We start from the raw sequence: 57,350 nt of genomic DNA on the forward strand, positions 1-57,350 counted from the left end.
TCCAACGCAGACTCAGTGAAATTGAATTCCCCGTGAAGATGCGGGGTTCCTGCGGTTAGACGGAAAGACCCCGTGCACCTTTACTATAGCTTTACACTGGCATTCGTGTCGGCATGTGTAGGATAGGTGGTAGACTTTGAAGCAGTGGCGCCAGCCATTGTGGAGTCATCCTTGAAATACCACCCTTGCCTATATGGATGTCTAACTGCGGCCCGTTATCCGGGTCCAGGACCGTGTATGGTGGGTAGTTTGACTGGGGCGGTCGCCTCCTAAAGAGTAACGGAGGCGCGCGATGGTAGGCTCAGAACGGTCGGAAATCGTTCGTCGAGTGCAATGGCATAAGCCTGCCTGACTGCAAGACTGACAAGTCGAGCAGAGACGAAAGTCGGTCATAGTGATCCGGTGGTCCCGCGTGGAAGGGCCATCGCTCAACGGATAAAAGGTACGCCGGGGATAACAGGCTGATGACCCCCAAGAGTCCATATCGACGGGGTTGTTTGGCACCTCGATGTCGACTCATCGCATCCTGGGGCTGGAGCAGGTCCCAAGGGTATGGCTGTTCGCCATTTAAAGCGGTACGTGAGTTGGGTTCAGAACGTCGTGAGACAGTTCGGTCCCTATCTGCCGTGGGTGTAGGAATATTGATAGGATCTGTCCCTAGTACGAGAGGACCGGGATGGACGTATCTCTGGTGGACCTGTTGTCGTGCCAACGGCATAGCAGGGTAGCTATATACGGACGGGATAACCGCTGAAGGCATCTAAGCGGGAAACCCACCTAAAAACGAGTATTCCCTATCAGAGCCGTGGAAGACCACCACGTTGATAGGCCGGGTGTGGAAGTGCGGCAACGCATGCAGCTTACCGGTACTAATAGCTCGATCGACTTGATCACTCCCATTTACAATATCCATCAAGCTTCGCTTGACGAATACCAGCTTTAACTTCTGTCCTCACGCTGTCGCGGCTAAAGCCGCTTCGCTCCGGACAGGGCGCCGGACAACCGGCGGCACGCAGTCGCGTGCTTATTGTTTATCAGTGCAGAAAGAAAATAAGAGCAGAGGAAACAGTGAGCTAACATACTCCCTTACTGCCCTATTCCCCTACTCCCCTAATCCAGCTTCTCAATTTGTGTTCTTCGCCGACCTGGTGGTTATGGCGGAGCGGCTGCACCCGATCCCATTCCGAACTCGGCCGTGAAACGCTCCAGCGCCAATGGTACTTCATCTTAAGATGCGGGAGAGTAGGTCGCTGCCAGGTCTGCTAAGCACACAAATTAAAACATCTTCTCAAATCATACAAAACACCCCAAACATGCGATAATCGCCAAAAATACCCAACCGGTTCTAAAAAAATACACCCTGGCGCGGGGTGGAGCAGCCCGGTAGCTCGTCAGGCTCATAACCTGAAGGCCGCAGGTTCAAATCCTGCCCCCGCAACCAAATCATCACAAAAGCCCCGCATAAAACTGCGGGGCTTTTGGTGTTTTAAGGGCGAGTGGAAAGGAAGGGGAGGGCAGCAGCGGTCGAGGATGTGAAGTTTTACCTTGTTAGACCGGTACGAACCGCGATAAGCCGGTGACAGGTATCACACCTCAAGATGCATAATCTTATCGATCTCCTTCCGATGGGGACCGGTTATGCCCTAATTGGACAAGCACTATGACCACGCATACCACCGGCCACGGCCTCAACGACCTTTCCTCGCTCATTCAGCAACTCTCGGACAAGGCGGAGCCGAATCTGATTGAGATTCGTCGCGATATCCATGCCCATCCGGAAACCGGTTTCGATGTGGAGCGGACGGCGGGCGTGGTGGCGCGCGAACTGGAGCGTCTTGGCATTGAGCATGAGACGGGCGTGGGACGTACAGGTGTTGTCGGGTTGATCAAAGGTGGGCGCCCGGGGCCGACGCTGGTTATCCGCGCCGACATGGATGCGCTGCCCATCGAGGAGCAAACTGGCCTGCCTTTTGCCAGCACGCATCAGGGCAAGATGCATGCCTGCGGTCATGATCTCCATACGGCGACGCTGATCGGCATAGGCAGCGTACTCAAGGAAATCGCGCCGCGTCTCAGTGGCAATGTGAAGTTGATGTTCCAGCCAGCCGAAGAAACGCTGGAAAGCGGCGCCCGCGCCATGATTGCTGACGGTATTCTGGACGGTGTTGACTATGCGCTCGGTTTTCATAACCAGCCTGAAGAACCAACCGGCACCTTCACCTTCGTGGAGGGCGTGGCCAACGGCTCGTCGGACGAGTTCGACATCACCGTTCATGCGGCTTCCGGCCATGCGGCGCGTCCGCATCAGGCGGTCGATCCGATTGTCGCGACGGCGCAGCTGATCAATCAGCTGCAGACCGTGGTGTCGCGAGAAGTCGACCCGATGCACACCGCTGTGCTGACCATCGGCTCGATCCATGGCGGACACACGCATAATATCATCCCGGATGCGGTGACGCTGATGGGCACGGTTCGTTGTCAGGATGCCGCGACGCGCAATGTGGTCGAGGCTGCAGTGCGGCGCATCTGCGCCGGGCTTGAAGCCTCGATGCGGGTGCGCTGCGAAATCAATTATGTGCGAGGCGTGCCGTCAATGGTGTCCGATCCTTATTTGATCGAAACGACGGGCGCGGCCATTCGCGAACATTATGGCGATGTCTATTTCAAGCGTGGCGGCAGCCTCGGTTCGGAAGACTTCGCCCTGGTGGCTGAGAAGGTGCCGTCGTTCCAGCTGGGCATCGGTGCATCGCAGGAAGGCCGTAACGACAAGCTGCACAATTCCGATTATCAGCCCGACGAACGCTCCATTAAAAATGGTGTCGTTGCGCTTTCGCTGGCGGCGATCCGTATTCTTTCCTGATGCAAAAAAGGCGGCCATTTTGGCCGCCTTTTTCTTTTGAGATGAAGCGCGAGATCACGCGCAGAGATATTTGCTCGACAAAGCATGGATGTGATTGGTGCCGATACCGCAGCAACCGCCGATAATGCGTGCGCCGTTCTTCACCCAGCGCTGCGCCCAGCTGCCATAGGCATCTGGATCGAGATCGGCGCGTACTTCCGTCACCGTCGCATTGGCTTCTTCGTCGCCCTGCTGGGATGGAAATGCATTGGCATAAACGCCAACCGGAATGTCCTTGCCGAGTTCATCGAAGACGTTCTTTGCTGCCAGAATGGCGGCGTCCATCACTTCCGGCATGGCGCAATTGAAAAGTAGCGCTTCTGCGCCGAGCTCGGCGGCAAGACGCGCACCTTCGGCTACGGTTTCGCCTGAACGAAGCTGGGCCTCGCCCATATCTTCCGGCGCAACATCATCGCGCAGCGTATAGGACACCCAGAGCGGCTTACCGGTGCCGCGCGTGGCTTCATGAGCGGCTTTCACTTCCGCGAGGCTGCTCTGGGTCTCAGCCAGCCAGAGATCGACTGATGGCGCAAGACCGTCAACCAGAACGCCGAGCAGTTCGCCCGCACGCGCCGGTTCGAACAGGTCCGGCTGGTAGGAGCCAAAAACCGGCGGCAGCGAACCTGCCACCTTCACGTCGCGGTCGGAGGCATCGGCGGCTTCGCGGGCAATCGTGCCGGAAAGGGCTGCAAGTTTGAGACCCTCGGCTGCAAAGCGCTCTTCGCCGATATGGAATGGCACCACGGCGTAGCTGTTGGTGGTGATGACGTCGGCACCGGCGGCAATATAACCGTCATGCACTTCACGCACGAATTGCGGGCCTTCGATCAAGGCAAGCGCCGACCACTCCGGCTGGCGGAACGGCGCGCCGACGCGCTCCAGCTCGCGGCCCATGCCGCCGTCGAGAATGATTGCCTTCTTGCTCATAATGTCGTGTCCTTTCAGAGATTATTCTGTGCCGTGCAGCTCTCGTCCGGCAATGATGCCGTCGAGCCAGCCGGGTTCCATTTGCGGAACGGAAGCCAAGAGCTTGCCGGTATAGTCATCGAAGGGCGGCGTTAGCACACTGGCCTTCGGGCCATAGCGCACCACCTGTCCGCGATGCATGACTGCAATGCTGTCGGCAATGGCGCGCACGATGGCCAGATCGTGTGTCACAAAGAGATAGGATGTGCCGGTCTCGTTTTGCACCCTGCGCAAGAGATCGAGTATCCCTTCAGCCACTAGCGGATCGAGCGCCGAGGTCGGTTCGTCACAGAGCAACAGCTTTGGTCGTGCGGCAAGTGCACGCGCAATGCAGACGCGTTGCTTCTGGCCGCCGGAAAGTTCAGCCGGATAGCGCTCCAGCACGGTTTGCGGCAGCTCGATGCGATCCATCAGTTCGGCCACGGCCTTGTGCCGGTCGGCGCGACCCATGCCGAAATAGAACTGCAACGGGCGTCCGAGGATGTCGGCAATGGTGCGGCGGGGATTGAGCGCCAGATCGGGCAACTGGCTGATCATCTGGATATTGCGCAGCGTTTCCTTCGACCGGCCTTCAAGGCGCGGCGACAGAACGGCTCCGTCAAAGCGGATTTCACCGGCGATTGGCGGCAGAAGCCCGCAAACCACACGCGCCAGCGTCGATTTGCCGGAACCGGACTCGCCGACAATGGCGAGCGTACGGCCCTTTTCCAGCTCCAGCGAGATATCGCTCAGAACCGGATTGGCCGGGTCATAGGCAGCGCTGATCTTGCTGACGGTCAGGAGCGGTTCGGCGGTGAGCGGCTTGCCTTCCACTTCCTTCTGGCGCACGGCAACCAGCTGGCGCGTATAATCTTCGCGCGGCGCATCGAATATCTGGCGGACGGACCCCTGTTCGACCATGCGGCCATGGCGCAGCACCATGATGTCGTCGGCGATCTGGGCGACGACCGCAAGGTCGTGTGAGATATAAAGCGCCGCCGTGCCTGTGGTTTCGATGGCCTTCTTGATGGCGATGAGAACTTCGATCTGGGTGGTGACGTCGAGCGCCGTGGTCGGTTCGTCGAAAACCACCAGATCGGGCTTCGGGCAAAGCGCCATGGCGGTCATGGCGCGCTGCAACTGGCCGCCTGATACCCGATGCGGATAGCGCTCGCCGAAATGCTCCGGGTCGGGCAGGCCAAGCATGGCAAAGAGTTCTATAGCGCGCTTTCTGGCTTCCGCACGCTTCATCAGTCCGTGCCAGACCGTGGCTTCGATCACCTGATCGATCAGGCGATGGGCGGGGTTGAAGGCAGCGGCTGCCGATTGCGCCACATAGGCGACACGGCTGCCGCGCATGGCCTGCATGTCCTTGCGCGACAGCGACAGGATGTTGCTGCCGTCGAGCGTCACGGTCCCGCCGGTAATCTGCAAGCCGCCGCGTGCATGCCCAAGGGCTGCAAGACCGATGGTGGATTTTCCCGCGCCGGATTCGCCGATGAGACCAAGCACCCGGCCTTTGGCAAGGGTCAGGTCGACCTTGTCGACGACAAGGCCATCATCGGAGCGGATTTCCAGACCGGTGATTTTAAGCAAGGGTTCAGCCATTATCCTGCGCACCTCGCTTCAGGCTCGATGTGCGCTGCAAGACCCAATCGACGACGAAATTGACGCTGATCGCCAGCGCCGCAATGGTGCCGCCGGGAATGAGTGCGGCGAAGACGCCGAACATCAACCCGTCCTTGTTGTCTTTTACCAGACTGCCCCAGTCGGCCACCGGCGGCTGCACGCCAAGCCCAAGGAAAGACAGGGTGGAAAGAAACAGAATTGCAAAGACGAAGCGCAGCCCGAATTCGGCCAGCAGTGGCGACAATGCATTGGGCAGAATTTCGTTGAAGATGATCCAGCCTTTGCTCTCGCCGCGCAACCGCGCGATTTCCACATAGTCCAGCACCACCACATCCGAAGCGATGGCACGGCTGACGCGGAAAACGCGGGTCGCTTCCAGCACGGCCATCACGGCGATGAGCACGAACACGCTTTTCGGCAGAACGGCGAGTACCACCAGTGCGAAGATCAGGGTCGGGATCGCCATCAGCAGATCGTTGGCGCGCGACAAAAGCTGGTCCGGCCAGCCTTTGGAGAGCGCAGCAAGAAAGCCGAGCGGCACGCCGATTGCAAAGGCCACGATGGTCGAGGCGGCGGCAATCGATAGCGTTAGCCGCGTGCCCCAGATAACTCGGGACAGAAGGTCGCGACCGATATTGTCGGTGCCGAGAAGAGCTTGCGGCGAGGGGCCTTGCCAGACAGCGCCCACCACTTCCGAAATTGGATGCGGTGCCAGAAAATCTGCGAAAATGGCGACGAACAGGAAGAAGGCGATGCCGCCGAAACCGATGATCGCCAACAGCGGCGAAGACTGTTTGCGCTTTTTCATCGCGGGTGCCTCAGCCGTGGATTGGTCAGGATCACAATAACATCGGCGATGATGTTGAGGCCGATATAGACGGCGGCAAAGATCAGGCCACAGGCCTGCACCACCGGCACGTCACGCTTGGCAACGTGATCGACCATATATTGCCCCATTCCAGGATAAACGAAGATGACCTCGACCACCACGACGCCAACCACCAGATAGGCTAGGTTCAGCGCAATGACATTGATGACCGGCGACAGCGCATTGGGCAAAGCGTGTTTCAAAAGAATGCGCCAGCGCGGCAGGCCTTTCAGCTGCGCAGTCTCGATATAGGGCGACGACATGATGGACAAAAGCGAGGCGCGCGTCATCCGCACCATATGGCCGGTCACGGCGATCACCAGCGTCATGCAGGGCAGGGCAACAGCCGTCAGACGCTGCCAGCCGCTCATCGACGACGTGACGAGCGCGCTTGATGGCAGCAGGCCGAGCGAGATCGCCAGATAGGCGATCAGAATATAGGCTACGAAGAATTCCGGCAGCGATATGGTGGCAAGCGTTGCCACGGCAATGCCCCGGTCGATCACCGTGCCGGCATAGAGAACGGAAATCAAGCCGAGCAGCAGCGCCAGCGGTATCGCGAGCAGCGCCGACATGGCAGCAAGATAGAGCGTGTTCGACAGGCGCGGCGCGATGCTTTTGGCAATGTCCTGCCGGTTGGAATAGCTGCGACCGAGATCGCCTTGCACGGCATTGACCAGCCATTCGGAGTAACGCTGGATCGCCGGTCGCTCAAGGCCGAGTTCCTTGCGGATGTTTTCGACGGCCTGCGGGGTTGCCTGCTGGCCGAGCATGGCGGTTGCCACGTCGCCGGGCAGGATCTGCGTGCCCGCGAAAATGACCACTGAAATCGCCCAGAGCAACACGATACCGAGCAATACGCGCCGCACGATCAGCCCGAGAAGCGAGTTGCCGCGCAGAAAGCCACCGGAGCGTTTGCGTGAGGAAGGCCTATAGGCTCCCGCGACGGCGGCTTGCGCGTCGATATCGGGTCGCTCTGTCGGCATGTCTGTCATTCGTGGCTCAGTGTTGGGGCGTCGTTCTGCCCCGGAGAAAAGCTTGCGGCAAAAGGGGTCGCCCGGTTTTGGGACCTGCAACGTGTTAATGGTTCGCTGCGCCGCTGCCAAGCCCTGTTTGGGCTTCATTCTTATTTTCTATAAGTTTGCTTCCGGTTCGGAATGCGCCTCGAAGACGGGGAGGGCCTAAAAAGCAAAAATCCCGGACGAAGCCGGGATTTTGAGAACTGCCTTGCTGGAAACTGGAGCGGGCGAAGGGATTCGAACCCTCGACCCCAACCTTGGCAAGGTTGTGCTCTACCCCTGAGCTACACCCGCTCGCGCCAGTTTCGACTTGAAAGCGCTTCCGAAGGAAGTCGTTTCCGTCAGGCAGGCGGTATATGAACCAACGCATTGCAGATTGCAACAGGCAAATCGAGCCTTTCGATGGAAAATTTTTCATCGCTGTGGATGAACGAAATCATGCTCCCAAACGGTGAGCGCCGAGGCGCGAAAAGCTGATTACCGATGCAAACAGCGCAAAGCCCGAAGCGATGAACAGGATATAGGGCGAGCCTTCCACGCCCCATTGCGCCAGCAGGAACGCCACGAAGGCAGCCCCCAGCGACTGGCCGAGCAGACGAGCGGTGCCGAGCATGCCGCTTGCAGCGCCGGAGCGCGCACGCGGCGTCGAGGTGATCATCATGCGGTTGTTCGGCGCCTGGAACAGACCGAAGCCGATGCCGCAAATGGCCATGCGCCAGCAAATATCGGCAATCGTCGGATGGGCGGGCAACATGCCAACCAGCGCCAGCCCGGCAGCAAAAGTGATGAGGCCGAGCAGCCCGAGTATCGCTGGGGAATATTTGTCCGAAAGCTTGCCGGATAAAGGTGCGACCAATGCCAGCGCAATCGGCCATGGCATCATGAGAAAGCCCACCTCAATCGGCTTGAAGCCGAATACGGTCTGAAACAGGAACGGCAGCGAGATGAAGGCCATCATCTGCGCGAGGAACGACATGATTGACGTGCAGATCGAGAGCGTGAACACCGGAATGCGCAACAGATCGAGCGGCAGCAGCGGGTCTGTAGTGCGCAACGAGCGGCGTGTCAGTAAAATGCCCGCCACGAGACAGGCCACGGCCTGCAGCACGACGACAGTTTGACTGACCTCGTTGCCAGCACTGTCGATGGTCGTGATCAGAAGGCCGATGGTCAGGGCGCTGAGGATGGCGCTGACGACATCGAACTTGCGCGCCGAGCGCTCATTTTCCGGCAGGGTTCGTAAGCCCATCGCGACCGCTGCGATGCCGAGCGGAATATTGATGACGAAGAGCCACGGCCAGGTCAGCGAGGACAGGATGACGCCTGCAAGCGTGGGGCCGATGGTCGAAGAAACCGCGACAAAGAGGGCGTTGAGACCGATGGCAGTACCGAATTTGGCCTGCGGAACGGTATAACGCAACAGCGCGGTATTGACGCTCATCAGCCCCGCCGCGCCCAGTCCTTGCACGATGCGCGCAAGGGTCAGCGTTTCCAGCGAGCGCGCGAAGACGCAAGCCACCGATGCGACGGTGAACAGCGTCACGCCTGCCAGATAGATGCGGCGATAGCCGTAGATTTCGCCAAGCGCTGCCAGCGGCAACAGGCTGATAACGATGGCGAGCTGATAGCCGTTGACGATCCAGATGGAGGCGGCGGGCCCGGCGGCAAAATCGGCGGCGATTGTCGGCAAGGCGACATTGGCAATGGTGCCGTCGATGACGGCAAGCGTCAAACCGACCATCAAGGTAGCCCATGCCCAATAGATTCTCGGCTTGGGCAATCCGTCCGGTGCGACGGACGTGCCTTGCTTGATGACGGTTTCGTGCTTCATGTCATTGACCAGTCTGAGGGATGGCGCCAACCTTAACCCGAAAGGGAAGGTGAGCAAGCTATCTAACCCAAAAATGCCAGCCGAACATCGTTTTTGCCCGATAAATTCACCGGGTAACGCTATTGTGTGCCATTCGCTGGCGAAACCGGCAGATTCATCACCCGCGGATAATGGCGGGGATTGAAGCTCAGATAGAGCGGGCAGATCGCCGCGACCAGAACAAGGTGCAAGATCCAGCCGGAAGCAAAGCCGCCGGTGATATTATGAAGAAGCGCGGTTGCGACGGGTCCAAGTGCTGCAATCAGAAAACCGCCGCCTTGCATCATGGCGGCCAGAGCGCCTGCTTCCTCCGGTTTCGGCAAATGGTCGAGCGAGGTGATCATCGCAAGCGCGAAGCTGCCGCCGAGGCCGGCACCACAGATCGCCGACCACAGGACCGGTGAGATATCCGGCGCAAAGGCAAGCCCGGCAAATCCCACAGCCTGCATCAAAAGGCTGAAAAGCAGCCATGGGCGGCGGTCGGTGCTGCGTCGTGCAAGCATGGGCAGGGCGAGGGCGCTCAAAGCCTGCGCAATCGCCATGGTCGCGACAAGGCTGCCCGTCGCCGAGGCTTCAAGCCCGAGCGTCTGGTAATAAGGTGCAAGCCATGCAACCATTGAGGAATAGCCGGCATTGACGAGGCCGAATGCGGCCATCAGCGCCCAGGTGCGCGGACGCCGTAAAAGCGTAGCTGTAATGCCCGACTTCTGGCCTGCTGCTTTCGTTGTGCTTGGGGCCTCTTTCAGGATCGGCACGGCAGCGATCAAGGCGAGCACGGCAGGCATCGCCAACAAAGAGAGCGCATAGCGCCAATTGTGGGCGGCACCGGCAAACCATGGCGCCAATCGCGCACCCAGTGCACCCCCGCCCATGATGGTTGCGGAGTAAAGCCCGGTGATCGTGGCGATGGACGATGGAAATCTGGCCTTGATGAGACCGGGCATCAGCGCCTGTATCATGGCAACGCCAGCGCCGCAGAGAATGGCTGTGAATATCAGCGACAGGCCGTCCGGCACGATGCCGCGCAGCGCCGATCCGGCTGCGAGGATTGCGAGTGCTGCGAACATGCTTCGGCGCGTACCGAAAAGCGACTGGATGCGCGGCGTGACAAATGCGCCAAGCCCCATCAGCAGCATCGGCAGAAAAGTCAGGAGAGAAAGCGCGCCAAACCCCATGCCGGTATCAGCGGCAATCTCTGACAGAACCGGCCCGGGGCCCGTCAGGAAAGGCCGCAGGTTGAAACCGATCAGCGCGACGAGCGCGACAAGGGCAATGGGTGCGGTCCGGTTACCGCCGGTGCTGGCAGGGTTGCTGGGCATGATGAGACTTTACTGGGTGTCTGTCCGGTCCTGCCATGCGCGCAGCAGGCGTTCGCCTTCTTCCGACGGGCAATGTTCAAAGCGGATACCGGTCTGCGCGCTGACGGGCTTGGCCAGTTCAGCAGCGATTTTTGCGGTGGAAAGGCCATAGGATTCGGCCTGTTCGTTGGAATTGGCGAACAGGATTTTGTCCACGCCTGCCATGCGCATGGCGGCAAAGCACATGGGGCAGGGCTGGCCACTGGCATAGACGGCGCAGCCGTCGAGACGTGGCGATTGCAGGGCCTTGCCCGCCGCGCGCAGCGCCAGCAATTCGGCATGGGCCGTTGGGTCGCAATCGGCCTGCATGCGGTTGACGCCGGTGGCAATGACGTCGCCGTCCTTGACCACCACGGCGCCGAACGGGCGTCCGCCCTGATCGACATTGTCGAATGCCAGCGCTATGGCCTGATCGAGAAAGATCCGGTCGGTGTTCATTTCGCACCTGCCTTTTCGAGAAGGGCGACCATCGGTGCATAGCCGCGCTGGCGCGCATGCTGCAATGGCGTCACGCCGTCCTTGTCGGCGATGTTTACATCGGCACCGGCATCGATCAACTGCTTGACGATTTCGACATGGCGCTCGCCGCCATCGGCCAGAATGATAGCCTCCAGCAAGGCGGTCCAATGGAGATTGTTGACGTGATCGACATTGACGCCCGCCGCGATCAGCGTGCGCACCGTCTCGACATGGCCACGTTCGGCTGCCGGGATCAGAGCCGTTCCGCCATAGCGGTTGGTGCTTGTCAGGTCGGCACCGTGCGCCAGTGTCAGTTTCAGGATTTCCAGATGGCCGCGCGCGCCCGCATAAAGATAGGGGCTGTCATTGATTGCGTCCTTGGCATTCACATTCGCGCGCGCCTCGATCAAAGCGCGTGCGACATCGATGTGATTGGCATGGGTGGCGGCGAGGAGGGCCGTTTCGCCATTCTTGCCGCGCGCTTCAAGATCGGCTCCGGCCTTGATGGCGGCCTTCACGGCGGGGAGGTTGCCGGCGCTGGCTGCTTCGATAAGACCGGTTTCGGTTTGTGCGATGGCCTGATGGCCGGGCAAGGTGGGTTCGCTCATGACAATGGCTCCTGCAATCAATGCCAAGGCACTCAAGCTGAATAATGTTCGGCGCATTTACGGCTCCCTTGGTTGATCGTTTTCATACAGCTTGCCAGTTCTATTTGAAAATTAAATGTTGAACTGATATCCAGTGGATTTATGAATACTATCTTCAATCTCGATCTGATGCGGGCCTTTGTGGCTGTCGTCGATAGTCGCAGCTTCACGGTTGCGGCGCAGCAATTGCATTCGACGCAATCGACCATCAGCCAGAAGATATTGCGGCTGGAAGAGGTGGCGGGGCAGGCGCTGCTGGAGCGCGCACGCCGCGATGTGCGGCCCACCGATGCCGGGGAAAAGCTGCTCGGTTATGCGCGGCGCATGCTGCATCTCCATGACGAAGCCGCTGCCGCCATGACCGGCAGTGCGCTTGCAACAGTGTTTCGTCTGGGACTACCGGAAGATTTCGCGTCGCGACTGGTCACGCCTGCCCTGGCGGCTTTCATGCGCGAGCATCCGAACATCAAGCTGGAAGTGACGAGCGGTCTCAGCCGCGACTTGCAGAAAGGTTTTGAAACGGGTGATTTCGATCTCGTCATGGTCAAGCAGAAGCGCGGCGAGACGGCAGGCAAAATGCGCTGGCCCGAACCTTTGACATGGCTGGAGAGTGCGGACTTTCCCGTGTCGTCAATGTCGCGGCTTGAGCCGCTGCCGCTAGTCGCCTTTCCGCCGAACGGGCTTTATCGCAGCGACATGATGGAGGCGCTCGACCGGATCGGCAGACCGTGGCATGTGGTGTTCACCAGCTCCAGTCTGGTGAGCATTCAAAGTGCTGTGGCGGAGGGGCTTGGCGTCAGCCTGTTGCCGATGCGCGTTATGCTGCCCGCCCACCGCGCCGTGCCGGAGCTTGCGGGCCTGCCTGCGGTCGAACCGATGGAAATCGTCATCCGGCACATGGATCACGGCCCCGAACAAATCCGGCAACTGGCAGGGATACTAGCCGAAACCGTCGAAAACTGATGATGACCGTTTGAAGAAAACGACCGGGCGTGCCAACCCGACGCAATTTATCCGGTCAGCACACCTTCCAGAAATTTTCAGTCGTCAACAGTCTCCAATCTTTTCAGAAAAGTCGTTGAAATTCGGATTGACCGATTTTGTATCCAGGATATAGTTTGCGAAAAGTTGGGAGGCTTTTCGATTGGCGGCTTATGAATGGCGTAGTCAGACCCGTTTGCTGGACGAAGTGGCAGAGGCGCTTCGGGAGCGAATCTATGCGGGCGTTTATGCGCCGGGCGCGATCCTCCGGCAGGAGCATATAGCCACCGAATTCGGCATCAGCCGCACGCCCTTGCGGGAAGCCTTGCGTGTTCTGGAGCGCGACGGGCTGGTCATCCACCTGCCGGGCAGGGGGGTGCGTGTCGCCTCCGCCGATCTCACCCGCCTGATCGATGCCTATGCCGTGCGTGAAGTGCTCGATGGTGTTGCCGCACGCTTTGCCGCTGAACGGGCGAGCGATGCGGATATCGCCAGGCTGCGCACCCATGTCGCGGGTCAGTCGGCAGTAGTCGATCCGTGGGATGCCAAAGCCTATACCCAGTCCAATGTCGATTTTCATATGGCGGTGATGAACACGGCGGGTAATGCCTCGCTGATCGCCTTCGTGCCGTTGTTGCGCATGACATCGCAGGTTTTCGCGCCATCCTTTTCGCTATCGGTAGATCGTGCACGCGATGCAATCCGCGAACATGGCGCGATTGTTGAGGCCATTGCCGCGCGCGATGGCGAGCAGGCTGAGCGGCTGGCGCGGGCGCATATCCGCGCCACCACTGCAAGATTGGAGGCGGAACAGCCTCTTCGGGAGAATGAAGATGAAGCATGAGAACCAGACGGGAGGAGCGGGCTTGCTCCGTTACGGCAATTTTATCGCGGGTCAGTGGCAGGATGCGGCTGGCGGCGAGCATATCACGGTCAAGAACCCTTCCGATGGCAGCGATCTGGCGCTGATTGCGCGCGGCACCAAGGCCGATATCGATCAGGCTGTAGCAGCAGCCCGCAAGGCGCTTTCCGGCGACTGGGGCAAGCTGACCGCGACCGAGCGCGGTCGTGTATTGCATCGCATTTCGGAAGAAGTGCTGAAGAATATCGACCTCCTGACGGATCTGGAATCGAAGGATGTTGGCAAGCCGGTCGGCCAAGCCCGCGCCGACGTGGTGGCGCTGGCGCGTTATCTCGAATTCTACGGTGCATCCGCTGACAAGGTGCATGGCGATACGCTGCCCTATCAGAACGGCTTCACGGTTCTGTCGATCTATGAGCCGCACGGCGTCACGGGCCATATTATTCCGTGGAACTATCCGATGCAGATTCTAGGGCGCAGCCTTGGCGCAGCATTGGCCATGGGCAATGCCGCCGTGGTCAAGCCTGCCGAAGAAGCCTGCCTGACCATTCTCGAATTTGCGCGCATTGCCGAAAAGGCCGGTCTGCCGAAGGGCGCGCTCAATGTGGTGACCGGGCTTGGCGCGGAAGCGGGTGCAGCACTCTCCGAACATCCCGATGTCAACCACATCTCGTTCACGGGATCGGTGCGCACCGGTGAAGCGGTACAGGCCGCAGCAGCGAAGAACACTGTGCCGGTGACGCTGGAACTTGGCGGAAAATCGCCGCAGATCGTTTTCGCTGATGCCGATCTCGACCGCGCTTTGCCGTTTCTGGTCAATGCCGGCATTCAAAATGCCGGTCAGACCTGCTCGGCTTCGTCGCGCATCCTCGTTGAGCGCAGCATTTACGAAGATGTTGTCGCGCGCATGAGCGAACGCTACCGCGCATTGAAGGTTGGCCCTGCAAGTGCTGATCCGTCCGTCGGTCCGGTGGTGTCGCAGCGCCAGAAGGCGATTGTCGAAAGCTATCTGGATCTCGCCAAGGAAAGCGGACTGGCCATTGCCGCGCAAGGTGTGCTGACCGAAGACGCGCCGGAAGGTGGGGCCTATGTGTTGCCAACGCTGATCCGCGACGTGCCTGCCGATCATCGTCTGGCGCAGGAGGAAATCTTTGGTCCGGTGCAGGTTATCCTGCCGTTCGATACCGAAGAGGAAGCCATCGCCATTGCCAATGGCACGTCCTACGGTCTCGTTTGCGGCATCTGGACCAAGGATGGCGGACGCCAGTTCCGCCTCGCCCATGCGATCCATTCGGGGCAGGTGTTCATTAACAATTACGGCGCTGGCGGCGGTATCGAACTGCCGTTCGGCGGCGTGAAGAAATCCGGCCATGGCCGCGAAAAAGGTTTTGAGGCGCTCTACGGGTTTGCCTCGCTGAAGACGATTTCCGTGTATCACGGTTAAGGAGAAGCATAGTGTCGCTTGAAGGTAAGGTCGCGCTCATTACAGGAGCAGGTTCGGGGTTTGGCGAAGGCATGGCGAAGCGCTTTGCTTCAGGCGGCGCAAAGGTCGTCATCGTCGACCGCGACAAGGCAGGCGCTGAGCGCGTCGCAGGCGAAATCGGCGATGCGGCGCTGGCCGTGGCTGCCGATATTTCCAAGGAAGCCGATGTTGATGCAGCGGTGGAAGCCGCGTTTTCGAAATTCGGCAAGGTCGATATTCTCATCAATAATGCCGGTATTGGCCACAAGCCGCAAAATGCCGAACTGGTAGAGCCGGACGAGTTCGACCGCATTCTCGGCGTCAATGTGCGCGGCGTCTATCTGATGACGCGCAAGCTCATTCCGCATTTCAAGGGTAATGGCGAAGGCGTTATTCTGAACGTCGCCTCGACCGGCGCTGGTCGCCCGCGCCCGAATCTCGCCTGGTACAATGCCACCAAGGGCTGGGTCGTTTCGGTCACGAAGGCGCTCGCCATCGAGCTTGCACCGTCGAAAATCCGTGTTGTGGCGCTGAACCCGGTTGCCGGTGAAACGCCGCTTCTCACCACGTTCATGGGTGAGGACACGGAAGAAATCCGCAAGAAATTCCGCGATTCTATCCCGATGGGCCGCCTGTTGAAACCTGACGATCTGGCTGAAGCGGCGGCTTTCCTTTGCTCGCCCGCTGCCTCTATGATTACCGGGGTTGCGCTCGACGTGGATGGCGGGCGCTCGATTTAAATCCAGAAAGGTTGTAGGGGAACCATGGGTAAACTGTTTAAAGCCGGGCTTATAACGGCTGCAATGCTGGCATCGATCAATGGTGCGTTTGCAAAAGATACGCTGGTGGTCGGCGAAGTGCTGGAGCCGCCGGGTCTGGACCCGACCGCCAATGCCGCCGCCGGTATCCGGCAGGTTACCTATGCCAACCTTTATGAGGGTCTGGTGCGCATTGTCGAGGACGGCACGGTGAAGCCGCTTCTGGCTGAAAGCTGGACCGTCTCCGACGACAAGAAGACCTATACGTTCAAGCTGCGTCAGGGCGTGAAGTTCCATGACGGCACGCCGTTCGACTGCTCGGTGGTAAAATTCTCCTATGAGCGCGCCGTCGCTCCAGATTCCACCAATGCGCAGAAGGGCCTGTTCGCGCCGATTGAAAGCACGCAATGTCCCGATCCGGCGACCGCCGTTGTGACGCTGAAGCGCCCGACCTCGAACTTCCTGTTCAATATGGGCTGGGGCGACGCGGTGATGGTCGCGCCGAATTCGGCTGGCGACAACAAGACCAAGCCGGTCGGCACCGGTCCTTTCAAGTTCAAGCGCTGGGTGCAGGGCGACCGCGTCGAGCTGGAGCGTAATGCGGATTACTGGGGCGAGCCTGCAAAGCTCTCCGCCGTCACCTTCCGCTTCGTCAGTGATCCGTCGGCAGCGGCAGCAGCCATTCTTGCCGGTGACATCGACGTGTTCCCGATGTTCCAGGCGCCGGAGCTGATCAGCCGCTTCAAGAGCGATGACAAGTTGCAGGTTGAAGTGGGCGATACGGCGGGCAAGGTTCTGCTGTCGCTCAACAATGCCAAGGCGCCGTTCGACAATGTGAAAGTGCGTCAGGCGCTGGCCCATGCCATCGACAGCAAAGCGCTGATCGAAGGCACCTATTCCGGTTTCGGCACGCCGATTGGTTCGCATTATTCGCCGGTCGATCCCGGCTATGTCGATCTCTCGCAGACCTATCCTTATGATCCGGCCAAGGCGAAGCAACTGCTGGAAGAAGCTGGCGTACCAGAGGGCACGTCGATCACCATCACGCTGCCGCCACCGGCCTATGCGCGGCGTGGCGGCGAGATCATTGCGGCGATGCTGGCCGAGGTCGGCATTCAGGTCAATCTCGTGCCGATCGAGTTTGCGCAGTGGCTGGATCAGGTGTTCAAGCGGTCGGATTTCGACGCGACGATCATCGCCCATACCGAAGCGCGCGATCTCGATATCTATGCCCGCGACAAGTACTACTTCAACTACAATAACCCGGATTATAAGGCGCTCTACAAGTCTTATGCCGAGGCTGGCAGCGACGAGGAACAGCTGGAACTCGTCAAGAAGTTGCAGGAAAAGCTGGCCGCCGACGAGCCGAATGTCTTCCTCTATGCGCTGCCGAAAATCGGCGTCTGGAATAAGAACGTCAAGGGTCTGTGGAAGAACATGCCGATCCCGGCTGACGATCTGACCCAGGCTTACTGGGCCGAATAAAAACCTCCGCCCCGGCGCTTTGGCAACGGGGCGGATATCATAACGAATGCCGTGCGCCCCATAAAGATAAGGGGAGGGCGTATGGTGAGTTGGAATGTGGAAAGCGGATATCCGTCTTTTCAAGGAGGTCGTTTTGCTGGCTTATATATCCGGGCGTTTGGTCTCGCTCTTGCTGACGACGCTTGCGGCTTCCGTCATCGTCTTTCTGTTGATGCAGGTGCTGCCGGGCGACCCGGCAGCGGTCATCCTCGGCATCAATGCGCAGCCTGAAACGCTGGCCGCGCTCCATACGCAGCTCGGCCTCGACCAGCCGATCTGGTGGCGCTATCTCACATGGATCGGCGGTTTTCTTAAAGGCGATTTCGGCACGAGCTATACCTATTCCGTTCCGATCAGCGAACTGCTCGGACCGCGCATCATGGTCACGCTACCGCTGGCTCTTTTGTCGATGGTTCTGTCGGTCGCGGTCGCCATTCCGGTGGGGGTCTATGCGGCTTCGAAGCGCGGCAAGACTGGTGATGTGCTGTCCATGGGGGTGGCGCAGGTCGGCGTCGCCATCCCGAATTTCTGGCTCGGCCTGCTCCTGATCCTGCTGTTCGCCTTGCAGCTCGGCTGGTTTCCGGCCTCGGGCTTCGCGGGTTGGGAGGGCGGCTTCTGGAACGGCATCCGCTCGCTGTTTCTGCCCGCATTGGCACTGGCGCTGCCGCTTGCCGCCATTCTGGCGCGTGTCACCCGATCCGCCGTCATCGAAACGCTGGGTGAGGATTTCGTGCGCACCGCGCGTGCCAAGGGCCTGACGCGCAAGTCCGCGCTTTGGCGTCATGCGGTGCCCAATGCACTGATTCCGGTCGTCACCATCATCGGCCTGCAATTCTCCTTTCTGCTGGCGGGAACCATCATCATCGAAAACGTCTTCAATCTACCCGGCCTTGGACGACTGGTGTTTCAGGCCATCGCGCAGCGCGATCTCGTCACCGTGCAGTCGCTGGTGACACTGCTTGCCGCTTCCGTTATCGCGGTCAATTTCATCGTCGATCTTGTCTATGGCTTCATCGATCCGCGCCTTTCGACGGGAGGCAGCCGATGAGCGACACGCAAATTCTGCCGAAGCCCGGCATTTTCCGAACGGTGCTTTTGAGCCGCAGCCTGACCATCGGGACGCTGATTACGGTTATCCTCGTTGCGATGGCGCTCATCTCCTTTTTCTGGACGCCCTATTCGCCGACGGCGATGAATTTTCGCGACAAGTTGCAGGGGCCGAGCCTCAATCATCTGTTCGGCACGGATAATTTCGGTCGCGACGTGTTTTCCATGATCATGGTCGGCGCGCGCAATTCCATCGCCGTGTCGATCATTGCCGTGCTTGTCGGTGCCGGGATCGGCATTCCGCTGGGCGCTTTCGCGGCGGCACGCGGCGGCATGGTGGACGGTTTCGTCATGCGCATGACCGATCTGGCTTTCGCCTTTCCCGCGCTGCTTACCGCCGTCATCATCACGGCGGTCTTCGGTCCCGGTGCGGTGAATGCGATGATCGCCATCGGCATTTTCAACATTCCGGTCTTTGCCCGTGTCACACGCGGCGCATCGCTTGGGCTTTGGAAACGCGAATATGTGCAGGCAGCCCGTTGCGCTGGTCGTGGCGATGTGTCGATCACGCTTTTGCATGTGCTGCCCAATATCAATCATGTGCTGATCGTACAGGCGACGATCCAGTTCGCGCTCGCCATCGTTGCCGAGGCGGGCCTTTCCTATGTCGGTCTTGGCACCCAGCCGCCGATGCCAAGCTGGGGCAAGATGCTCAACGACGCACAGACCTTTATTTATGACGCGCCATGGCTCGCCATTTTCCCCGGCCTCGCCATCACGTTTGCCGTGCTTGGCCTCAACATGCTGGGTGACGGACTGCGCGATGTGCTCGACCCGCGCGTGCGGAGGCAGAGATGACAGCACCCCTTCTTGAAATGGACAATATGTCCGTCGAGCTGCCCTTCGGCACTCGTTCCGCAGATATTGTCTCCGGCATCACGCTGACGCTGAACCGTGGCGAACGCCTCGGTGTCGTTGGTGAATCCGGTAGCGGCAAGTCGATCACCGCGCTTGCCGCCATGGGCCTGCTGCCGGAACGGATGCGTGTGCGCGGCACGTTGCGCTTCGACGGTCAGGACCTTGCCGCCACGCCGGAAGCGGAACTGTGCAAAATGCGCGGACGGCGCATGGCGATGATCTTTCAGGAGCCGATGACGGCGCTCAATCCGGTCAAATCCATCGGCGCGCAGATTGCCGAAGGCCGCCGTCTGCATTTGGGCGAAAGCCGTGCGGATGCCGAGCGTAAAGCGCGCGAACTGCTCGACCGCGTTGGCCTGCCTGCGCCGCGCTTCAATCTCGATCTTTATCCACACCAGCTTTCGGGCGGGCAACGCCAGCGTGTGATGATCGCCATGGCGATTGCCTGCGAGCCGGACCTGCTGATCGCCGATGAGCCGACCACTGCACTCGACGTGACGGTGCAGGCGCAGATCCTTGATCTGATGGACGAACTGATCGACGAAACCGGCACGGCGCTGATGCTGATCACCCACGATCTCGGTGTGGTTTCGGAAATGACCGACCGGATAGCCGTCATGTATGCGGGCCGCATCGTCGAGACCGGACGCACGCAAGCCGTGTTTCAACGCATGGCGCATCCCTATGCACGCGGGCTGTTTGCAGCCTCGCCGCATGGCGCCGCCCTTGTGCGCAGTCACGCGACGGGCAAACGCCAGCGCCTTGCCGCCATTCCCGGCGTGGTGCCCGATCCGCTGGCGCGCCCGCCTCATTGCACCTTCGCCGACCGTTGCGCCTTTGTGCAGGATGATTGCCGAAAGGTGATCCCCGGGCTGGACTTCATCGCGGAGAATGACGGCATCGTGCATCGCGCCGCCTGCCTGCATCCGCGAGACGGCGAGGTGCTCGCATGAGCCAGATGATTTTGCAGGTGCGCGATGTGGTGCGTGAATATCAGCTTCCGCGCGCGTCGTTCTTTTCGAGGCCGGGCTCCTTGCGCGTGTTGCATGGCGTCAATGTCGAGATTGAAGCCGGTCAGAGCCTTGGTATTGTCGGCGAAAGCGGTTCCGGCAAATCCACGCTGGCGCGTGCGGTGATGGGGCTGGAGCGACCGCAGTCGGGGCAGATTCTCGTCAACGGGCAGGATATTTACGCTCTCGACCGCGCTGGTCTGCGCGAGGCGCGCAAAGGCTTTCAGGCGATTTTTCAGGACCCCTATGGCTCGCTCGATCCGCGCCATACGGTGAAGCGGATTATTTCCGAGCCGATTGTGTCGCTTGAAAGCGGCACGAGCGCCAAAGATCGCGACGACCGTGTGGCGGAAGTGCTGGAAGCGGTCGGCCTGCCCAAAGCATCGGCGGAAAAATATCCGCATGAGTTTTCCGGCGGGCAGCGCCAGCGCATAGCCATTGCCCGCGCTTTGATCACCAGACCGGCGCTGATCGTGGCCGACGAGCCGGTCTCCGCGCTCGACGTTTCCATTCAGGCGCAGGTGTTGAATCTGATGATGGATTTGCAGGAAAAGTTCGGCCTTTCCTATCTCTTCATCAGCCATGATCTCGGTGTGGTGCGCGCAATTACCGACCGTGTTGCCGTGATCTATCGTGGCAATATCGTCGAGCAGGGACCGACCAATGCGGTGTTCGACAATCCGCAACATGACTACACGCGGGCGCTGGTCGATGCGGTGCCAAAACCTTTTTCCGGTCGCCGCAAGCGCGTGCGGCGATCCGATTCCACACTGAAATTGCCTGAGTGATTTGAGGAAATATCCAATGTCGAATCTTGCCGATTTGTCAGCCGTTGAACTCGTGTCCGCCTATCAGGCGAAGTCGCTTTCGCCGGTCGAAGTCACGGAAGCCGTCATCACCCGCATCGAAGCCTATGAGCCGAAGCTGAACGCGCTTTGGGCCTATGACCCGGATGCTGCGCGGGCGGCGGCCAGAGCTTCCGAAGCGCGCTGGGCGAAGGGTGAACCGGCAGGCCCCATTGATGGTGTGCCGCTGACGATCAAGGAAAACATAGCGACCGAGGGAACGGCGGTTCCGCTTGGCTGCGCGGCGCTGCCGCTGAAGCCTGCCGCCGCTGATGCCCCACCTGCGGCCCGTACCCGTGAGGCTGGCGGCGTGCTGCTCGCCAAGACGACCATGCCCGATCTCGGCATGTTGTCTTCGGGGCTGTCGAGCTTCCACAAGCTTGCGCGCAATCCATGGGACCTCGGCACCAATCCGGGCGGTTCAAGCGCCGGTGCAGGCAGTGCCGGTGCCGCTGGTTATGGTCCCTTGCATATCGGCACCGATATTGGCGGCTCTATCCGCCTGCCGGCTGGCTGGTGCGGTCTCGTTGGATTGAAGCCGTCCTTCGGGCGTATTCCGATTGATCCGGCATTTCTCGGACGTGTTGCCGGTCCGATGACCCGCACGGTTGCCGACAGCGCGCTTTACATGTCGGTGCTGTCGCGTCCGGACCGTCGCGACGCCATGAGCCTGCCTTATCAGGACATTGACTGGATGGACCTTGATATCGACGTCAAGGGCCTGAAAATCGGTCTCTGGCTCGATGCCGGTTTCGGCGAGCCGACCGGCGATGAAACCCGCGCCGCGGTGGAAGCAGCCGCGAGAGCTTTCGCCGATGCGGGCGCAATCATCGAGCCGGTTGCGCCGTTCCTCAATCGCACCATGATCGACGGTCTCGACCGCTTCTGGCGCGCGCGCTCCTGGGCCGATGTGAAGAAGATGACGCCGGAAAACCGCGCGAAAATCCTGCCTTACATCTATCAGTGGACCGAGACCGCCGAAGGCTTGAACGGCGAGGAGGTCTATTCCGGCTTCGCGCAGATCGACGCAATGCGCCATACGGCGCTCGCCGCGTCCAAGGATTTCGACTTCATCATCTCGCCGACTGCTCCAATGCCGACCTATCCGGCGGAATGGGCATCGCCGATCAACGATCCGCAGCGTCCGTTCGAACACATTGCCTTTACAGTCGCTATGAACATGTCGGAACAACCGGCGATCTCGATCAATTGCGGCTATACATCGACGGGCCTGCCGATCGGCCTGCAGATTTTCGGCCAGCGTTTCGATGATCTGGGCGTGTTGCGGATGGCAAAAGCGTATGAGGGGATGCGGCCTGCGCAGAAGCCTTGGCCGGTTCTCGTCTGATCCATAGAGGCGAGATGATCGCCAACCCCGCATCCCTCACCCTGAGGAGGCGCGAAGCGCCGTCTCGAAGGGCGAGGAGCGGGGCTGCAAGGCCAAAATTTTGTCCCGTCTCATCCTCACCCTTCGAGACGGTGTCCTTCGACAAGCTCAGGACACCTCCTCAGGACGAGAGGGGACGCTGAGCGGCCCTTCTTATCTGTTGGGCCTGAGCGGCGCGCGTTCCTTGTAGCGGTCCACGGCGGTGAGCTTCTGGATCAGCGGCTCGGCGTCGCGCCAGCCGTAAATCTCGGTGCGCAGATAGTCGAGTTCGGCATCGAGTTCGTCTTCGCCGATTTCCGTCCACCAGGATTTTGGGCGACCGTCGCTACCGTCCGACCAGCGATAGCGGCGCTCCTTCAGCTTGTCCTTCATTTCGAAGGGGCTGTTTTCGGCATAGATGCGCAGGCGCGATTTCTGGCTGGCTTGCAGCAGTTCGGCAAAGGGCGTCATATCGCCCGACTGTTCCTTCAGTACTGCGAGCAGCGCCTGACAATCATCCTCGGCGCGGTGCCCATTATGGAAATACCCGCTCTGGCCGATCAGATAGCCAAGCTTGGTGCCTTCGAAACCGCGTCCGGTCCAGTCGATTTCCTTGACAGAACAGGCCCACGGCTTGTTGGCGAAGACCGGTGAGAACCGCTCCAGAAACGGACGGTCGAAACCGGCATTATGCGCGATGATCAGATCGGCATCGGCGATCAATGCTTCCAGCTCCGCCAGCGGGATCGTCTGCCCCTTCACCATCTCATCGGTGATGTTGGTGATACGGGTAATGTCTGCCGGGATCGGCTTTGATGGTTCCTGCAAAGCGCCGAAGGTGGCGCAGACATCGCCAATCGAGCCGTCATCGGCGTAGCAGAAGGCGACGGCGCCGATTTCGATGATTTCTTCCTGCGCGGCATTCAGTCCGGTCGTTTCCGTATCCACGACAACGCCAAGGCGAGGGAAGGCCATTCTGTCGGCATCAGGCACCACAGGCAGAGGATCGAGCCGTTGCAAAATGCGATAACGCCCGCTGTCGTTCAGCTGACGCACCATTTCCGCCTCGTTCAAGGCAGGTGCTTTGCCGATGTCGCGCTTCGGTTTCGCGCGGGCAGGACGCAGCTCCGCCCGTTCTTCCCCAGCCTTCGCAGCGGGAGTAAAAAGGTCGAACTGGTGGCGCATCGAAATTCTCCAAACAGAGCGTCACCGGCCAGATTGAGGCCGGACCCGCTCGAATAGCATGGGCACAGGATGACATTTAGCCTTTTCCAGACCAAGCCTTCATTCGCATTAGTAACAGGTAATAATGGCCGGAAATGGCTTCAAGCGCATGCTGTTTGACTTTCGCGAGCAATAACTGGGGATAAACATTATGCGCCTATTTAAGAATAGAATTCAGCTTTTGCGTGGAGGTCATTGTTTGCAATTTTATATTAGCGCTTCCTTTATTTAAATAAGTGAATATTTTATTCTGTAACTATTAATTGTGCTACAAAAGTTAATTTGACTCATATGTGCAATTGCACTTCCAGATGGGCACCACTACTTGTTGAATTATAATTCAATCGATTTTTGGTTCGGCTTCTCGTGAAAATTGTTCCATCTTTGCTGATCATGCTGTTTGCGGTCGCGATGTCGAGTCTATGGGTGCTCGACAGGCGGCGGACGCATATGCTGCTGTTCGGCCTGAGCTTTGCAGCATTTTCGCTGGGGCATTTCGTACAGATTTCACCATTTCTGCCCAATTTGCGCCATACATTCCTTTTGGCAATCTTGCTGCAATTTGCGGCTGGCTGGCTGTTCTGTCAGGCGGTAATGGTGCGGCTGGGGCGCGGCTTTCCGCCGAGAATCGCGTCGCTGATCACCCTTTCGACGCTGGCGGTTGTCGGCCTCCTTGCATGGTATGGCGCGATCTACAGCTATCTGGTCGTTGCTGCCAATATCGGCCTTGGAACGCTGGCCGCTCTTTTGTGTGTGTATGCCCGGCGCGTGCCGGGCGACCGGTGGGTGGAATCTGCGCTGCGTCTGGTGCTGGTGCTGCTGGCGGCGCATTTCTTCCTGCGCAGTGTCTTCACGATCATCATGCTCGATGATGTGTTGAGTTCCAGGCAATTGCTGTCCTTGCCTTATTGGTCATGGGTGACGGTGGCTGCGTCGATGGGCGGCGTGCTGCTCGGCCTGTTCATTCTGACGGTGGCCGCGCTCGATATCATCGACAAATTGCGCAATGAACGCGATGCCGATCCGTTGACGGGCCTTCTCAACCGGCGTGGCATGGAACAATGCGCAAAGCGCGCGCTGGCGCAGGCTCCGCTGGACGCGACCCATGCGGTCATCATTGCCGATATCGATCATTTCAAGGCGATCAACGACCAGTTGGGCCATGCGACCGGTGACCGGGTGCTGGTCGAGTTTGCGCATCTGCTGCAGTCGCTGGTCGGAAAGGACGCGCTTGTCAGTCGTGTCGGCGGCGAGGAATTCGTTCTGCTGGTCGCGGGCAGCGCCCAATATTGCGAACGCTTCGCCAAGCGACTTTGCAACCGGGTTGCCCGTCATGACTTTGCGACGCTGCCCAGTGGTCGTCATGTGACATGCAGTTTCGGTGTCGCCATGCTGCGTCGCGACGAAACCTTATGGCAAACGGTGTCCCGGGCCGATCTTGCCTTGATGCGCGGCAAGCATCGCGGGCGCAATCGCACGGTGACCGAGGGCAAGGAATTCCCCGAAATTTCGGACGATACGCCGCCCCCTTATCGCCTGACGGGTTGATGAGGCGTTCCTCTCCGCGAGAGGAATTATCAGACGGACGCCGTTCGTAAAGACTTTGGTTACCATAATTCGCCATGCTGGAAGCGACCATTGCGGTCACTGCTTTGCTTCGGCCACTGCTTTGCCATGTCCTGTTCGCTTTTTTGCCGAACTGCCATGCGAGGCGAGGGCCCGAAAGTGGGGCCGCGAAGTCGAATTCCAGTCGGGTTAGTATCATGGCGTGTGTGACAGAAGTGTATGGCTATGCGGCTCCGCGTAGCAGCCGTATCAGCGTTCCGTTCAGTTTGCGCGGTTTTGCGCGCTTGACGGCTTTTGCCGTTACAGGGCTTTTCGCCGGTGGCTGGATGCTGACCACGCTCGGCGCGCTTGAAACGGTCATCCCGGCATTTGCACCTGTCGCGCCGGTCATGCGGCGCGCGCCCGGGGCCATGCCGCAGGCGCTCGCCCTTGTCGATCAGACCCGAACGCCATCGCACAAGATGCGCGAGAGCTTCATCAAGGCCTATACGGCGGATGGCGCCTATTCCAATCTCGACTGGCACCGCAACAAAGTGACCGACGATCAGCCGATCATTGCCGATATCGGTCCGGATTCGGTCATCGAACCAAAATCCGTAGACGTCGCATCGGTGGTCGAACCGCGCGCCGACCGGGTCAAACTGCCCGAGCCGGTTGCAGTTGCTTCAGCCGCCACGGCCATGGATAAAACGGGCGACACGGCGGCGAAACCCGCCACAGCAGCGGCTGTCGCGCTTGGCTATGCCAGCGCGCCGCAAACGCCTGCCGCTCTTGTCGCGCTGGCCCAGATCCAGCCGCAGAACCCGTCCGGTATTTTGCCTCTGTCGCAGGCCGAAGAAGCCGATGCAGAGGGAAGCGCCACGCCCAATCTGCCGGTCGGCAAGGCGATACCGTTGCCGCAATCCGCGCCTGACCAGAAAACGAACATGGCGGCTGACGACGATACCGATAGCGATATGTTCGTGCCGGATGATGTGCCTTTGCCGGGTGCCAAGCCTGCGCTGCGCGCCTCGCGCATGCGTCCGAAGACGCAGCTTGCCTACGCGCCCGAAAGCGGCCTGACGGACAGTCCTGAGCCGGGCCTCTTCAGCCCATTGCTCAATCAGGCTGCGCGCAGCCGCGTGGCGATCTATGACATTTCCGCTGCAACCGTCTATTTGCCGAGCGGGGAAAAGCTCGAAGCCCATTCCGGCATCGGTCGCATGCGTGACAACCCCAGCTATGTGAACCAGAAGAACCGCGGCCCGACGCCGCCGCACAGCTACAATCTGCGCATGCGCGAGGCGCTGTTCCACGGCGTTGAAGCGATCCGCCTGACGCCCGCTGACGGCAACAACCGCTACAATCGTGACGGGCTTCTGGCGCATACATTCATGCTGGGACGCAACGGCGATTCCAATGGCTGCGTGGTGTTCCGGGATTATCCGCGCTTCCTGCGCGCCTTCAAGCGCGGCGAGTTCAACAAGCTGGTCGTGGTGCCCCGCATGTCGTCATCCAAGCCGGCGCGCATTGCGTCGCTTTTCTGATCGAAACAGATCTGCGCAAAGAATTTCCGGCATCGGCTGACTACACGAAAAATTGCCCCCAACAATATTGCAGGGGCAGCGGGAACTGATAGACATCCCGCGTTGCAATTCTTCGGAGACATCTTTCAGTGAAGCTCTATTACAAAGCCGGTGCCTGCTCGCTCGCACCGCATATCGTTCTCAGCGAAACCGGCCTGCCTTACACGTTTGAAGCCGTGGACCTGAAAACCAAGGTCACCGCCAGCGGCGCCGATTTTCTGGCGGTCAATCCGCGTGGCGCGGTTCCGGCGCTGGAGATCGAGCCGGGCGTGGTGATCACCCAGAACGCCGCTATCCTGCAATATATCGGCGATCATTCGGATGTCGCAGCGTTCAAGCCTGCCTATGGTACGATGGAACGCGCACGCTTGCAGGAAGCACTCGGCTTCTGCGGCGATCTGCATTCGGCCTTCGGCGGCTTGTTTGCACCGAACCTGACGGAAGACGCCAAGGCAGGCGTTCTTGCCAATATCGCGCGCCGCATGGGCCAGTTTGAAGCCATGCTGGTGGATGATCGTAGCTATTGGCTGGGCGAAGAACTGACCCAGGCTGACGTCTATGCGTCGGTCGTCCTTGGCTGGGGCTTTATGATGCAGGTCGATCTCAGCGCCTATCCGAAGGCGCTCGCCCTGCGTGAACGCGTCATGGCGCGTCCTGCAGCGCAGAAAGCGCTGAAGGAAGAAGGTCTGATCTGATCCTTCGCAGCCGGAGCCGTTATGGCTCCGGCTGTTCTGCTTCTATTGCTACGCTTTTCGCTCAAGGCTTTGAGCCCTCGCATCGACCGGCTGCTTATTGCCCGGCCTGCAAAAGCCATTCTTTTCATTGCGATTTTCTGGATGTGTCGGCCTCCCTTTGCGCATGCTTGGGGAGGTATGTTTTTTGCTATTTGGAGCGCAGTTAATTTCCGATTTTATAATTATAAAATGTATAAATTTCTAATTTAGTATTTATATAATCGTAATATTGAATATATAAGTGCAATTTCATTAAATATATGAGCATAAAATTGCGATTTATTATAAATATAAGCGTATTCTGCGTTGTACGAATCTTCAACATTAGATATGGATTTGGTGTGATCTGTAAGTATTCTGCATTTTATTTGCGGAATTGCTAAATTTATTTGTTGGATTATTCGCCATGGGCCGGGGGGCTGTAGGGGCGCATTTAGGGGCAATGATGTCGGTCATTTCAAAAGATCTGGTGCGGGTGCTGGGCTCAACAGCCGTGGCTCTCATTCTGACGAGCACAGTGGCTGCGGCGACGAGCGTTGTGGTAAACGGCGCGGCCTACCGTTATGCCGGGGGCAGTACGGCTAACCTGGACAGCTCGGGCGCGACCTACGAAGTGGCGACGACCAATAATGGGCGCGCATGGGGCGTGCTTGTCTCGACCGCAGCCGGATCAGCTTCGACAGTGAACGTGTCGAACATCGACGTCATCACTTCGGGACCGAAAGCACATGGCATTCAGGTCGGTGCGAAGGGAAGCAACGCGAATGGCATGGATCATTCGCTCATTCATCTGCTCGGCGGGGTAGCTGTCACCACTGACGGCGTCGGTTCCTATGGATTGCACGCAATTGATGGCGGCACGATTGACGGCTCAGTTCAGATCACGACGACGGGCGCCAGCGGCTTTGGCGCGTTCGCAGAAAGCTGGTCGACGATAAATCTATCGCACTCGGCAATCAACACGTCCGGCCAGAAGGCATTCGGCCTTATCGCAAATAATGACATGGGCACTGTCGCCGGGCAGATTTCCGGCGATGCACTCAGCATCACGACCGCTGGAGCCAATGCATCCGGCGCTTATGTCGATGGCGGCGGTCAGGTTCTGCTGACAAACAGCAATATTGCGACAAGCGGCGCTGCCGCGCACGGCGTCGAAGCCTTGTCGGGTGGCGCCGTCACGTTGAACGGTGGTTCGATCACCACTTCGGGCAGCAACGCAAGGGGCATCCAAGCCGACAATGCGACGGTCATCGCCAATGATGTGGCAATCGTGACCAACAACGCGGCCCGCTTTTCCGAAGGCGTACAGTCGCACAACAATGCGAGCGTGACGCTCAACGGCGGTTCAATCACGACCCATGGTCTGCGCAATTACGGTCTGCTTGCCAGCAATGGCGGCTCGATTACGTCCAGCGCCGATATCACCACCTATGGCAACAATGCCCATGCCGTGCAGGCGGGTGCATTCGGCACCAACCATCCGGGTTACGCTTATGACGGAACCACGTCCGGCACGGTCTCTCTGACTGGCGGCACCATCCGCACTGAGGCCAGCAATTTCGCTGTCGGCCTGCATACCGTCGATGAGGGGCTGATCAATGCCCAGAATATCGCCGTCGAAACCGTTGGCGCATCGAGCTTCGGCGCCTTCGCCGAATCCGCTTCCAAGATCAGGCTTTCCGCTTCAACCATCCAGACGACTGGCGATCAGGCCCATGGGCTTCTGGCCAATAATGATCAGGGAACGGTAGGCGGCTCGATTTCGGCAACCAATACGCAGATTGTAACCTCCGGTGCTGGTGCTGCCGGGGCCTTGGCGCAGGCGGGCGGTTCGCTTTCGCTGATGGGTGGCAGTGTCACCGCGCAGGGCGAGGCGGCGTCCGCTCTGGCTGTTTCAGGCTCGGGTACGCTTATTGCCGAAGGCACGGTTCTTAAAACTGCGCAGGGACCGACAATTGGCGTGGTTCTGGCCAGCGCTGACGATGTAGCGCAAATTCGCCTCCGCAGTGGAACCGTTGCGACAGAGAATAATGGCGTCTTGTTGCAGGTGGATCGTTCCAATGGAGCGGGTTCCGGCGGCATTGTCGATATCGAACTCGATGCAGGCTCCGTCAGCACGGGCGATATTATCGACACGCAGGCTAAAACCGGGGCAGGAAACACCGTTCTGACTCTGCAGAATGGCGCAGACTGGAAGGGCCAAATTCAGGGGATCACGCATATCGAGGCGAAACGCGGCAGCAGTCTGGTTTTCGCGGGGCAATCGGTGATCGAAGGAAACCTTTCCGGCGTCCAGAGCAATTTCGATTTTGGGGATGAAGGCGATTTCATCGGCGGCAATGTCCTGCTTGCGGAGGGCTCTGCAACCCGTGGCGGCACGATTGCGATACCGATTACCGTGAGTGGCGATGTCAGTGTCGATCCTACATCCACTCTTGGCGGCAACTGGCATATAGCCGGAGGTCTGGCCAGCTCAGGCACGATCACGCCCGGCAATTCCGTCGGCATCGTGTCGGTCGATGGCGACCTGACGCTGGCATCGTCTTCGGTCTATGCGGCGGAAATCGACGCGCAGGGCGGATCTGATCTGATCAAGGTGGGCGGAACCGCCAATCTGGCGGGTGCGGTGACCGTATCTACGCTCGGTGGCTATCAGCTGAACCGGCCTTACACGATCCTGACCGCAGGCAATCTTGCAGGCACGACATTCAGCAGCGTTTCCTGGACCGGATCGACTGATTTCATCGCGCCAAGCCTCAGCTATGATGCGAATAATGTTCTCCTGACCATCGGGCGCAATGCAGTTTCGCTTGCAAGTGTTGCGCAGACAGACAACCAGCGGGCTGTCGCAGGTGCAATCGACAGTCTGAGGCTGGGCAATCCGGTTGCGAATTCTGTCGTCTTTCTGGGTGCTGCGGGGGCAAGGCAGGCTTTCGACCAACTGTCCGGTGATGGATATGCGTCCACTAAGACAGGCTTGATCGAGACATCGCATTTGGCGGCGGATGCGATAAACAATCGCTTGCGCTCGGCATTTGCCAGTGTCGGATCGAAGGACGTTCCGGCACTTTCTTATGCGAAAACAAAAGAACCGTCCCGTGCGTCTGCCGCAATTGATGCGGTTAGCGATGGCGCATCCCTGGGGCAATATGGGTTCTGGGCGACAGGCTTCGGCTCCTGGGTTGAGCAGGATGGAGATGCCAATGCTGCCGGTGTCTCTACATCGACAGGAGGCTTCATCTCCGGTCTCGATGTTGGGCTGGGAGAGGGCTGGCGCCTTGGTTTCGCGGGCGGTTACAGCCGGGCGGATATCGATCTCAAGGAGCGACATGCGGCTGCGACGAGTGACAATTGGCATCTCGGCATCTATGGCGGCAACCAGTGGGGCCCGCTGGGACTGCGCGCCGGGCTGATCCAGACATGGCATAGCCTCGATGCATCGCGGTCGGTTGCATTTACCGGTCTCTCCAACTCGCTGGAGGCCGATTATGATGCGCGCACGCTCCAAGCTTTCGGCGAGGTCGGATATCGGATCGACACGACCGCCGCATCCTTCGAACCGTTCGCCAATCTCGCGCATATCAGATTGCGCACGGACGCTTTCACAGAAACGGGTGGCGCTGCGGCATTGAATGTCGAAAGCGAAACGACCAACACGACCTTTACGACTCTCGGCCTGCGGGCGGAGGCTCCACTGTCGCTTGGATCAACATCCGTTAATCTGAAGGGTTCGCTCGGCTGGCGCCATGCCTATGGCGACATCATACCGGTCTCAACGCAGGCCTTCGCGGGCGGTGATGCCTTCAGTGTGGCAGGTGCGCCGATTGCCAAGGATACGGCTTTGCTGGAAGCAGGGCTTGATTTCGATGTGACGCGGGCCTCGACGCTCGGTCTCAGCTATACCGGCCAGTATGGCAGCGGTGCCAGGCAAAACGGGTTCAAGGCCTCGTTCAATATTAAGTTCTGACCTGGCCCGGTCTGCAACATGACGCAGTAAAGCCAAACTCACGTGCGGTTCCCAGCTTATCGAGCGGGAGCCGCACGGGCGACTGACAGCGGATGTAACGCGTATTTCGGTTCCCCAAGGGAGAAAGCCTGCGCTATTTCAGGGGCTGTACCTTATATGTCAGGCTGCCCGGCGTCACTTCCTCGATCTTGATGGTAAGATCACGGATCTCAATACTTGACTGGGCGACAGGGAATTCCATTGTCTGCCCGCTCGCTGGGTGCTGCAGGTCGTGGCCGGAATAGCCGCGAATTTCGAACTGCATTTTGTCTTTTTCGATCCCTATGAACAGGATGTCGTAAATAGTGCCGCTTTCATTCGCGTCATAATCTTGAGCGCGAGGGAGGTCGGTCCCTTTGCTATAGGCACGCGGCGGTACGATTGGGTCGCCCGACAGGATGAATTGTGTCCGGCCAAAGCTGTCCGTTGCAGGTGCGGGTCGTTCGCTGACGTTTTCGGTTTGCGCTACGACGGCTCCGTCTGCCGCTTGCGCAAAGCTCTCAGTCGCGGAACTGTAAAAGCCGAAGGACAAGCTGGCCAGGCCTGTCAAAATCGCTCGTCTCACAAGATGCATTCGGTTTTCCGACTCCGTTTGAGCCCCATCACGTTGTTTCGTGTCACGCTGTGCCATTTTTGCCACGAGCATTCCAGCTGAAAAGCATCCCAATTTCACATGAAAACAAGCCGCCTGCGCATCGTCGCGAATGGGCGGCAAGCGCCATACATGGTTCGGTGATGGCGACCTGAACGTGATAGCGAAGAAGGGGGGATAATACTGGCGGAGAGAGAGGGATTCGAACCCTCGATACGGTTTCCCGTATACACGCGTTCCAGGCGTGCGCCTTCAACCACTCGGCCACCTCTCCGTCTGCCTTGCTGTCGGGGAAAACCGCGTTAACGGCGAAATCTGACTGCAAACGAGATACCGCATTTCGTCTGGCGCTGGTTATTCGCCAACATGCGGTAGCGGCGCGCAATATAGCCAGAATACGCATATGTTCAATAGCTCTTTGCAAGTTTTTGCGCCAAATCGGCAGGAGTTATGCTGGTAGTCTCAATCCTCTCATAACTAACTGTTTTTAAATGATAAATTTATGTGTATAATTTAGAGGCACAATGGCTCGAGGCGTAATGGCTTCCTTCCGTGAGGATTTGGCGGTATGAAAAGGCCAGGTCAATGACGTCGGGATGTGCCCGACGCGCTTGAATGTGTGCCTGAATGTCTGGGGCAGGGAATCGTGATCCGGTTTGTGTTGCGTAGTTTCGCGGTTGTTTTTCTGGCATTGGCGGTGATCTTCGCCATTCTCGACGGCGCCCGTTCGGTCGGCGCGTCGAAGCTGGTGGCCAAACCGCTGCTTTCCATGTGGTCGCGTAACGCGCCGGAAACGCTGGCCGATGCAGAAACGCTCGTGACGCACTATATAGGAGCTACATTCTGGAACACGGTCTGTGTTCCTTTGCTCGGGCAGCCGGGATGGCTCTTCTTCGGCGTGCTCGCTTTGTTGTTCTATGTGATCGGTCATCGGCGCGGACGCCCCCTGGGGCGCTTCACGGCCTGACAGTCAATCCCACTACAGGGCCACAGGAGGTAGAAATCTATGAGTTTCCTCGACAGCTATCGCAAGAAAGTACAGATGCCCTCCACGGATGAGGCTTTGCCGGGCCGCGCAACAGCCATTCCTACATCCGCGACGCATTTCGTCTCCGGCCATCCGTTGAAAGGCCCATGGCCTGACGGCCTCAAGCAGATCATGTTCGGGATGGGCTGCTTCTGGGGCGCGGAACGGCTGTTTTGGCAGGTGCCGGGCGTCTATGTGACGGCGGCAGGCTATGCGGGCGGCATCACGCCAAACCCGACCTATGAAGAAACCTGCACCGGATTGACCGGCCATGCCGAAGTGGTGCTGGTGGTCTATGATCCGAAAGTCGTGAGCCTTGATGAGCTGCTGACCCTGTTCTGGGAAGAGCATGATCCGACGCAGGGCATGCGACAGGGCAATGATATCGGCACGACCTATCGGTCGGTGATCTACACTTTCGATGACGCGGATCGGGCGGCGGTTGAAAAAAGCCGTGATGCTTATGCAAAGGCGCTGGCAGCGCGCGGTCTGGGCCCGATCACCACGCAAATCGAAGATGCGCCGGTGTTCTACTATGCCGAGGATTATCACCAGCAATATCTGGCGAAGAATCCGAACGGATATTGTGGCCTGCGCGGCACTGGCGTGAGCTGCCCAATTCCGCTGGCACAGTAAAACGGTCTCAAAAAAAATCGCGCGATCCTATCGCGCGATTTTCTTGTTCAGGATCAGCATGTCGGCATAGTCGCCGTCGAGCTGTTCGTAATCCTCCCAGCCGATCTGCCGGTAGAGGTCAGGCTTGTTCGTATAAAGAAAGGCCTCGCCGTGACCAAGCTCTGCCGCGGCCTTCTCGATGGCCCGGACAAGGCTCTTGGCGATGCCCCGACCACGATAGGCGGGCGAAACGAAAACGCTCGCCACCCATGGCTTCAAATGGGGATGCGTCTCCAGATCATTGTCGATCAGCAGTGCAAATCCGGCCAGTTCTCCATCTGATAGCGCTGCGCGCGCGATCTGCCCATCGTTGGTTCGCACGAGATCGTGGAAGCCGGCGATGGTCTGTTCCAGCGTTCCGCCGTTGAATTCGCCCCATTCGCCAAAGTTCCATGTCGCGCAGGCAGCTATGAGGTCGGGGCGGTCGGCGAGGTCGATTATCTGAAGCATGATCTTACCAATGCGGAGGTTTGGTGACCGGCACGTCAGGCGCGGTCTGTTCTTCCAGTTCCAGAAAACGGTCGGTCAGAGCGCTGAGCTTCTTGGAAAGCTGGTCGATAAGCTTCCACTGCTCGGCCAGCACGGACGACAGTTCGTCGATGGTCTTTTCCTGTTCGGCGACGCGAATTTCGAGCTCGGTCAGGCGTTGGTCCGCAGTCATGGTCGGTTCCGTTTCGATAAGAATCTCAAGCGCGCATCCTATCAGAGAAACAGGTTACTGCGTGAGGATGAGCGCGCCATTTGCTACTTCATAATGGCGCAGGCGCTTGAGAAAACTCATGCCGAGCAGAATGCCGGACAGCGCTTCGTCGCGCAGCACGATTGCTTCGACATTTTCCACGCGAATGCGTCCGATTTCCACGCTGCTGAGCATAGCGCGCGCTGCCGGTGTTTCGCCATTGGCCGTTGAAACGCGATAGCGGAAATCGTCGGGCCGCAGCGAAAGCCCAATGCGTCGGGCGGTGCTGGCATTGATCGCAACCGAGCTTGCCCCTGTATCGATCATCCCGCGCAGGTTCTGGCCGTTGAAGCGGATATCGGTAATGAAATGCCCGCGACTGTCCGGCGCAATCTGCGCACGGCGTCCGCTATAGGCGGATGGGTTCTGTTGGGATGATGGGGAGGGTGTTGCCGTCGCGGCTTGCTCGACCGTTGCCGACTGGAATTTCTCGAAGAGAACCGGAAAGGCCGTGGCCAATCCCGCCAGCATCAGAACAATAAAGAAAATCCGCGCCATGCTCACCCCGTTCTGAAGGCAAAGTATCCGGCGCGGATTACTGTCTGGTTACGTTTTAGTCTATTTCGTGCCGTACATGCGGTCGCCCGCGTCGCCGAGGCCCGGAACGATATAGCCCTTTTCGTCGAGGCGCTCATCGATGGAAGCGGTGTAGACATCCACATCTGGATGCGCCTTGGTGAAGCGTTCGATGCCTTCGGGTGCGGCGAGCAGGCACAGGAAGCGTATATTGGTCGCGCCGCGTTCCTTCAGCTTGTCGATGGCGGCAATGGCCGAATTGGCGGTAGCGAGCATCGGATCGACCACGATGATGAGGCGGTTGACGATATCTTCCGGCGCTTTGAAGTAATATTCGACCGGCTGCAGCGTGTCGTGATCGCGATAAAGGCCGATATGGGCGACGCGGGCTGCGGGCACCAGATCGAGCATACCTTCCAGAAGGCCATTGCCCGCGCGCAGGATCGAAGCGAAGACCAGCTTCTTGCCTTCGAGGATCGGCGCTTCCATCGGCATAAGCGGGGTCTCGATCTCCATGGTGGTGAGTTCGAGATCGCGCGTCACTTCGTAGCAAAGCAGAAGCGAGATTTCTTTCAGAAGCCGCCGGAAGCTGGCCGTGGAAGTCTCGCGCTTGCGCATGATGGTAAGCTTGTGCTGGACAAGCGGATGGCTGACGACTGTAACGCCCATGATCTTTCCACTTTTTCTTCTTATCGTTTTGAACTTTAGCGGCAGATTGCGCCGGAGAAAACGCGTGGCAAGCGCACACGCACAGTTTTATGTCTCTTTGGCCATTTTTCAACGCCAACGCAAGCTGCGATCACAAAAGGGGTAGTGGGAAAACGTCTGTGCTTGTATCGTCCGGCACAAGCTTTATATGCATAACCGAAATTGTTTTCGTCAGACTATTCAAAAAGCAGGATGAGCTATGAGCCAGCAAAACGGCAATGCGGACCGCGTGGGCGCACAAGGTGGCATGGAACACTCGTTCGGCTTCAAGTCGGTGGACGAAAACGAAAAGCAAACCCTGGTCAATGACGTTTTCCACAAGGTCGCCAACAAATACGACGTGATGAACGATCTCATGTCGGCAGGCATGCACCGCGTCTGGAAAGATGCGATGATAGCCTGGCTGGCGCCGTCGAAGCGTCCGGGCTGGACCTCGCTCGACGTGGCTGGCGGCACCGGCGATATCGCCTTTCGCATTGTCGAGGCTTCGGGCCGTCAGGCGCATGTGACCATTCTCGACATCAATGGCTCGATGCTGGGTGTCGGTCGTGAGCGCGCGATCAAGAAGGGCCTTGCCGAAAATCTTGAATTCGTTGAAGCCAATGCCGAGGAACTGCCTTTCGAGGATAACAGTTTCGACGCCTATACGATTGCCTTTGGCATTCGCAACGTACCCCATATCGACAAGGCGCTGTCAGAAGCCTATCGCGTGCTGAAGCCGGGCGGGCGTTTTCTGTGCCTCGAATTTTCCGAGGTCGAATTGCCGATCCTCGACAAGGTCTATGACCAGTGGTCGTTTCAGGCTATTCCGCGCATCGGCAAGATGATTACCGGCGATGCTGATTCCTACAGCTATCTGGTCGAATCGATCCGCAAATTCCCCAAGCAGCAGGATTTCGCCGCCATGATCGAGACCGCCGGTTTCGAGCGTGTGAGCTATCGCAATTTCACCGGTGGCATTGCGGCGCTTCATTCGGGCTGGAAGCTGTGATTGTGCCTGTCATGAATTCGGGCTGGGGCGCTGGGGCGGGCATTATCGCATGAGTAATCTTTCCGCCGCTTTCCGGTTGGCGCGGGCCGGATGGATTTTGACACGCGAAGGCGTGATCAGTGCGCTGCCGGTCGAAGGATTGTCCGGTCTTCCGGCTTTCGGCCACAAGATTGCAGGCATGCTGGCGCGCCCGCGCGCGCGGCACATGCAGCGTTCCGAGCGCATGTCGCGGGCGATGAACAAGCTTGGCCCATCCTATGTGAAGCTTGGCCAGTTTCTGGCCACACGCCCGGATATTGTCGGGCGCGATGTGGCTGCCGATCTGGAGCTTTTGCAGGATCGTCTCGATTATTTTCCGCAAGCCGACGCGATTGCCGGTATCGAAGGTTCGCTCGGTCGCAAGATCGACGATCTTTACCTGCATTTCGACGCGCCGATAGCGGCGGCCTCGATGGCGCAGGTGCATCCTGCCGAAGTCATGAGCGACGGCAAGCCGAAGAAGGTTGCGGTCAAGGTTATCCGCCCCGGCGTTCGCCAGCGTTTCGCCCGCGATCTCGAAGGCTTTTACATGGTCGCGCGCATGCAGGAGCGCCATGTGCCCTTCACGCGCCGCCTGCGTCCGGTACAGGTGGTCGAGACATTGCAGCAGACCACCCGCATCGAGATGGATCTGCGACTGGAAGCGGCAGCGCTTTCCGAAATTGCCGAAAACATCAAGGGCGATGAAGGTTTCCGCGTTCCGCAGGTGGACTGGGAACGGACCGGTCGCGATGTGCTGACGCTCGAATGGATCGACGGCACCAAGATGTCGGATGTTTCGGCGCTGGCCGCTGCGGGCTTCGATCTGAAGAAGCTTGCCGAAACGCTGATCCAGTCTTTCCTGCGCCACACGCTGCGCGACGGCTTTTTCCATGCTGACATGCATCCCGGCAATCTGTTTGTCGATCCGCAGGGCATCATCGTCGCGGTCGATTTCGGCATCACCGGACGGCTCAACAAACAGCAGCGGCGCTTCCTGGCAGAAATTCTCTATGGCTTTATTACACGCGATTATATGCGCGTGGCGGAAGTGCATTTCGAAGCAGGCTACGTGCCGCATACGCACGACGTGGCGAGTTTTGCGCAGGCCATTCGCGCCATTGGCGAGCCGATCCACGGCCAGCCGGCGGAAACCATTTCGATGGCCAAGCTTTTGACGCTGCTGTTCGAAGTGACCGAGCTTTTCGACATGGAGACCCGGCCCGAGCTTCTGATGCTCCAGAAAACCATGGTTGTGGTTGAAGGTGTGTCGCGCACGCTCGATCCGCATTTCAACATGTGGAAAGCAGCCGAGCCGGTTGTCGGCGACTGGATTCGCAAGAATCTTGGGCCGCAGGGCATGTTGCTCGACGCGAAGGACAGCGCTTATTCCCTGCTGCATTTTACCCGCAAAACGCCGGAGCTGGTGGCGCGTGTGGAGCGCGTTTCGGTTGCGCTGGACGATATGGCCGCCAATGGCTTGCGCTTCGATGCAGCCACGGCGGAAGCCATCGGTCGCGCCGAAGCCAAGCATTCGCGTTGGGGCCGCATCGCGCAAATAGTGATTGCAATTGCGCTCGCTGCGATCGCGATCAAGCTCTATATTTGGCTATAAATACACTTTTAAAGTGACAAATCACCCATAAGATGATTTCATTGATTGCACTTGCAATAAGCCGGTGCAATCAAATGGCCAGTATCACTATTCGCAATCTCGACGATGCCGCCAAGGAAAAGCTGCGTGTGCGCGCCGCGCGCAATGGGCGTTCCATGGAAGAGGAAGCGCGGCTTCTTCTGACCGCGCTGGAAGAACCCGCGCAGGTTACGCCGCCTCAGTCCGGTGCGATCACAGGCGCGTCACTCACTGGCAAGCGCGTTCTGCTGATTATTGGTGGCGGTATTGCCGCTTATAAGACGCCCGACCTGATCCGCCGCTTGCGTGAGCGTGGTGCGCAGGTTCGCCCGTTGATGACGGCGGCAGCGCAGCAATTCGTGACACCACTGACCATCGGTGCCGTTTCCGCCGATCATGTCTTTACCGATCTGTTCGCCCGAGAGGATGAGCAGGATGTCGGGCATATAAGGCTCGCCCGCGATGCGGATCTGATCGTCGTCGCGCCGATGACTGCCGATCTGATGGCGAAGATGGCGAACGGTCTGGCTGACGATCTTGCCAGTGCAGTTCTGCTGGCGCGCAAGGTTCCGGTTCTGATTGCGCCTGCCATGAACCCGGCCATGTGGGACAATCCGGCGACCCGGCGCAATCGTCTGACACTGGAAAAAGACGGGGTGCATTTCATCGGCCCCGAGCAGGGCGAGATGGCCGAGAGCGGCGAGGCGGGAACGGGCCGTATGAGCGAGCCGCTCGCCATCGTCGCGGCAGTGGAAACGCTGCTCGCACCGCGTGCACGACCACTGGCTGGAAAATCCATCGTCATGACCTCCGGCCCGACGCATGAGCCGATCGATCCCGTGCGCTATATCGCCAACCGCTCGTCGGGCAAGCAGGGCCATGCCATCGCCGCCGCTTTGGCGCGGCTGGGTGCAACGGTGCATCTGGTGTCTGGTCCGGTCACCATTCCCGATCCCGAAGGCGTTAACGTCATTCATGTCGAGACGGCGCGTGAAATGCAGGCGGCTGTGGAGCGGCATCTGCCCGCCGACGCGGCGATCATGGTGGCTGCTGTCGCCGATTGGCGCACGGCCAATGAAGCGGGACAGAAGATCAAGAAAAAGCCCGGCGAAAGCGCGCCGACACTGGCCATGGTCGAGAACCCCGACATTCTGGCCGGTGTCGGTCATAGCGAAAAGCGCCCGGGTCTCGTGGTCGGCTTTGCGGCGGAAACGCAGGACGTGGCAGACAATGCGCGAGCCAAGCTTGAGAAAAAGGGCGCGGACTGGATCGTCGCCAACGATGTGTCCTATGGCTCGGATGGCAGCAGCGTCATGGGCGGCGACCATAACCGCGTACGAATTCTAAGCCGCTCCGGCATCGAGGACTGGCCGGAAATGAGCAAAAACGAGGTGGCCGAAAAGCTGGCGGAAAAGATTGCGCAATGCTTGTTGGAAAAGGAGCACTGACGCTTAGAAGAACTCGTCCAGTAAGCGGTAATAGGCGATCTTTGCTTCGTCGATGGCTTCTGCGCTATAAAGGTCGAGGAAAGGCTTCACCCATTCGTTGCCAAGATTATAGCGGATGCTCCAGCAGGCGAGTCCCAGATCCTGATGACGGTCTGCAAGGCCGAGCCTGCCGCAGTCGATAAAGCCGGTGAATGTGCCGTCGCTGGCCATGAAATTGGGCAGGCAGGCGTCGCCATGGGTGACCACAACATCTTCCTGCGACGGTTTCAGGCGGTGCAGTTCGGAGAACAGGTCTTCCGCGGTGCGGCCTTCACGCTCGGTATCGAAATCATCTTCATCGACCGCGCCCGCTTCAACGCGCTTGCGTGCATCTTTAATGCGATGTTCCAACCGGTGGTCGAATGGACAGGCGGCAGGGTCAACGCTGTGCAGCGCCTTCAAGGCTGTAGCGAGAATGGAGACGATGCGGTCAGGCGTAAGAGTGTCGACAGACGAAGCGAGATCCGATCCGGCAAGGCGCGTCATCAGGAGAAAATGGCGGTCGGCCATCCTCTCGTAAGCGACGACGCTGGGGCAGGGCAGCCCTTGGGCTGAAAGCCATTCAAGCCGGGCGCGCTCGTCGGCCAGTTCGCTGACCGTGCTTGCCGGTTCGATTTTCAGAACAAGCGGTTCGTGCGCATCATGATCGAGCAGCAGGACATTGGCGGTCGAGCGGCCAAGCTCATCCTGCTGGCTGCTATAACCTGCGAGCCGATGCAGCAAGGCATCAGGCAAATCGAGAGTAGCCAGAACAGGATCGGTCATAGCAACTTACTGCATCATGCCTTGTCGCGGACCTGATAGTCCTTGATGGTTGCGAAACGGATATCCTTCCAGCGCTCGGCCTCGTAATTGAGCGAGAAGCCGTTCTGCGCCAGGAAAACCGGATCATTGTCGAGGTCATGCGCGATATCGGCGCGATGCGAGGTGATGAAGCGCTGCAATTCAGCCGGGTCGTCGGCGGAAATCCACCGGCAAACCGAGAAGCGCGACATTTCAAAGCCGACCGGCAGCGAATATTCCACTTTCAAACGTTCGGTCAGAACGTCGATCTGGAGCGCGCCGACGACACCGACAATGGCCGGAGAACCGTCATCGGGCACAAACAGCTGCACGACACCTTCTTCGGCCATCTGCTGCAACGCTTCGCGCAGCTTCTTGGCCTTCATCGCATCGTCCAGACGCACGCGGCGCAGAATTTCCGGCGCGAAGTTCGGTACGCCACGGAACAAGATATCCTCGCCCTCGGTCAGCGTATCCCCGATGCGCAGTGTGCCGTGGTTTGGAATACCGACCACATCGCCGGCAAAGGCTTCGTCGGCGATCTGGCGCGAACGCGCGAAGAAGAATTGCGGTGCAGACAGGCTCATCTGTTTGCCGGTGCGCACCAGCTTGGCCTTCATGCCGCGTGACAGCTTGCCCGAGCAAACGCGCAGGAAGGCGATGCGGTCGCGGTGGTTCGGGTCCATATTGGCCTGAATCTTGAACACGAAGCCGGTCATCTTGTCTTCGGTGGAACCGACCATGCGCGTGTCGGCCTGCTGGTCGCGGGGCGCGGGGCCAAAATCGCAGAAGGCTTCGATCAGATCGCGCACGCCGTAATTCTTCAGCGCGGAGCCGAAATAAACCGGCGTCATATGGCCTTCGCGGAAGGAAGCGAGGTCGAACGGACGGCAAACGCCGCGTGCCAGTTCTATATTTTCCAGCCAGGCTTCACGTTCGTTCTCTGGCAGCAAAGCGGCTGCGTCTTCCGGGCCGCTGACCTTGGTTGGCTGCTCTTCATTATCCTGACGGCGCATCGTGTCGTTATGCAGGTCGAAAGTGCCTGCAAAGCTCTTGCCCGAGCCGATAGGCCAGGTGATCGGCGCCGTGTCGAGCGCCAGCTTTTCTTCGATCTCGTCCAGGATTTCGAGTGGATCGCGTGCTTCGCGGTCCATCTTGTTGACGAAGGTGACGATGGGAATATCGCGCATGCGGCAGACTTCGAACAGTTTCAGCGTGCGCGGCTCGATACCTTTGGCGGCGTCGATGACCATGACGGCGCTGTCGACGGCTGTCAGCGTGCGGTAGGTGTCGTCTGCGAAGTCTTCGTGGCCCGGCGTGTCGAGCAGGTTGAAGATGCAGTCCTTGTATTCGAACGTCATCACCGAGGTGACGACCGAGATACCGCGGTCGCGTTCGATGTTCATCCAGTCCGAGCGGGTCTGGATGCGATCCTTCTTGGCCTTCACTTCACCGGCAAGCTGGATGGCGCCGCCAAACAGCAGCAGCTTTTCGGTCAGCGTGGTCTTACCGGCGTCCGGGTGCGCGATGATCGCGAATGTGCGGCGCTTGGAAACGGGATTGTCAGCAGGCATGAAGAAACTCGTGATGGCGAAATGTTGGGCCGCGCAAAGGCGCGCCGCGAAGATGTTGCGCTGCATCTAGCAGTCATTGGGCAAAATCTCAACAAGCGCCGTGCCGCTCATCGGGCCTGAAATGAAAAAGCGGCGCTGAACACGCCGCTTTAAGGAAAATGCTGCGCTTGATTAGCGGCTTTTGATGCCGAGGCCGAAGGCGATGTAGGTCCAGCCCTGGAAAATCAGATCGATGGCCAGGAAAAGGCCAAGGATGAACAGGCTGTTGACCGGCCATTGGATGGCGATGATGAGGCCGAGCAGCGCGGTTATGACACCACCGGCCACGATCCAGCCCCAGCCCGATGCCGGTTTCGACTTGAAGCCCATCCAGACGCGGAAAAGGCCGGAGCCGAGAAGGGCAGCCGCCAGCAGGAATGTCAGGACGCCTGCCGCCAATATGGGATTGATGAAGGTGACGACACCCGCCGCAGCATAAAGCAGGCCGCTCAGGAGCCAGAAGAAAAACCGCCCCCACGTTTTCACGCCGAAAGCATGGATGATTTCGATCACACCAGCGATCAGCATCATCATGCCGACATAGTAGACCGAAACAACTGTGGCCAGCACCAGATTGCCGAAGGCGATGCCGCCCAGAATGAGAAGCGCCACGCCCAGCGCGACGAACCAGCCCCACTTGGACGTCAGCTCTGTCGGCAGCACGGGATTGTCGAAATCTTTGTTCGTCGTTGCCATCGAATAACCCTCTTGTCCCTCGAATTGTCGTGACCCAATTTTCGTAACCCACGCAACAATATAAGGCAGACGGAGCTTTTGACCAGCTTTGGCTGCGTGAGGCCGCCGCGCCAGCCTTTTGCGCGCTTTAACCGACGACCGAGACCGGGAAAAACGGCGATATCTCTTTGTTTTTGCGCATAAACTAATTCGCTGCAGTTGCACTTTTTTCGCCCGTTGGGCTCTATCTCTTTGCCGTTACACCTGTTTTAATCTCTATCGGCTACATATTTCTGGAACTTGACGCGGGGGCGCTGCCGGTTTCCCGGTACTCAATTGTTGTTGGAAAAGTCTGTTCGATGTTCGATCTGATTTCCCATTACTGGCCGCATATTCTGGCTGTTCTGTCGATCGTGCTCGGCGCAATAGCCGCCATTCATGCGACCATGACCAAGGACGAGGTCCGCACTGCACTCGGCTGGGTCGGCGTGATCGTGCTGTCGCCCATCGTGGGGGCGGTGGTCTATGCCATAGCGGGCGTCAACCGGATCAGGCGCTCGACGCTCACGCAGCAGCGCGCGCTGGGGCATATTGCGCTTTATCACCTCTCGCATTTCGACACGACCAACGACCTCGTGCGCGCCGCATTCGGGCGGCAGTTCGGCGCGATGAAAATTCTGGGCGACGCCGTCAGCCTTTATGATTTCACCAGCGGCAATCGCATTGAAATGCTGGAAACCGGCGACGAAGCCTATGCGGCCATGCTGGAAGCCATCGGTAAGGCAGAGCGCAGCATCTTGCTGGAAACCTATATTTTTGACCGTGACGCCATTGGCATCCGGTTTGCCGAGGCGCTGGGCGAGGCCGTCAAGCGCGGCGTGGAAGTGCGGGTGCTGATCGATGCGGTTGGCGCACGTTATTCCATCCCGAGCATTGTCAGCCTGCTCAAGGAAAATGGCGTGACAGTGGATGTCTTCAACGGCAACATCATCATCGGCCTGCGCCTACCTTATGCCAATTTACGCACCCACCGCAAAATCCTCGTCGTCGACGGGCGATATGGCTTTACCGGCGGCATGAATATCCGTGCCGGTTTTGTGCGGGCGATTGCTGGCGATGCGGTGGCCATCGACACGCATTTCCGGCTGGAAGGACCGGCCATTGCCGACCTTTTTCACATCGCCTCCGAGGACTGGCGATTTGCAACGGGTGAATTGCTGACCGGCGACGCCTGGCGCATTGCCCCGCCGGAAAATCCGCCCGGCACCGGCACGTTGGTGCGTGTGGTCGGCTCCGGTCCCGACAAGAATGTGGAAACCAACCATCGCATGATGATGGGCGCTTTCTCGATAGCCGAGCAGCATATCCTCATCATGTCGCCCTATCTGTTGCCCGACCGCGAACTGATCAGCGCGCTGGTCACGGCGGCGCGGCGGGGCGTGTCGGTGGATATCGTCGTGCCGGGGGTCAATAATCTCAAACTGGTGGACCGCGCCATGCGCGCCCAGTTCGACCAGCTTTTGAAGGATGGCTGCCGCATCTGGCGGGCGGGCGGGGCGTTCAACCATTCCAAGCTGATGACGATTGACGGCACATGGTCCTATGTCGGCTCGTCCAACATCGACCCGCGCTCATTGCGGCTCAACTTCGAGATCGATCTGGAAATTCTGGATCGCGATGTGGCGCGTCAGGTGGAAGAGCGGATCGGGAAGGTCATCGAGGAGAGCCGTCAGGTCAATCTGACACGTCTCAACAACCGCCCGTTTCTGGTGCGTCTCATCGACCGGATTATCTGGCTCGGTTCGCCTTATCTATGAGCCGGTCCTGCTTGCGGGTATCTCCGGATTGAGATTGTGCAGAAGATCTATTTATTTTCACGCATTTCCAGACGCAAAACCGTTTCACACTTTTGCTGGAAATGCTCTATCGCCGTCTTCAGGTCGAGATGCGCCTTGATCGGCAGATGGTCGGAGGCCATACGCGCCAGCGGCGTGTTGTGAACTTCCACCGAGGTCACGAGATTATGCGGCGCGCCCATCACGCGGTCGAGCGCGAAGACCGGGAAGCGTGACGGAAAACTCGGCACTGCCGTCGCCACATGGTTGAAGGTCGGCATCAGCGCGGCCAGCGAAGAACGCTTGCCGATACGCCATTCATTCAGATCGCCGATCAACAGCGTCGGTAGCGTGTCGCCTTCCTGCAAGGCGGTGAGAATGCTTTCCGCCTGTTGCTCGCGGGAGCGTTTCAGGAGGCCCAGATGCGCGGCAATGACGCGCAGCGGACCGGCGGGAAATTGCAGATCGGCGACGAGCGCGCCGCGCGGCTCCACGCCGGGCAGTTTCAGCTGCTGCACATTGCGCACAATGCCTTCGCGAAACAAAAGCACATTGCCGTGCCAGCCATGCCCCTTGGGCATCGTGGCATTGATGGGGACAGGAATGAGGCCGTGGCGGCGCTCCAGAAGGCCGAGGTCGAGCAGACCGGACCGCTCACCGAAACGCTTGTCGGCTTCCTGCAACGCTATAACATCCGCGTCGATTTCGCTGATCACGTCGGCGGTGCGCTGCGGATTGAACTGTTTGTCGATGCCGATGCATTTGTGAACATTATAGGATGCAATGACAATATCACCGCCAGTGATATTGGCGTTGAGAGGCCTGAAGCCCGGCCTGTTGCGGATCGCCGTCAGGATCGACTTCGATATCCGGTTTGCTTCCTTTTTCTTCTGCACCCTTTTCACCCGTAAGGTCGTCAGTTCAAGATGAATATTTCAAATTTATACTCTTCTATATAGATAGTTTGCTATGCGATTTGAACAGAGCCGCTACGCACAATTGAGTGTTTGGGGCGAAAGTTCAGCGGGCAATGAAGCGAACCAGCCAGTCGGTCAGGCCGCGATAGGGCGGCTTGATGAGATCGCTCGGGGCGGGCGCATATTTCGTCAATATAGGCATGACCTTGGAAAAGGTCAGGAAGCCGTCATAACCGTGATACTGGCCCATGCCGCTGGCCCCCACGCCGCCGAAGGGCAGGTTGCTGCAGGCAAAATGATAGAGCGTATCGTTGATGCAGACCCCGCCAGCGACCACATGGGCGAGGATGGTGTCGATCTCGGCAGTGTTCTCGCTGAAACAATAAAGCGCCAGCGGGCGGTCATGGCCCAGCACATAGGCAATGGCGTCATCGGTCGAGCGATAGCTGATGACAGGCAGCAGCGGTCCGAAAATCTCTTCCGCCATGATGGCGCTGGTCACTTGCGGCTCAAGAATGAGCGTCGGCGTCATCAGGCGCGTTTCGGTGGAGGGCGCGAGCAGCTCGACGATGCCCTCGCTTTTGTCCTTCGCATCGGCCAGCAGGCCGGATAACCGCTGCAACTGCGCACCGTTGATGATGGTGGTGCGGTCCTGACCGGCGGATGCGCCGCCATAGCGGGCCTGCATTTCGGCTTTGAGCAAGGCAATGAATTCATCGCGCTTGCTGTGGTGGATCAGCACATAATCCGGCGCGATACAGGTTTGCCCGGCATTGAAAAACTTGCCGTTTGCGATGGCGCGCGCCGCCCGCACCAGATTGGCGTTTTCGCTGATGATGGCGGGAGATTTGCCGCCAAGTTCCAGCGTGACCGGCGTTAGATTGGCAGCTGCCGCTGCCATGATCTTGCGCCCCACGGCGGTGGAGCCGGTGAAGAACAGATGGTCGAAAGGCAGGCTGGCAAAGCGGGCGGAAAGCGCTGCATCGCCTTGCACCACGGCAACGCGATTGTCCGGAAAGACCGTGCTGATGAGCTTTTGCAGGAAGGCTGCCGTCTGTGGCGTGTGTTCAGATGGTTTGAGCAGGACATGGTTGCCTGCCGCAATGGCCGCCACCAGCGGCGCGAGCGCCGGATTGACCGGATAGTTCCACGGCGCGATGACGCCCACGACACCCAGCGGCACGAAGCGGACTTCGGCTTTCGCGGGCCATAATTTCCAGCCCGCCTTGCGGCGCTTTGGCTTCATCCAGCTCTTGAGATGGTGCAGCGCGTCATCGATTTCGGCAAAGACCACGCTGGCTTCGCCAAGCAGGGTTTCATGGGCAGAACGGTTTCCGAAATCGGCGCTGATCGCCTTCGCCATATCGTCGAGCTGTGCGGCCAGGCCAGCACGCAGGCGCTTGAGGTCATCGATGCGTTGCTCATAGGGCGGGCGATGATCCAGCCATGCCTGACGCAGACGTGCGAAAACCGCGTCGAGATCATCGCTCATGGGTGAAATCCTCGGTCGAGCGGGCGAACAGGAATTGCGCCACATAATAGGTGGCGAGCACCCATAGCCCGCTCAGCGGAATATCGAAGCGGAACCGGTCATAGGCGAGAAGCGTGTCGCTGACCATGAAGAACAAGCCGCCCCATGCCGCGAGCCAGGCGGCGTAATGTTGTGGTGTTTCTGGTTCGGTGCCGCTTGCGCGGCTGAAAGCCTGCGCGGCCATCAGACCCAAGGCGGCGGCATAGATGATGACGGGGATTTTCATGGCCCCCGGCAGGGCCGCCCAAAGGCCGGTGATCAGCGCAACTGCCGCAAGCGCGAAGACGACAAAGGCGCCCTTGTTCTGCGCAAAGCGGCTATGGCGCGACAGGGCGTAAATATAGGCGCAATGGGTGATGAGAAAGCAGATCAGCCCAGCCATGAAATAATCACCCGGCAGCATCAGGAAAAAATCGCCAAGCGCTGCGAGGGCAAGGCCGAAAGCCACGGCAAGGCCATAGGATTTCGAGCGCGGCTTGCCGGAACAGAGCACCGCCGCCAGCAGAAGCAGCGTTGCGGTCGGCTTGGTGAGATAATGCAGCCAGCGCCAGAACGAAGTTTCGCCAGGATAGCTCAGCAGACTGCCTGCGATGGCGCAGACCGCGCAAAACAGGAAAAGACCATAGAGCGTCCGATTCCGCCCGAATTCCAGCAGGCCTTTATGCCGCATCTCAACTCCCCCGTTTATGATGCCGGTTTTTTATTCTTGTGTTGCCGCCGCTTCGCGCCGCCTTTTGCGACCCATGCGCTCGGCCCGGGTGGAAAGCTCCGTATTGCCCTCGAGATCGGTTTGCAGGATCAAGCCTTCCTGCTTCAGCCACCGGATAATCTCGCCGAATGCGCGGTCGTAATCGGGCTGTTCCATGGCGAACCTCTTGACCATTCTACCGGGACGGGCGATACCAATTTTATTGCTAACTAATTGTTTTTACGCATATCAAACACAAAACCATTTCACACTTTTGCTGGAAATGCGTTCCGTTGCAAGGCGGAAAATGTCAGCGTCATGAACGCTTCAAATCTTGCCGCTATCAGATAGGCTTCCTGTTTCTGACCCGACCAAGGTGCGTTTGATGAAGTCTCCGCTTTTTGTTGCAGCATTTTGCGCCGCTGTTTCCCTGACGTCAGCGGCTTTCGCGCAGGATTTCAAAAAGCCAGTGCTGCTGGGCGAGATCGTGCTGCCAACCGGCCTGCAAATTAAAGGCGTTGAGTTCGGCGGCGTATCCGGCCTCGACTATGATGCGGCGCAGGATATCTATTACGCCATTTCCGACGACCGTTCCGAGAAGGCTCCCGCGCGGTTCTATACGCTCAGGATCGTCGCCGACGAAAAGGGACTGCACAGCGTCGATATCCTTTCTACCGTCACGCTGTTGAATGCCGATGGCAAGCCGTTTGCGAACAAGGATGTCGATCCGGAATCCATTCGCTATCATGCGGGCACCGGCACGCTGTTCTGGACCAGCGAGGGCGACCGCAACGGCAAACCGGCCGTGCGGGAATCGCGCATCGATGGCAGTCTGATCCGTGAGTTTGCCTTGCCCGATTATTACATCCCAAATGCCGACGGCACACGCGGTATTCGCAATAACCTGTCCTTTGAAAGCCTGACCTTTTCGCCGGATGGCAAGACGCTGCTCGTCGGGCTGGAAAATGCCCTGCTTCAGGATGGTGACAAGGCAACGCTGGAAAAAGGCAGTCGCGCCCGCATACTCGCCTTCGATATTCTGTCCGGCGGTGTGAAGGCGGAATATGCCTATGATACCGGGCCGATCTTCACCAAGGCGACCAAACTGCCCTATTGGAACGACAACGGCATGTCGGAATTTCTCGCCTGGGGCGACGATCTGTTGACGGTCGAGCGCTCTTACGCGCATGGCGTGGGCAACGAGATTAATTTCTACCGCGCGCGCTTTGCCGGTGCGACGGAGGTGAGCGGCATGGCGACGCTCAAGGATGTTTCGCTAACGCCGATGGCCAAGGAAGCTGTGCTGCGGCTGGGCGAAGGTGATTTCGGCCTCGACATCGATAATATCGAGTCGGTCAGTTGGGGGCCGACAATCGGCGGACATAAAACGGTGGTCATCGCTTCCGATAATAATTTCAACCTTGAACAGTTTACTCAGTTTGTGCTGTTTCAGCTTAATGCAGAAGCAAATTGAACGCAGGTTCAAGTATAAATGAATTAAGTAAACATGGTAATTCTTCTAAATAAATCCTCGTCGGTCAGATATGGGTTTATACAGCCGTAAGATGTTCAAAACATTGTGTTTTGTCGGAATTGTAATCCGGTAGCGAAAAAGTGACATCAGATTGTCGTCAAATCGATTATATATTCCAGCTTCGCTTTTCATATTCACCATTCATGAGGGAATACATGCTTTCACAAGCCAAGGTAGACCAACTCGGAATCACGATCGATGTGTATCAGAAAGCGGCGAAGCAGTGGGTTGCTTCCGGCATTTATGAAGGCCACCACATCGTCGTCGAAAACCAGACACAGGGTACCGCCGTCAGCGCATGGCGTGACCGGGCGCTTTCCGTTTCGGATAGCGGCACCGCATAATTTTTTTTGAGTTCGTTAGCAGGGTGGCCAAACGGATCGTTTGCCGCCAATTTCTTTTCAAAGCCGGGCTGTTACGGTCGATTTTCAGATGACTGCAACAGCCGTTACAATCAAATTTCTCGGGGCTACCCCCCGCGTTCCTCGAAACCTTCGGCATTACCTTCGTCCACCTTGTGACGCAGATATTGCTTCAGCCGGTTGATATCGTCGCTCTGCCAGTTTTCTGCGCCGGTGATGTCACGCCAGGCTTCCAGATAATGCTCCGGGGCATAGACATGTCCATGCCCCATGGGCGCGCTGTCGGCAAATGCCATGTCGACCACCAGTTGCAGCGCGGTCACGATCGGATACCAGCGTAAATCGGCTGATACATCGGGACCGCGCGGCTCTTTCATCCAGTCCGGCTCGCGATAGAACATGCTGCTGTTGAAGAACACGATGGCATCGCTGGCATATTGCAGATAGACCGTGCGCATCACGCCCCATTCGTTGCCATTGCCGGGCGCTTCGCCATTCTGGTTCATGAAACGCACGAAGGCGCCGTCGCGCACCACAGGCAGCCATTCCGGAGTATCGGGATTGCGGCTGCGCGTCAGCGAACGCCACAGCGCGCTGGGGAAGGGCGGGCCGCTCCACAGGGCGCCGTTCAGGGGCGCATCCAGTATTTCAAACAGCGACACCGAGCTTTGCGAATTGAAAGCGCCGAGGCTCAGACCATGCAGATAAATCTTCGGTCGTTTGTCGGCAGGCAGGCTTTTCCAGTAATCATAGACCGTTTCGAACAGCGCGCGCGCCGACTCCGCGCCATATTCCGGCTGAAACAGCAGCGATAGCGGGCTGTTCAGATAGGAATATTGCACGGCGATGCTGGCCACGTCGCCGTCGCGCAGATATTCCAGTCCGATCATGGCGGAGGGATCGACCCAGCCCGTACCGGTCGGCACGATGATCACCAGCGCAGAGCGGTCAAAACCGCCCTGCCGCTTGAGTTCCTCCAGCGCCTGTCTGGCCCTTTCCTCTGGCGTACGACTGACATTGAGCCCGGCATAGACGCGGATCGGGTCCATGGCCGCGCGCCCGGTAAAGGCGGAAATCTCGGCGGCGGTGGGCGCTGAGGCGATATATTCACGTCCGGCACGGCCAAGATCCTCCCAGCGGATAAGCGAGGCGGCGCTGCCTGTCTTGCCGGGGGAGGAGGGCTGCACGCGGTCCGGCTCCATCAGGGCGTCATAGCGCTTGAAGGACGCATCGAGCGATTTGAAGGCCGTATTGATCAGCACGCCATTGGCGACGGTCCAGATCAGAAAAGCCGTCACCGAGGCCGCAATGACGTTTGCAACGCGCCTTGGCATGATGCGGCGCATCTTCGACGAGAAATAGCGCCCAATGCGAATGAGAATGCGGGCAATGACCAGCAGCACAAGAAAAACTGCGATGGCAATCGCGGTCAGGGTCGCGGGATAGGCGGAGGGCACCGGCGGCATATCCATGGCCGTGCGGATCGAATTTTGCCAGCCAGCGGATGAGCGAAGGGCGATCAGCGCCACGGCGAGGCAGACAATGCCGACGCCGATTTTCAGGAGCGCGCGTTTGCGGCCCTTGATCTCCGGCAGTTCGAGATAGCGCCACAGCGCGCCGAAAAGCACGCCGATGCCATAGCCGATTGCGAAGACCAGCCCACACAGCGCACCCTGAATGACATAGGTTCGGGGAATGAGGCTCGGCGTCAGCGCGGCTGCAAAGAATAATGTGCCGAACGCCAGTCCCGTGGCGCTGAAGGAACTGGTGGCGCGAAAGAGGGCGAGGACAAAGGCGCGCATCGACACTTGCTCCAACGGAATTGCTCGTCTTTGGATATAGTTCGCACAGGGCAGAGTAAAGGCCGTTAGCAGGATTGCTAATCGCGCTGCAATCACCGAGAGACAAATCAACTGAGCCGGGTTACCAATTGCAGGGGGCTGCTTTGCGGCGGTCCTTTGCTCTTTATGGTCAGGGTGTCCGCGATTATGTTCAGGCTTCTTGAAAGCTAAAGGTCGTGGGGGCGTGACGCTGCGCGCTTGCTAATGCCCCGACCGCCAAGGATCATGAAGTGGACCGCCACGCGGTGGTCCATTGTTCTTTATGGCCGGGGGGCCTGTCGCGTATAAAACAGGTTCACCGAACCAAAAGCTGCGGGGGCCATCACACAGTGGCTTTTCCACTCCCCGGTCACCAAGGCCTATGCGCAAAGCTGCAATCTCCGCGAGACAAATCAACTGAGCAGGATTACCAATTGCAGGGGGCTGCTTTGCGGCGGTCCTTCGCTCTTTATGGTCAGGGTGCCCACGACGAATGTTCAGGCTTCTCAGGAGCTAAAGGTCGTGAGGCCGTCACTACACGGTTGCGACCGCCCTGACCACCAAGGCTCATGAGAAAAGGCTCAGCGCGCGTGCTTCCCGCGCAAAACGGCCGCTGAATATTACTATATTCTAAAATAGAAATATCGTATGGTGGCTGCGGTTATCCAGCCATCGATTTCGCTTGTTTCACAGTGCGTTGCGATCGTCCGGCAGAAGCCTGTCGCTCGGCAGATTTTGCATGTGACAAGCCGTCAGAAATCCTCTACGCCTAAGGGTGGACCGCTACGCGGCGGTCTGGGGCTTCGCAACCTCGATTTCGTGGCTGGTATCGCCGAAAGGTACCGAACCTTCGTTCTTTATGATCGGGGTGCCTGTTGCTATGTACAGGTTCACCCGAGCTAAAGGCGCAGGGCCGTCGAAATACGGTTGCGAACACCCCGATCACCAGAGATCGAAGGGCACAACGCGGGGGCGTACCGCGAGAGTGCACCGGGTGGAGACCGATCGTGGCGAAAATGCTCAGTTTCTATGCAATCACCGATGACAAGATGACGGAATGGGATGACGTGTTCTATGTGGACTTGGCAGACGCCGAAGCTGCAATACAAAGGACACTGAAAGAAGTCGAAGAACAGCTCGTCTTCTGGCCCCGTCCTATACGATGTCCTACGGTGCTTTACCTTGAGCGGGTCAGCGTTCCGTTCACCGAGGAAACGCTGTTTGCCTTGCTGAATGACAAGGGGCCGCCCAGCGTTTTTGCAGAGCGGGAAGTCCTCAACATGTATTAAACGAACGGAGAAACTTGGCTGGGGTCGGGCTTCTGTTCGTAAATTGAATCAGCAGGAGCGCCAGTCGGTCCTGCTGTTTTCCTGCCAGCCGCATTTGTGCAGCAGCGGCGTGTCGTCGGTGAAGCTCGGCCAGCCGACGCACAAATAAAGGCTGAAACGCCAGTTTGCCGGCACGTCGAAAAGCCGTTCCATGGCCGCCGGATCGAGTATCGACACCATACCAACGCCAAGGCCCAGCGACCGGGCGGCGAGGTTGAGGTTTTGCACGGCCATCGCCGTGCTTTGCTCCAGCGTGGAAGCCATCGACTGTCGCCCGAGGCCGTGCCCTTCCGCCGGATCCGTTTCCGTGAAAATGGCAAGCTGCAACGGGGCGACGGCAAGCCCCTCCAGTTTCAGGTCACGATAGGCCTCGGCGCGTGCGCCGTCGTAAATCTGTGCTGCTTTGCGGTTGGCCTGCCTGAAGGCATCGTGGACCGCCTGCCGCTTCTCAAGGCTTTCCACGGCGAAGACGCGCCAGGGTCGCGCATTGCCGACAGATGGGGCATAATCCATCGCCTGCCGCAGCGTTTGAATCATCGCTTCGTCTATCGGATCGCTGCGAAAATGACGAACATCCCGCCGCCATTTCAGAAGCTCGAAAAAGGTGTCGCGATCAGCGTCGGTGAATTGCATATCTGTCTTCCTGAAGCTCAGGCGGGGCTTTGGGCGCTTGGGCGCGGGAGTGCGATGTGGTTGTCAGCGAACCTTTTCGCCCGATAGCAGCCACGGGAAAGGACCGAATGCCTTCGATGGCGCGAATGCATCTTGAATAGCAAACGTCCCCATGCACTGTCCATCAGGATGGTGCATGGGGCTATTTTTCACTTATATTTCAAGGCCTTCACCGGTGATACCGCGACACCTGTTCCCGTCGGAACTACAGAGGCGTTAGTCAGGCGCGGTATCACTTGTTGTTCGACAATGCCGTCGATGTATTGCGCTGGTACGGTTGTGAGAAAGACTCGCTTCAAGTCATGCGTTGATTAAAGATAAAGGTAAATTTACTTAAGATAAAATGTGAAGTCCCCAAATTCTATGCTTGGGGTTTTTGTACCAGATAGGCATCTTGACGGCGTCAAAACTCCAACATCCTCGTTTATCCAATTGAATCTGTTAATGTATCCAAAATTATCAACGACCTGATCCTTATACGTTGCTGTTGTTTCAACGAGAATTTTCTCATCAGGTGGCAAATTACGGTAATCGTTGGAATTTAAATCGAGGCTCAGAACAGTTTGATTTAAAGGCGAAGTTGAAGTAAATGAATAATTAATCTCCAGGCTATTTTCGGAACTAACTTTTACAAGATATGTAAAGTTTTCAGCGTTTTTATCTATTTTAATGGTAAAATTAACGAGTTCTCCAGGTTGAATCCCGTAATTTCGGCCTATACTATCCACGTGACCTTGAGAATCAATGCTTTCTATGCTAAGATACCATGCCACTTTTGGCACTAAGCCTATAATGCATCGTAACTGCGAAGCGTTGTCACTCGACCGCAAGCCGGCCCACAACTCGATACCCGCTTGATCATAAGGGGCGACCGACATAGAGGGCACGTGCCAACTTGTGTGAAAAGTCTCTAGAATTGCATCATCTGGCGATTTGCCAAAACTGGTAAAATCCGAGTAGCAGCGATGGGATCCCGCGATGGGTTTTTGACTATTATCCGTTGTCATTGAATTTCTCTGTTACAGTTGAAGGGAAATGTAATTTACAAAAGATCTTATCAAAGTTTAGCTGTTGCTCTGGGCAGGTTGCTTTAGGAGAACTGCGACTGTCGGCTTTTGTCAGCGAGGTCGGTTTCAACCGCACAATCTCTTACCCGATTGAGTATCGCGTGCTGGGGATGGAGGCGCGTTCGTGCATGTCTACCGACGCAGCGTGTATACGCGCCAGTCGCCAGTATTTTCTGGTTTCTCTTAAATCGATAAGCTGAACGTCACAATTTTGATCTGTTAGGGCTGGCAGGTAGAAAATGCCCGCTACCGTCTATGTTCTTTCGCTGCGCTCTGGACGTTTCAGTTTCTGAACTGCGGTATCCGTCAGAGCCATTCTTGGCATAGCCTTGGGCAAAAGCGCGAGCAAAGGCTGTAAGCGGAACTCGTTGAGACAAGTAGAAGCCAGAAAGCAAAAAAGCCCGCTTGCGCGGGCTTTTTGGGATGCTTCTGGACCTTGGTAGTGGTCCGAAGACTTGGAAATGGTGCCCAGAAGAGGACTCGAACCTCCACGCCCTTGCGAGCGCCAGCACCTGAAGCTGGTGCGTCTACCAATTCCGCCATCTGGGCGACGAGGACCCATCTAAGGGGTCGGCTTGCCTCTGTCAATCGCGTTTTCGAAATAATGTCAGCTTTTTTTCAAGCTGTCCGTTTTCCATGTTGAAAACGCTATCGGGCGCGGTGTCGCGCCCGATAAATTTGCCGCCAACTGCATGTCAGGCTTCCAGAATTTCCTTCGAGGCCACAGTCGAATCAGCATTGAGCCGGTAAATGATCGGCACGCCGGTATTCAATTCCTGCTTGAGAATCTGTTCCGGCGTCAGGCCGTCGAGCGCCATGATCAGCGCGCGCAGCGAATTGCCATGTGCAGCCACCAGAACGCTCTCGCCGCGCAGCACATGCGGCTGGATCTGATGCAGATAATAAGGCCAGACGCGCGCGCCGGTATCCTTCAGGCTTTCGCCGCCCGGAGGAGGCACGTCATAGGAACGGCGCCAGACATGAACCTGCTCTTCGCCCCACTTGGCGCGGGCATCGTCCTTGTTGAGACCGGACAGATCGCCATAATCGCGCTCGTTCAGCGCCTGATCGCGGATCGTTTCAAGGCCGGGCTGGCCCAGCTCATCCAGAATGTGCTGGCAGGTGGTCTGCGCGCGGGTCAGCACTGACGTATAGGCGATATCGAACTTGAGACCTGCGGCCTTGAGGCGCTGGCCAGCGGCCTTGGCTTCGGCATGGCCCTGTTCGGTCAGGCCCGGATCGCGCCAGCCGGTGAAAAGATTCTTCAGGTTCCATTCGCTTTGGCCATGGCGAACCAGGACGAGAGTACGAGACATAGGCAAGGCTCCGTTGGTGGGTAAATCAAAGCGCATCCCGAAAAGTGTGAAACGGTTTTCGGAAAAGATGCGCGTTCAAACAAAATAGTAGAGCGCCGATCTGATGCAATCAGATCGAAACGCGCTCTAGTCACTCAGCCCGAGCACGTCGAGCATGGAATAGAGGCCGGGCTTTTTGCCATAAGCCCAGAGTGCGGCTTTGACGGCGCCGCGTGCGAAGATGGTGCGGTCCTCGGCATGGTGCGACAGCACAATGCGTTCGCCGGGGCCAGCGAGAATCACCGAATGGTCGCCGATCACCGAGCCGCCGCGCAGCGTGGCGAAGCCGATGGTGCCTTCCGTGCGCGGGCCGGTATAGCCGTCACGCGCCCGCACGCTGTTGTCTTCAAGGCAGATGCCGCGGCCTTCGGCGGCCGCTTGGCCAAGAAGCAGGGCAGTGCCGCTTGGTGCATCCACCTTGTGCTTGTGGTGCATTTCGAGAACTTCGATATCGAAATCTTCCGGTCCCAGCGCCTTTGCGGCCTTCTGTACCATGACGGAAAGCAGATTGACGCCGAGACTCATATTGCCCGACTTGACGATGGTTGCATGGCGGGCGGCGGCGCGGAATTTCTCGTCGTCTTCTGCCGAGCATCCCGTGGTGCCGATGACATGGACGATGCGGGCCTGTGCAGCGAGCCCGGCAAAGGCCACGCTCGCGGCAGGGCTGGTGAAGTCGAGTACCCCTTGCGCCTGGGCAAAGACCGGCAGCGGGTCGTCGGTAATCTTCACACCAAGCGCGCCGACACCGGCCACTTCACCGGCATCCTTGCCGATCAGCGGCGAGCCGGGGCGCTCAATAGCGCCCGCAAGCTTCGCGCCGTCTATCGACTGGATCGTCCGGATAAGGGTCTGGCCCATGCGGCCACCGGCGCCGACGACGACGAGGCCCATTTCGCTGTTTCGGCTATCCGGTTCACCGGTCATTTTGTCCTCCTGTGCCCGCAGGCACATCATCCGCAGTCAGTTCTTCGATTGTCGGTTCGGTCATACTGTCGGCGCTGCCGCTCTGCAATTGATAGAAGCGGGCATAGACGCCGTTCGGTATGGCGATCAGCTGTTCATGACGGCCTTCTTCCACCACGCGCCCCGCTTCCATGACCACGATACGGTCGGCATTGACGACCGTGGACAGGCGATGGGCGATGACGATGGTGGTGCGGCCCTTCATGATCGTTTCCAGCGCCTGCTGGACGCGCTTTTCCGATTCGTTGTCGAGGGC

General features: G+C 58.5%; 51 protein-coding genes, 4 tRNA genes and 2 rRNA genes (2 of these 57 cut by a window edge). 27 read left to right on the top strand and 30 right to left on the bottom strand.

Going from position 1 to position 57,350, the window contains the following annotated elements; genetic code table 11:
- The 4 genes from WIX40_RS16375 to WIX40_RS16390 form a co-directional block, all read left to right on the top strand.
- Positions 1–894: ribosomal RNA gene (locus WIX40_RS16375) — 23S ribosomal RNA — on the top strand (it extends 1,919 nt beyond the left edge of the window).
- A 250-nt stretch (positions 895–1,144) separates the two neighbouring features.
- Positions 1,145–1,259: ribosomal RNA gene (rrf, locus tag WIX40_RS16380) — 5S ribosomal RNA — on the top strand.
- A 105-nt stretch (positions 1,260–1,364) separates the two neighbouring features.
- Positions 1,365–1,441 (top strand) — tRNA-Met (locus tag WIX40_RS16385).
- Between the two features lie 219 nt (positions 1,442–1,660).
- Positions 1,661–2,860 carry a M20 metallopeptidase family protein gene (locus tag WIX40_RS16390; RefSeq protein WP_339440679.1) on the top strand — a complete coding sequence of 400 codons (1,200 nt, stop codon included), beginning with the start codon at positions 1,661–1,663 and terminating at the stop codon, positions 2,858–2,860.
- A 54-nt stretch (positions 2,861–2,914) separates the two neighbouring features.
- Here WIX40_RS16390 and WIX40_RS16395 read toward each other — a convergent pair whose 3' ends face one another.
- From WIX40_RS16395 to WIX40_RS16435, 9 genes are all read right to left on the bottom strand, one after another.
- Positions 2,915–3,826, bottom strand: coding sequence for a homocysteine S-methyltransferase family protein (locus tag WIX40_RS16395; RefSeq protein WP_339440681.1), 912 nt, complete (start codon positions 3,824–3,826; stop codon positions 2,915–2,917).
- Between the two features lie 21 nt (positions 3,827–3,847).
- Positions 3,848–5,452 (bottom strand): ABC transporter ATP-binding protein, encoded by a 1,605-nt coding sequence (locus WIX40_RS16400; protein WP_339440683.1) that lies wholly within the window; start codon positions 5,450–5,452, stop codon positions 3,848–3,850.
- The gene (locus WIX40_RS16405; RefSeq protein WP_339440685.1) at positions 5,445–6,281 is read right to left on the bottom strand and encodes an ABC transporter permease; all 837 of its coding nucleotides are present in this window, start codon (positions 6,279–6,281) and stop codon (positions 5,445–5,447) included. Before WIX40_RS16405 ends, WIX40_RS16400 begins: the two co-directional genes overlap by 8 nt.
- Positions 6,278–7,327 carry an ABC transporter permease gene (locus tag WIX40_RS16410; protein ID WP_371834152.1) on the bottom strand — a complete coding sequence of 350 codons (1,050 nt, stop codon included), beginning with the start codon at positions 7,325–7,327 and terminating at the stop codon, positions 6,278–6,280. The genes WIX40_RS16405 and WIX40_RS16410 overlap by 4 nt, the downstream gene beginning before the upstream one ends.
- Before the next feature lie 252 nt (positions 7,328–7,579).
- Positions 7,580–7,654: transfer RNA gene (locus WIX40_RS16415), tRNA-Gly, on the bottom strand.
- A gap of 142 nt (positions 7,655–7,796) precedes the next feature.
- The gene (locus WIX40_RS16420; RefSeq protein ID WP_171319875.1) at positions 7,797–9,191 is read right to left on the bottom strand and encodes an MFS transporter; all 1,395 of its coding nucleotides are present in this window, start codon (positions 9,189–9,191) and stop codon (positions 7,797–7,799) included.
- Positions 9,192–9,310: 119 nt separating this feature from the next.
- Positions 9,311–10,549: a cyanate transporter gene (locus WIX40_RS16425; RefSeq protein ID WP_339440688.1), complete on the bottom strand. Its 1,239-nt coding sequence runs from the start codon at positions 10,547–10,549 to the stop codon at positions 9,311–9,313.
- A 9-nt stretch (positions 10,550–10,558) separates the two neighbouring features.
- Positions 10,559–11,026 (bottom strand): nucleoside deaminase, encoded by a 468-nt coding sequence (locus WIX40_RS16430; RefSeq protein WP_339440690.1) that lies wholly within the window; start codon positions 11,024–11,026, stop codon positions 10,559–10,561.
- Positions 11,023–11,655: an ankyrin repeat domain-containing protein gene (locus tag WIX40_RS16435; protein WP_339440692.1), complete on the bottom strand. Its 633-nt coding sequence runs from the start codon at positions 11,653–11,655 to the stop codon at positions 11,023–11,025. Before WIX40_RS16435 ends, WIX40_RS16430 begins: the two co-directional genes overlap by 4 nt.
- Before the next feature lie 141 nt (positions 11,656–11,796).
- On the opposite strand from WIX40_RS16435, the gene WIX40_RS16440 reads away from it, so the two are divergent.
- The 10 genes from WIX40_RS16440 (at position 11,797) to WIX40_RS16485 (ending at position 22,449) form a co-directional block, all read left to right on the top strand.
- Complete coding sequence (locus WIX40_RS16440) at positions 11,797–12,657, top strand: LysR family transcriptional regulator (RefSeq protein ID WP_339440694.1); 861 nt, start codon at positions 11,797–11,799, stop codon at positions 12,655–12,657.
- 181 nt (positions 12,658–12,838) lie between these two features.
- On the top strand, positions 12,839–13,519 hold the full coding sequence (locus tag WIX40_RS16445; RefSeq protein WP_105542576.1) for a GntR family transcriptional regulator: 681 nt from the start codon (positions 12,839–12,841) through the stop codon (positions 13,517–13,519).
- Positions 13,509–14,981 carry an aldehyde dehydrogenase family protein gene (locus tag WIX40_RS16450; protein ID WP_171319866.1) on the top strand — a complete coding sequence of 491 codons (1,473 nt, stop codon included), beginning with the start codon at positions 13,509–13,511 and terminating at the stop codon, positions 14,979–14,981. The genes WIX40_RS16445 and WIX40_RS16450 overlap by 11 nt, the downstream gene beginning before the upstream one ends.
- An 11-nt stretch (positions 14,982–14,992) precedes the next feature.
- A complete protein-coding gene (locus WIX40_RS16455; protein WP_121538871.1) occupies positions 14,993–15,739 on the top strand; it encodes an SDR family oxidoreductase in 747 nt (248 codons plus the stop codon).
- Between the two features lie 24 nt (positions 15,740–15,763).
- Positions 15,764–17,242 (top strand): ABC transporter substrate-binding protein, encoded by a 1,479-nt coding sequence (locus WIX40_RS16460; RefSeq protein WP_339440697.1) that lies wholly within the window; start codon positions 15,764–15,766, stop codon positions 17,240–17,242.
- A gap of 133 nt (positions 17,243–17,375) precedes the next feature.
- The gene (locus WIX40_RS16465; RefSeq protein WP_140026192.1) at positions 17,376–18,329 is read left to right on the top strand and encodes an ABC transporter permease; all 954 of its coding nucleotides are present in this window, start codon (positions 17,376–17,378) and stop codon (positions 18,327–18,329) included.
- Positions 18,326–19,186 carry an ABC transporter permease gene (locus WIX40_RS16470; RefSeq protein WP_109369690.1) on the top strand — a complete coding sequence of 287 codons (861 nt, stop codon included), beginning with the start codon at positions 18,326–18,328 and terminating at the stop codon, positions 19,184–19,186. Before WIX40_RS16465 ends, WIX40_RS16470 begins: the two co-directional genes overlap by 4 nt.
- On the top strand, positions 19,183–20,199 hold the full coding sequence (locus tag WIX40_RS16475) for an ABC transporter ATP-binding protein (RefSeq protein WP_339440699.1): 1,017 nt from the start codon (positions 19,183–19,185) through the stop codon (positions 20,197–20,199). The genes WIX40_RS16470 and WIX40_RS16475 overlap by 4 nt, the downstream gene beginning before the upstream one ends.
- On the top strand, positions 20,196–21,044 hold the full coding sequence (locus WIX40_RS16480; protein WP_109369688.1) for an ATP-binding cassette domain-containing protein: 849 nt from the start codon (positions 20,196–20,198) through the stop codon (positions 21,042–21,044). Before WIX40_RS16475 ends, WIX40_RS16480 begins: the two co-directional genes overlap by 4 nt.
- A gap of 16 nt (positions 21,045–21,060) precedes the next feature.
- Positions 21,061–22,449, top strand: coding sequence for an amidase (locus WIX40_RS16485; protein ID WP_339440702.1), 1,389 nt, complete (start codon positions 21,061–21,063; stop codon positions 22,447–22,449).
- Between the two features lie 192 nt (positions 22,450–22,641).
- Here WIX40_RS16485 and WIX40_RS16490 read toward each other — a convergent pair whose 3' ends face one another.
- Complete coding sequence (locus WIX40_RS16490) at positions 22,642–23,652, bottom strand: 3'-5' exonuclease (protein WP_140026176.1); 1,011 nt, start codon at positions 23,650–23,652, stop codon at positions 22,642–22,644.
- Positions 23,653–24,102: 450 nt separating this feature from the next.
- Here WIX40_RS16490 and WIX40_RS16495 point away from each other — a divergent pair, with 450 nt between their 5' ends.
- The 4 genes from WIX40_RS16495 to WIX40_RS16510 all read left to right on the top strand — a co-directional run bounded on the left by WIX40_RS16495 (position 24,103) and on the right by WIX40_RS16510 (position 31,523).
- On the top strand, positions 24,103–25,239 hold the full coding sequence (locus WIX40_RS16495) for a GGDEF domain-containing protein (RefSeq protein WP_339440703.1): 1,137 nt from the start codon (positions 24,103–24,105) through the stop codon (positions 25,237–25,239).
- 215 nt (positions 25,240–25,454) lie between these two features.
- Complete coding sequence (locus tag WIX40_RS16500; RefSeq protein ID WP_339440704.1) at positions 25,455–26,783, top strand: DUF2778 domain-containing protein; 1,329 nt, start codon at positions 25,455–25,457, stop codon at positions 26,781–26,783.
- A 128-nt stretch (positions 26,784–26,911) separates the two neighbouring features.
- The gene (gene gst / locus WIX40_RS16505; RefSeq protein WP_339440706.1) at positions 26,912–27,517 is read left to right on the top strand and encodes a glutathione transferase; all 606 of its coding nucleotides are present in this window, start codon (positions 26,912–26,914) and stop codon (positions 27,515–27,517) included.
- A 481-nt stretch (positions 27,518–27,998) separates the two neighbouring features.
- The gene (locus WIX40_RS16510) at positions 27,999–31,523 is read left to right on the top strand and encodes an autotransporter domain-containing protein (RefSeq protein WP_339440707.1); all 3,525 of its coding nucleotides are present in this window, start codon (positions 27,999–28,001) and stop codon (positions 31,521–31,523) included.
- A gap of 133 nt (positions 31,524–31,656) precedes the next feature.
- Here WIX40_RS16510 and WIX40_RS16515 read toward each other — a convergent pair whose 3' ends face one another.
- Both WIX40_RS16515 and WIX40_RS16520 read right to left on the bottom strand, forming a co-directional pair.
- Positions 31,657–32,277, bottom strand: a complete 621-nt coding sequence (locus WIX40_RS16515) for a hypothetical protein (RefSeq protein WP_339440708.1) — start codon at positions 32,275–32,277, stop codon at positions 31,657–31,659.
- 61 nt (positions 32,278–32,338) lie between these two features.
- Positions 32,339–32,428: transfer RNA gene (locus WIX40_RS16520), tRNA-Ser, on the bottom strand.
- Between the two features lie 372 nt (positions 32,429–32,800).
- Between WIX40_RS16520 and WIX40_RS16525 the strand changes: the two genes are divergently transcribed.
- Positions 32,801–33,121, top strand: coding sequence for a hypothetical protein (locus tag WIX40_RS16525; RefSeq protein ID WP_109370300.1), 321 nt, complete (start codon positions 32,801–32,803; stop codon positions 33,119–33,121).
- A gap of 39 nt (positions 33,122–33,160) precedes the next feature.
- Positions 33,161–33,817: a peptide-methionine (S)-S-oxide reductase MsrA gene (msrA, locus tag WIX40_RS16530; RefSeq protein WP_339440709.1), complete on the top strand. Its 657-nt coding sequence runs from the start codon at positions 33,161–33,163 to the stop codon at positions 33,815–33,817.
- Positions 33,818–33,844: 27 nt separating this feature from the next.
- On the opposite strand, the gene WIX40_RS16535 is transcribed toward msrA, so the two are convergent.
- The 4 genes from WIX40_RS16535 to upp are packed head-to-tail and all read right to left on the bottom strand — an operon-like array spanning position 33,845 to position 35,780.
- Positions 33,845–34,306 (bottom strand): GNAT family N-acetyltransferase, encoded by a 462-nt coding sequence (locus tag WIX40_RS16535; RefSeq protein WP_140026169.1) that lies wholly within the window; start codon positions 34,304–34,306, stop codon positions 33,845–33,847.
- A gap of 4 nt (positions 34,307–34,310) precedes the next feature.
- On the bottom strand, positions 34,311–34,517 hold the full coding sequence (locus WIX40_RS16540) for a SlyX family protein (protein WP_109369679.1): 207 nt from the start codon (positions 34,515–34,517) through the stop codon (positions 34,311–34,313).
- Between the two features lie 54 nt (positions 34,518–34,571).
- Positions 34,572–35,093, bottom strand: coding sequence for a retropepsin-like aspartic protease family protein (locus tag WIX40_RS16545; protein WP_339440710.1), 522 nt, complete (start codon positions 35,091–35,093; stop codon positions 34,572–34,574).
- A gap of 60 nt (positions 35,094–35,153) precedes the next feature.
- Positions 35,154–35,780, bottom strand: a complete 627-nt coding sequence (gene upp / locus WIX40_RS16550) for a uracil phosphoribosyltransferase (protein ID WP_109369677.1) — start codon at positions 35,778–35,780, stop codon at positions 35,154–35,156.
- A 238-nt stretch (positions 35,781–36,018) separates the two neighbouring features.
- Between upp and ubiE the strand changes: the two genes are divergently transcribed.
- From ubiE to coaBC, 3 genes are all read left to right on the top strand, one after another.
- A complete protein-coding gene (gene ubiE / locus WIX40_RS16555) occupies positions 36,019–36,810 on the top strand; it encodes a bifunctional demethylmenaquinone methyltransferase/2-methoxy-6-polyprenyl-1,4-benzoquinol methylase UbiE (protein ID WP_171319614.1) in 792 nt (263 codons plus the stop codon).
- Between the two features lie 49 nt (positions 36,811–36,859).
- On the top strand, positions 36,860–38,443 hold the full coding sequence (gene ubiB, locus WIX40_RS16560; protein ID WP_339440711.1) for a 2-polyprenylphenol 6-hydroxylase: 1,584 nt from the start codon (positions 36,860–36,862) through the stop codon (positions 38,441–38,443).
- A 74-nt stretch (positions 38,444–38,517) separates the two neighbouring features.
- Positions 38,518–39,909, top strand: coding sequence for a bifunctional phosphopantothenoylcysteine decarboxylase/phosphopantothenate--cysteine ligase CoaBC (coaBC, locus tag WIX40_RS16565; RefSeq protein ID WP_339440712.1), 1,392 nt, complete (start codon positions 38,518–38,520; stop codon positions 39,907–39,909).
- A 3-nt stretch (positions 39,910–39,912) separates the two neighbouring features.
- On the opposite strand, the gene WIX40_RS16570 is transcribed toward coaBC, so the two are convergent.
- The 3 genes from WIX40_RS16570 to WIX40_RS16580 all read right to left on the bottom strand — a co-directional run bounded on the left by WIX40_RS16570 (position 39,913) and on the right by WIX40_RS16580 (position 43,040).
- Positions 39,913–40,713 carry an APH(3')-II family aminoglycoside O-phosphotransferase gene (locus WIX40_RS16570; RefSeq protein WP_339440713.1) on the bottom strand — a complete coding sequence of 267 codons (801 nt, stop codon included), beginning with the start codon at positions 40,711–40,713 and terminating at the stop codon, positions 39,913–39,915.
- A gap of 14 nt (positions 40,714–40,727) precedes the next feature.
- The gene (locus WIX40_RS16575; protein ID WP_109370298.1) at positions 40,728–42,305 is read right to left on the bottom strand and encodes a peptide chain release factor 3; all 1,578 of its coding nucleotides are present in this window, start codon (positions 42,303–42,305) and stop codon (positions 40,728–40,730) included.
- A 171-nt stretch (positions 42,306–42,476) separates the two neighbouring features.
- Positions 42,477–43,040 carry an HdeD family acid-resistance protein gene (locus WIX40_RS16580; protein ID WP_140026164.1) on the bottom strand — a complete coding sequence of 188 codons (564 nt, stop codon included), beginning with the start codon at positions 43,038–43,040 and terminating at the stop codon, positions 42,477–42,479.
- 338 nt (positions 43,041–43,378) lie between these two features.
- On the opposite strand from WIX40_RS16580, the gene cls reads away from it, so the two are divergent.
- A complete protein-coding gene (gene cls / locus WIX40_RS16585; RefSeq protein ID WP_109369672.1) occupies positions 43,379–44,836 on the top strand; it encodes a cardiolipin synthase in 1,458 nt (485 codons plus the stop codon).
- Between the two features lie 47 nt (positions 44,837–44,883).
- Here the strand turns inward: cls and WIX40_RS16590 are convergent, their stop codons facing one another.
- The 4 genes from WIX40_RS16590 to WIX40_RS16605 all read right to left on the bottom strand — a co-directional run bounded on the left by WIX40_RS16590 (position 44,884) and on the right by WIX40_RS16605 (position 48,167).
- The gene (locus WIX40_RS16590; protein WP_109369671.1) at positions 44,884–45,750 is read right to left on the bottom strand and encodes an endonuclease/exonuclease/phosphatase family protein; all 867 of its coding nucleotides are present in this window, start codon (positions 45,748–45,750) and stop codon (positions 44,884–44,886) included.
- A gap of 124 nt (positions 45,751–45,874) precedes the next feature.
- A complete protein-coding gene (locus tag WIX40_RS16595; protein WP_339440715.1) occupies positions 45,875–47,263 on the bottom strand; it encodes a coniferyl aldehyde dehydrogenase in 1,389 nt (462 codons plus the stop codon).
- A complete protein-coding gene (locus tag WIX40_RS16600) occupies positions 47,253–47,972 on the bottom strand; it encodes a lysoplasmalogenase (protein WP_339440716.1) in 720 nt (239 codons plus the stop codon). Before WIX40_RS16600 ends, WIX40_RS16595 begins: the two co-directional genes overlap by 11 nt.
- A 30-nt stretch (positions 47,973–48,002) precedes the next feature.
- Positions 48,003–48,167, bottom strand: coding sequence for a hypothetical protein (locus tag WIX40_RS16605; protein WP_167836107.1), 165 nt, complete (start codon positions 48,165–48,167; stop codon positions 48,003–48,005).
- Positions 48,168–48,375: 208 nt separating this feature from the next.
- Between WIX40_RS16605 and WIX40_RS16610 the strand changes: the two genes are divergently transcribed.
- A complete protein-coding gene (locus WIX40_RS16610) occupies positions 48,376–49,464 on the top strand; it encodes an esterase-like activity of phytase family protein (protein WP_339440717.1) in 1,089 nt (362 codons plus the stop codon).
- Positions 49,465–49,679: 215 nt separating this feature from the next.
- Entirely contained in the window at positions 49,680–49,868 is a 189-nt protein-coding gene (locus tag WIX40_RS16615) for a hypothetical protein (protein ID WP_109369667.1), read from the top strand.
- Between the two features lie 125 nt (positions 49,869–49,993).
- Here WIX40_RS16615 and WIX40_RS16620 read toward each other — a convergent pair whose 3' ends face one another.
- Complete coding sequence (locus WIX40_RS16620) at positions 49,994–51,688, bottom strand: alpha/beta hydrolase (RefSeq protein WP_339440718.1); 1,695 nt, start codon at positions 51,686–51,688, stop codon at positions 49,994–49,996.
- A 1,025-nt stretch (positions 51,689–52,713) separates the two neighbouring features.
- On the opposite strand from WIX40_RS16620, the gene WIX40_RS16625 reads away from it, so the two are divergent.
- Complete coding sequence (locus WIX40_RS16625) at positions 52,714–52,995, top strand: hypothetical protein (RefSeq protein WP_339440720.1); 282 nt, start codon at positions 52,714–52,716, stop codon at positions 52,993–52,995.
- Between the two features lie 48 nt (positions 52,996–53,043).
- Here WIX40_RS16625 and bluB read toward each other — a convergent pair whose 3' ends face one another.
- From bluB to WIX40_RS16655, 6 genes are all read right to left on the bottom strand, one after another.
- Positions 53,044–53,667 (bottom strand): 5,6-dimethylbenzimidazole synthase, encoded by a 624-nt coding sequence (bluB, locus tag WIX40_RS16630; protein ID WP_339440722.1) that lies wholly within the window; start codon positions 53,665–53,667, stop codon positions 53,044–53,046.
- Between the two features lie 368 nt (positions 53,668–54,035).
- Positions 54,036–54,713, bottom strand: a complete 678-nt coding sequence (locus WIX40_RS16635) for a hypothetical protein (RefSeq protein ID WP_339440723.1) — start codon at positions 54,711–54,713, stop codon at positions 54,036–54,038.
- A gap of 522 nt (positions 54,714–55,235) precedes the next feature.
- Positions 55,236–55,322, bottom strand: a tRNA-Leu gene (locus tag WIX40_RS16640).
- A 146-nt stretch (positions 55,323–55,468) separates the two neighbouring features.
- Positions 55,469–56,089: a 2,3-bisphosphoglycerate-dependent phosphoglycerate mutase gene (locus WIX40_RS16645; protein WP_109369662.1), complete on the bottom strand. Its 621-nt coding sequence runs from the start codon at positions 56,087–56,089 to the stop codon at positions 55,469–55,471.
- A gap of 126 nt (positions 56,090–56,215) precedes the next feature.
- A complete protein-coding gene (dapB, locus tag WIX40_RS16650; RefSeq protein WP_109369661.1) occupies positions 56,216–57,055 on the bottom strand; it encodes a 4-hydroxy-tetrahydrodipicolinate reductase in 840 nt (279 codons plus the stop codon).
- Positions 57,045–57,350: the 3' portion of an ABC transporter ATP-binding protein gene (locus tag WIX40_RS16655; RefSeq protein WP_339440724.1), read on the bottom strand. Its footprint extends 1,551 nt past the window's final position; 306 of the gene's 1,857 nt are visible here — the last part of the coding sequence; the start codon falls outside the window, past its right edge — the gene reads right to left on this strand; its stop codon occupies positions 57,045–57,047. Before WIX40_RS16655 ends, dapB begins: the two co-directional genes overlap by 11 nt.

The sequence above is a fragment of the Ochrobactrum teleogrylli genome (genome assembly GCF_037482325.1).
In the GTDB taxonomy this organism is placed as follows: Bacteria; Pseudomonadota; Alphaproteobacteria; order Rhizobiales; family Rhizobiaceae; genus Brucella; species Brucella teleogrylli.

Bases quoted from the DNA above. Each gene is read 5' to 3' on its own strand.
- WIX40_RS16390 (WP_339440679.1), top strand. From the start codon at position 1,661: ATGACCACGCATACCACCGGCCACGGCCTCAACGACCTTTCCTCGCTC.
- WIX40_RS16395 (WP_339440681.1), bottom strand. From the start codon at position 3,826: ATGAGCAAGAAGGCAATCATTCTCGACGGCGGCATGGGCCGCGAGCTG.
- WIX40_RS16400 (WP_339440683.1), bottom strand. From the start codon at position 5,452: ATGGCTGAACCCTTGCTTAAAATCACCGGTCTGGAAATCCGCTCCGAT.
- WIX40_RS16405 (WP_339440685.1), bottom strand. From the start codon at position 6,281: ATGAAAAAGCGCAAACAGTCTTCGCCGCTGTTGGCGATCATCGGTTTC.
- WIX40_RS16410 (WP_371834152.1), bottom strand. From the start codon at position 7,327: ATGCCGACAGAGCGACCCGATATCGACGCGCAAGCCGCCGTCGCGGGA.
- WIX40_RS16420 (WP_171319875.1), bottom strand. From the start codon at position 9,191: ATGAAGCACGAAACCGTCATCAAGCAAGGCACGTCCGTCGCACCGGAC.
- WIX40_RS16425 (WP_339440688.1), bottom strand. From the start codon at position 10,549: ATGCCCAGCAACCCTGCCAGCACCGGCGGTAACCGGACCGCACCCATT.
- WIX40_RS16430 (WP_339440690.1), bottom strand. From the start codon at position 11,026: ATGAACACCGACCGGATCTTTCTCGATCAGGCCATAGCGCTGGCATTC.
- WIX40_RS16435 (WP_339440692.1), bottom strand. From the start codon at position 11,655: ATGAGCGAACCCACCTTGCCCGGCCATCAGGCCATCGCACAAACCGAA.
- WIX40_RS16440 (WP_339440694.1), top strand. From the start codon at position 11,797: ATGAATACTATCTTCAATCTCGATCTGATGCGGGCCTTTGTGGCTGTC.
- WIX40_RS16450 (WP_171319866.1), top strand. From the start codon at position 13,509: ATGAAGCATGAGAACCAGACGGGAGGAGCGGGCTTGCTCCGTTACGGC.
- WIX40_RS16460 (WP_339440697.1), top strand. From the start codon at position 15,764: ATGGGTAAACTGTTTAAAGCCGGGCTTATAACGGCTGCAATGCTGGCA.
- WIX40_RS16470 (WP_109369690.1), top strand. From the start codon at position 18,326: ATGAGCGACACGCAAATTCTGCCGAAGCCCGGCATTTTCCGAACGGTG.
- WIX40_RS16475 (WP_339440699.1), top strand. From the start codon at position 19,183: ATGACAGCACCCCTTCTTGAAATGGACAATATGTCCGTCGAGCTGCCC.
- WIX40_RS16480 (WP_109369688.1), top strand. From the start codon at position 20,196: ATGAGCCAGATGATTTTGCAGGTGCGCGATGTGGTGCGTGAATATCAG.
- WIX40_RS16485 (WP_339440702.1), top strand. From the start codon at position 21,061: ATGTCGAATCTTGCCGATTTGTCAGCCGTTGAACTCGTGTCCGCCTAT.
- WIX40_RS16490 (WP_140026176.1), bottom strand. From the start codon at position 23,652: ATGCGCCACCAGTTCGACCTTTTTACTCCCGCTGCGAAGGCTGGGGAA.
- WIX40_RS16495 (WP_339440703.1), top strand. From the start codon at position 24,103: ATGTCGAGTCTATGGGTGCTCGACAGGCGGCGGACGCATATGCTGCTG.
- WIX40_RS16500 (WP_339440704.1), top strand. From the start codon at position 25,455: ATGGCGTGTGTGACAGAAGTGTATGGCTATGCGGCTCCGCGTAGCAGC.
- WIX40_RS16510 (WP_339440707.1), top strand. From the start codon at position 27,999: ATGATGTCGGTCATTTCAAAAGATCTGGTGCGGGTGCTGGGCTCAACA.
- msrA (WP_339440709.1), top strand. From the start codon at position 33,161: ATGAGTTTCCTCGACAGCTATCGCAAGAAAGTACAGATGCCCTCCACG.
- WIX40_RS16535 (WP_140026169.1), bottom strand. From the start codon at position 34,306: ATGCTTCAGATAATCGACCTCGCCGACCGCCCCGACCTCATAGCTGCC.
- WIX40_RS16540 (WP_109369679.1), bottom strand. From the start codon at position 34,517: ATGACTGCGGACCAACGCCTGACCGAGCTCGAAATTCGCGTCGCCGAA.
- WIX40_RS16545 (WP_339440710.1), bottom strand. From the start codon at position 35,093: ATGGCGCGGATTTTCTTTATTGTTCTGATGCTGGCGGGATTGGCCACG.
- upp (WP_109369677.1), bottom strand. From the start codon at position 35,780: ATGGGCGTTACAGTCGTCAGCCATCCGCTTGTCCAGCACAAGCTTACC.
- ubiE (WP_171319614.1), top strand. From the start codon at position 36,019: ATGAGCCAGCAAAACGGCAATGCGGACCGCGTGGGCGCACAAGGTGGC.
- ubiB (WP_339440711.1), top strand. From the start codon at position 36,860: ATGAGTAATCTTTCCGCCGCTTTCCGGTTGGCGCGGGCCGGATGGATT.
- coaBC (WP_339440712.1), top strand. From the start codon at position 38,518: ATGGCCAGTATCACTATTCGCAATCTCGACGATGCCGCCAAGGAAAAG.
- WIX40_RS16570 (WP_339440713.1), bottom strand. From the start codon at position 40,713: ATGACCGATCCTGTTCTGGCTACTCTCGATTTGCCTGATGCCTTGCTG.
- WIX40_RS16575 (WP_109370298.1), bottom strand. From the start codon at position 42,305: ATGCCTGCTGACAATCCCGTTTCCAAGCGCCGCACATTCGCGATCATC.
- WIX40_RS16580 (WP_140026164.1), bottom strand. From the start codon at position 43,040: ATGGCAACGACGAACAAAGATTTCGACAATCCCGTGCTGCCGACAGAG.
- cls (WP_109369672.1), top strand. From the start codon at position 43,379: ATGTTCGATCTGATTTCCCATTACTGGCCGCATATTCTGGCTGTTCTG.
- WIX40_RS16595 (WP_339440715.1), bottom strand. From the start codon at position 47,263: ATGAGCGATGATCTCGACGCGGTTTTCGCACGTCTGCGTCAGGCATGG.
- WIX40_RS16600 (WP_339440716.1), bottom strand. From the start codon at position 47,972: ATGCGGCATAAAGGCCTGCTGGAATTCGGGCGGAATCGGACGCTCTAT.
- WIX40_RS16605 (WP_167836107.1), bottom strand. From the start codon at position 48,167: ATGGAACAGCCCGATTACGACCGCGCATTCGGCGAGATTATCCGGTGG.
- WIX40_RS16610 (WP_339440717.1), top strand. From the start codon at position 48,376: ATGAAGTCTCCGCTTTTTGTTGCAGCATTTTGCGCCGCTGTTTCCCTG.
- WIX40_RS16615 (WP_109369667.1), top strand. From the start codon at position 49,680: ATGCTTTCACAAGCCAAGGTAGACCAACTCGGAATCACGATCGATGTG.
- WIX40_RS16620 (WP_339440718.1), bottom strand. From the start codon at position 51,688: ATGCGCGCCTTTGTCCTCGCCCTCTTTCGCGCCACCAGTTCCTTCAGC.
- bluB (WP_339440722.1), bottom strand. From the start codon at position 53,667: ATGCAATTCACCGACGCTGATCGCGACACCTTTTTCGAGCTTCTGAAA.
- WIX40_RS16635 (WP_339440723.1), bottom strand. From the start codon at position 54,713: ATGACAACGGATAATAGTCAAAAACCCATCGCGGGATCCCATCGCTGC.
- WIX40_RS16645 (WP_109369662.1), bottom strand. From the start codon at position 56,089: ATGTCTCGTACTCTCGTCCTGGTTCGCCATGGCCAAAGCGAATGGAAC.
- dapB (WP_109369661.1), bottom strand. From the start codon at position 57,055: ATGACCGGTGAACCGGATAGCCGAAACAGCGAAATGGGCCTCGTCGTC.